At 73.3% G+C, this 56,580-nt stretch carries 50 protein-coding genes and 1 pseudogene (1 of these 51 running past the window's edge); 22 read left to right on the top strand and 29 right to left on the bottom strand.

Annotated elements, in window-relative coordinates:
* A protein-coding gene (locus GV126_RS24365; protein ID WP_159670553.1) for a transcriptional regulator crosses the window boundary here: on the bottom strand, nt 1–648 show its 5' end (the start). It extends 1,050 nt beyond the left edge of the window; only the first 648 of its 1,698 coding nucleotides appear in the window; it begins with the start codon at nt 646–648; its stop codon lies beyond the left edge, outside the window.
* A gap of 230 nt (nt 649–878) precedes the next feature.
* Between GV126_RS24365 and GV126_RS24360 the strand changes: the two genes are divergently transcribed.
* Together GV126_RS24360 and GV126_RS24355 are read left to right on the top strand one after the other, a co-directional pair.
* Complete coding sequence (locus tag GV126_RS24360; protein ID WP_159670550.1) at nt 879–1,712, top strand: DUF4232 domain-containing protein; 834 nt, start codon at nt 879–881, stop codon at nt 1,710–1,712.
* Nucleotides 1,713–1,741: 29 nt separating this feature from the next.
* Nucleotides 1,742–2,032 carry a hypothetical protein gene (locus GV126_RS24355; protein ID WP_159670547.1) on the top strand — a complete coding sequence of 97 codons (291 nt, stop codon included), beginning with the start codon at nt 1,742–1,744 and terminating at the stop codon, nt 2,030–2,032.
* Here GV126_RS24355 and hemB read toward each other — a convergent pair.
* Nucleotides 1,996–2,988: a porphobilinogen synthase gene (gene hemB / locus GV126_RS24350; protein WP_159670544.1), complete on the bottom strand. Its 993-nt coding sequence runs from the start codon at nt 2,986–2,988 to the stop codon at nt 1,996–1,998. The two genes, GV126_RS24355 and hemB, sit on opposite strands and share 37 nt — an antisense overlap.
* A gap of 150 nt (nt 2,989–3,138) precedes the next feature.
* Between hemB and GV126_RS24345 the strand changes: the two genes are divergently transcribed.
* Nucleotides 3,139–3,597 (top strand): MarR family winged helix-turn-helix transcriptional regulator, encoded by a 459-nt coding sequence (locus tag GV126_RS24345; RefSeq protein ID WP_159670541.1) that lies wholly within the window; start codon nt 3,139–3,141, stop codon nt 3,595–3,597.
* 57 nt (nt 3,598–3,654) lie between these two features.
* Here the strand turns inward: GV126_RS24345 and GV126_RS24340 are convergent, their stop codons facing one another.
* From GV126_RS24340 to GV126_RS24330, 3 genes are all read right to left on the bottom strand, one after another.
* Nucleotides 3,655–3,855, bottom strand: coding sequence for a hypothetical protein (locus GV126_RS24340; RefSeq protein WP_159670538.1), 201 nt, complete (start codon nt 3,853–3,855; stop codon nt 3,655–3,657).
* Nucleotides 3,856–3,914: 59 nt separating this feature from the next.
* Complete coding sequence (locus GV126_RS24335; RefSeq protein WP_159670535.1) at nt 3,915–4,931, bottom strand: helix-turn-helix domain-containing protein; 1,017 nt, start codon at nt 4,929–4,931, stop codon at nt 3,915–3,917.
* Between the two features lie 282 nt (nt 4,932–5,213).
* Nucleotides 5,214–5,690 carry an ATP-binding protein gene (locus GV126_RS24330; protein WP_159674051.1) on the bottom strand — a complete coding sequence of 159 codons (477 nt, stop codon included), beginning with the start codon at nt 5,688–5,690 and terminating at the stop codon, nt 5,214–5,216.
* 150 nt (nt 5,691–5,840) lie between these two features.
* Between GV126_RS24330 and GV126_RS24325 the strand changes: the two genes are divergently transcribed.
* Nucleotides 5,841–6,674 carry a helix-turn-helix domain-containing protein gene (locus GV126_RS24325; protein WP_159670532.1) on the top strand — a complete coding sequence of 278 codons (834 nt, stop codon included), beginning with the start codon at nt 5,841–5,843 and terminating at the stop codon, nt 6,672–6,674.
* Nucleotides 6,671–6,865, top strand: coding sequence for a DUF397 domain-containing protein (locus GV126_RS24320; RefSeq protein ID WP_159670530.1), 195 nt, complete (start codon nt 6,671–6,673; stop codon nt 6,863–6,865). The genes GV126_RS24325 and GV126_RS24320 overlap by 4 nt, the downstream gene beginning before the upstream one ends.
* 583 nt (nt 6,866–7,448) lie before the next feature.
* On the opposite strand, the gene GV126_RS24315 is transcribed toward GV126_RS24320, so the two are convergent.
* The 5 genes from GV126_RS24315 to GV126_RS24295 form a co-directional block, all read right to left on the bottom strand.
* Entirely contained in the window at nt 7,449–9,158 is a 1,710-nt protein-coding gene (locus GV126_RS24315) for a bifunctional uroporphyrinogen-III C-methyltransferase/uroporphyrinogen-III synthase (protein WP_159670527.1), read from the bottom strand.
* A complete protein-coding gene (hemC, locus tag GV126_RS24310) occupies nt 9,155–10,129 on the bottom strand; it encodes a hydroxymethylbilane synthase (protein ID WP_159670524.1) in 975 nt (324 codons plus the stop codon). The genes GV126_RS24315 and hemC overlap by 4 nt, the downstream gene beginning before the upstream one ends.
* Complete coding sequence (locus tag GV126_RS24305; RefSeq protein ID WP_159670521.1) at nt 10,126–11,913, bottom strand: glutamyl-tRNA reductase; 1,788 nt, start codon at nt 11,911–11,913, stop codon at nt 10,126–10,128. The genes hemC and GV126_RS24305 overlap by 4 nt, the downstream gene beginning before the upstream one ends.
* Complete coding sequence (locus tag GV126_RS24300) at nt 11,910–12,680, bottom strand: redox-sensing transcriptional repressor Rex (RefSeq protein ID WP_159670518.1); 771 nt, start codon at nt 12,678–12,680, stop codon at nt 11,910–11,912. Before GV126_RS24300 ends, GV126_RS24305 begins: the two co-directional genes overlap by 4 nt.
* Before the next feature lie 369 nt (nt 12,681–13,049).
* Nucleotides 13,050–13,334: a glutaredoxin family protein gene (locus tag GV126_RS24295; RefSeq protein WP_159670515.1), complete on the bottom strand. Its 285-nt coding sequence runs from the start codon at nt 13,332–13,334 to the stop codon at nt 13,050–13,052.
* 138 nt (nt 13,335–13,472) lie between these two features.
* Between GV126_RS24295 and GV126_RS24290 the strand changes: the two genes are divergently transcribed.
* Entirely contained in the window at nt 13,473–14,387 is a 915-nt protein-coding gene (locus GV126_RS24290; protein WP_159670512.1) for an HAD family hydrolase, read from the top strand.
* 292 nt (nt 14,388–14,679) lie between these two features.
* Here the strand turns inward: GV126_RS24290 and GV126_RS24285 are convergent.
* Nucleotides 14,680–16,024 (bottom strand): annotated as a pseudogene (locus GV126_RS24285) (diaminobutyrate--2-oxoglutarate transaminase family protein).
* A gap of 499 nt (nt 16,025–16,523) precedes the next feature.
* Between GV126_RS24285 and GV126_RS24280 the strand changes: the two are divergent.
* Nucleotides 16,524–17,765, top strand: a complete 1,242-nt coding sequence (locus tag GV126_RS24280) for a trypsin-like serine peptidase (protein WP_185947886.1) — start codon at nt 16,524–16,526, stop codon at nt 17,763–17,765.
* A 390-nt stretch (nt 17,766–18,155) separates the two neighbouring features.
* On the opposite strand, the gene hflX is transcribed toward GV126_RS24280, so the two are convergent.
* The 6 genes from hflX to miaA form a co-directional block, all read right to left on the bottom strand.
* Nucleotides 18,156–19,646: a GTPase HflX gene (hflX, locus tag GV126_RS24275; RefSeq protein WP_159670509.1), complete on the bottom strand. Its 1,491-nt coding sequence runs from the start codon at nt 19,644–19,646 to the stop codon at nt 18,156–18,158.
* A 199-nt stretch (nt 19,647–19,845) separates the two neighbouring features.
* Entirely contained in the window at nt 19,846–21,468 is a 1,623-nt protein-coding gene (locus GV126_RS24270) for a M1 family metallopeptidase (RefSeq protein ID WP_159670506.1), read from the bottom strand.
* A 114-nt stretch (nt 21,469–21,582) separates the two neighbouring features.
* The gene (locus tag GV126_RS24265) at nt 21,583–23,850 is read right to left on the bottom strand and encodes a RelA/SpoT family protein (protein WP_159670503.1); all 2,268 of its coding nucleotides are present in this window, start codon (nt 23,848–23,850) and stop codon (nt 21,583–21,585) included.
* Between the two features lie 298 nt (nt 23,851–24,148).
* Nucleotides 24,149–25,018, bottom strand: a complete 870-nt coding sequence (dapF, locus tag GV126_RS24260) for a diaminopimelate epimerase (RefSeq protein WP_159670500.1) — start codon at nt 25,016–25,018, stop codon at nt 24,149–24,151.
* A 196-nt stretch (nt 25,019–25,214) separates the two neighbouring features.
* A complete protein-coding gene (locus GV126_RS24255; RefSeq protein ID WP_159674047.1) occupies nt 25,215–25,757 on the bottom strand; it encodes a hypothetical protein in 543 nt (180 codons plus the stop codon).
* A 108-nt stretch (nt 25,758–25,865) separates the two neighbouring features.
* Nucleotides 25,866–26,804, bottom strand: coding sequence for a tRNA (adenosine(37)-N6)-dimethylallyltransferase MiaA (miaA, locus tag GV126_RS24250; protein ID WP_159670497.1), 939 nt, complete (start codon nt 26,802–26,804; stop codon nt 25,866–25,868).
* 196 nt (nt 26,805–27,000) lie between these two features.
* Here miaA and GV126_RS24245 point away from each other — a divergent pair, with 196 nt between their 5' ends.
* On the top strand, nt 27,001–27,324 hold the full coding sequence (locus GV126_RS24245) for a hypothetical protein (RefSeq protein ID WP_159670494.1): 324 nt from the start codon (nt 27,001–27,003) through the stop codon (nt 27,322–27,324).
* Nucleotides 27,325–27,348: 24 nt separating this feature from the next.
* Nucleotides 27,349–27,705 (top strand): antitoxin, encoded by a 357-nt coding sequence (locus tag GV126_RS24240; RefSeq protein ID WP_159670491.1) that lies wholly within the window; start codon nt 27,349–27,351, stop codon nt 27,703–27,705.
* 164 nt (nt 27,706–27,869) lie between these two features.
* Here the strand turns inward: GV126_RS24240 and GV126_RS24235 are convergent, their stop codons facing one another.
* Nucleotides 27,870–28,592 carry a class III extradiol dioxygenase subunit B-like domain-containing protein gene (locus tag GV126_RS24235; RefSeq protein WP_159670488.1) on the bottom strand — a complete coding sequence of 241 codons (723 nt, stop codon included), beginning with the start codon at nt 28,590–28,592 and terminating at the stop codon, nt 27,870–27,872.
* Nucleotides 28,593–28,724: 132 nt separating this feature from the next.
* On the bottom strand, nt 28,725–30,245 hold the full coding sequence (miaB, locus tag GV126_RS24230) for a tRNA (N6-isopentenyl adenosine(37)-C2)-methylthiotransferase MiaB (protein WP_159670485.1): 1,521 nt from the start codon (nt 30,243–30,245) through the stop codon (nt 28,725–28,727).
* A gap of 260 nt (nt 30,246–30,505) precedes the next feature.
* On the opposite strand from miaB, the gene GV126_RS24225 reads away from it, so the two are divergent.
* The gene (locus GV126_RS24225) at nt 30,506–31,738 is read left to right on the top strand and encodes a glycosyltransferase 87 family protein (protein WP_159670482.1); all 1,233 of its coding nucleotides are present in this window, start codon (nt 30,506–30,508) and stop codon (nt 31,736–31,738) included.
* An 18-nt stretch (nt 31,739–31,756) separates the two neighbouring features.
* On the opposite strand, the gene GV126_RS24220 is transcribed toward GV126_RS24225, so the two are convergent.
* Entirely contained in the window at nt 31,757–32,188 is a 432-nt protein-coding gene (locus GV126_RS24220; protein ID WP_159670479.1) for a pyrophosphohydrolase domain-containing protein, read from the bottom strand.
* 164 nt (nt 32,189–32,352) lie between these two features.
* Between GV126_RS24220 and GV126_RS24215 the strand changes: the two genes are divergently transcribed.
* A complete protein-coding gene (locus tag GV126_RS24215) occupies nt 32,353–33,351 on the top strand; it encodes a TAXI family TRAP transporter solute-binding subunit (RefSeq protein ID WP_159670476.1) in 999 nt (332 codons plus the stop codon).
* Between the two features lie 150 nt (nt 33,352–33,501).
* On the opposite strand, the gene GV126_RS24210 is transcribed toward GV126_RS24215, so the two are convergent.
* Together GV126_RS24210 and GV126_RS24205 are read right to left on the bottom strand one after the other, a co-directional pair.
* A complete protein-coding gene (locus tag GV126_RS24210; protein ID WP_159670473.1) occupies nt 33,502–34,929 on the bottom strand; it encodes a sensor histidine kinase in 1,428 nt (475 codons plus the stop codon).
* A 9-nt stretch (nt 34,930–34,938) separates the two neighbouring features.
* Nucleotides 34,939–35,625 carry a response regulator transcription factor gene (locus tag GV126_RS24205; protein ID WP_159670470.1) on the bottom strand — a complete coding sequence of 229 codons (687 nt, stop codon included), beginning with the start codon at nt 35,623–35,625 and terminating at the stop codon, nt 34,939–34,941.
* Nucleotides 35,626–35,941: 316 nt separating this feature from the next.
* On the opposite strand from GV126_RS24205, the gene GV126_RS24200 reads away from it, so the two are divergent.
* From GV126_RS24200 to GV126_RS24170, 8 genes are all read left to right on the top strand, one after another.
* The gene (locus GV126_RS24200) at nt 35,942–36,718 is read left to right on the top strand and encodes an amino acid ABC transporter ATP-binding protein (protein ID WP_159670467.1); all 777 of its coding nucleotides are present in this window, start codon (nt 35,942–35,944) and stop codon (nt 36,716–36,718) included.
* 204 nt (nt 36,719–36,922) lie between these two features.
* The gene (locus GV126_RS24195; protein ID WP_159670464.1) at nt 36,923–37,756 is read left to right on the top strand and encodes a glutamate ABC transporter substrate-binding protein; all 834 of its coding nucleotides are present in this window, start codon (nt 36,923–36,925) and stop codon (nt 37,754–37,756) included.
* A gap of 82 nt (nt 37,757–37,838) precedes the next feature.
* On the top strand, nt 37,839–38,504 hold the full coding sequence (locus GV126_RS24190; RefSeq protein WP_159670461.1) for an amino acid ABC transporter permease: 666 nt from the start codon (nt 37,839–37,841) through the stop codon (nt 38,502–38,504).
* Complete coding sequence (locus GV126_RS24185) at nt 38,501–39,388, top strand: amino acid ABC transporter permease (protein WP_159670458.1); 888 nt, start codon at nt 38,501–38,503, stop codon at nt 39,386–39,388. Before GV126_RS24190 ends, GV126_RS24185 begins: the two co-directional genes overlap by 4 nt.
* A gap of 198 nt (nt 39,389–39,586) precedes the next feature.
* Nucleotides 39,587–41,356, top strand: a complete 1,770-nt coding sequence (locus GV126_RS24180; RefSeq protein ID WP_201299870.1) for an FAD-dependent monooxygenase — start codon at nt 39,587–39,589, stop codon at nt 41,354–41,356.
* Between the two features lie 432 nt (nt 41,357–41,788).
* Nucleotides 41,789–41,989, top strand: a complete 201-nt coding sequence (locus GV126_RS37505) for a putative leader peptide (RefSeq protein WP_369123900.1) — start codon at nt 41,789–41,791, stop codon at nt 41,987–41,989.
* Nucleotides 41,990–42,066: 77 nt separating this feature from the next.
* Nucleotides 42,067–42,636 carry a cupin domain-containing protein gene (locus GV126_RS24175; RefSeq protein ID WP_438947861.1) on the top strand — a complete coding sequence of 190 codons (570 nt, stop codon included), beginning with the start codon at nt 42,067–42,069 and terminating at the stop codon, nt 42,634–42,636.
* A complete protein-coding gene (locus GV126_RS24170; RefSeq protein WP_159670452.1) occupies nt 42,633–43,049 on the top strand; it encodes a rhodanese-like domain-containing protein in 417 nt (138 codons plus the stop codon). Before GV126_RS24175 ends, GV126_RS24170 begins: the two co-directional genes overlap by 4 nt.
* A gap of 340 nt (nt 43,050–43,389) precedes the next feature.
* Here the strand turns inward: GV126_RS24170 and recX are convergent, their stop codons facing one another.
* From recX to GV126_RS24150, 4 genes are all read right to left on the bottom strand, one after another.
* Complete coding sequence (gene recX, locus GV126_RS24165; RefSeq protein WP_159670449.1) at nt 43,390–44,226, bottom strand: recombination regulator RecX; 837 nt, start codon at nt 44,224–44,226, stop codon at nt 43,390–43,392.
* 3 nt (nt 44,227–44,229) lie between these two features.
* A complete protein-coding gene (recA, locus tag GV126_RS24160) occupies nt 44,230–45,357 on the bottom strand; it encodes a recombinase RecA (RefSeq protein WP_159670447.1) in 1,128 nt (375 codons plus the stop codon).
* 280 nt (nt 45,358–45,637) lie between these two features.
* A complete protein-coding gene (locus GV126_RS24155; protein WP_236570085.1) occupies nt 45,638–46,963 on the bottom strand; it encodes an AI-2E family transporter in 1,326 nt (441 codons plus the stop codon).
* A 60-nt stretch (nt 46,964–47,023) separates the two neighbouring features.
* Entirely contained in the window at nt 47,024–47,218 is a 195-nt protein-coding gene (locus GV126_RS24150) for a DUF3046 domain-containing protein (protein ID WP_028424431.1), read from the bottom strand.
* Nucleotides 47,219–47,298: 80 nt separating this feature from the next.
* On the opposite strand from GV126_RS24150, the gene GV126_RS24145 reads away from it, so the two are divergent.
* A complete protein-coding gene (locus tag GV126_RS24145) occupies nt 47,299–48,243 on the top strand; it encodes a hypothetical protein (protein ID WP_159670444.1) in 945 nt (314 codons plus the stop codon).
* Nucleotides 48,244–48,329: 86 nt separating this feature from the next.
* Here GV126_RS24145 and GV126_RS24140 read toward each other — a convergent pair whose 3' ends face one another.
* The 3 genes from GV126_RS24140 to GV126_RS24130 are packed head-to-tail and all read right to left on the bottom strand — an operon-like array spanning nt 48,330 to nt 50,331.
* A complete protein-coding gene (locus tag GV126_RS24140; protein WP_159670441.1) occupies nt 48,330–48,638 on the bottom strand; it encodes an AzlD domain-containing protein in 309 nt (102 codons plus the stop codon).
* A complete protein-coding gene (locus tag GV126_RS24135; protein ID WP_236570283.1) occupies nt 48,635–49,438 on the bottom strand; it encodes an AzlC family ABC transporter permease in 804 nt (267 codons plus the stop codon). Before GV126_RS24135 ends, GV126_RS24140 begins: the two co-directional genes overlap by 4 nt.
* Nucleotides 49,327–50,331, bottom strand: coding sequence for an AraC family transcriptional regulator (locus GV126_RS24130; RefSeq protein ID WP_159670438.1), 1,005 nt, complete (start codon nt 50,329–50,331; stop codon nt 49,327–49,329). The genes GV126_RS24135 and GV126_RS24130 overlap by 112 nt, the downstream gene beginning before the upstream one ends.
* 109 nt (nt 50,332–50,440) lie before the next feature.
* On the opposite strand from GV126_RS24130, the gene GV126_RS24125 reads away from it, so the two are divergent.
* Together GV126_RS24125 and GV126_RS24120 are read left to right on the top strand one after the other, a co-directional pair.
* The gene (locus GV126_RS24125; protein WP_159670436.1) at nt 50,441–55,381 is read left to right on the top strand and encodes an ATP-dependent helicase; all 4,941 of its coding nucleotides are present in this window, start codon (nt 50,441–50,443) and stop codon (nt 55,379–55,381) included.
* Between the two features lie 124 nt (nt 55,382–55,505).
* The gene (locus GV126_RS24120; RefSeq protein WP_159670433.1) at nt 55,506–56,351 is read left to right on the top strand and encodes a DNA-formamidopyrimidine glycosylase family protein; all 846 of its coding nucleotides are present in this window, start codon (nt 55,506–55,508) and stop codon (nt 56,349–56,351) included.
* The last annotated feature ends 229 nt before the right edge of the window (nt 56,352–56,580 follow it).

Genomic DNA, 56,580 nt, shown 5'->3' with positions numbered 1-56,580 from the left:
TGACGGTTCGGCAGGTGACGAACCGGCACCTGACGGTCCGGCAGATGACGAGCTGACAGACGACGGCTCGACCGGTGACGGCTCGACCCGTGGCACAGTCGACGGCTCTACCAGGGGTACAGCCGGTGGTACGGCCGACGGTTCGACAGGTGGTACAGCCGGGGATCCGACCGACGGTCCGGCCTGTGGTCCGGCCGACGACTCGGGGACCGACCCCTCGCGCGACCCGGTGGCCGCCCGACCGGCCCCCTCGGTGCCGGCCTCGGCACCGGCCGCGCCGCCCGCCTCGGCAGGGGCCTCGGTACGGGCCCCGTCGCCCGCCTCGGTACGGGCCTCGTCGACGGCCCCGCAGGCCGCCTCGGTGGCCTCCGCCCGGGCGGGTGCCTCCCCGGCCGCCTGCGCCTTGACCCCTCGCAGCGCGTCGGCGCGGACCCAGCGGCGATGCAGCTCCAGCAGTTCCTCCGGCGTGGCCCGGCAGATGCGGGCCAGCCGCTCGACCGGGGCGTAGTCCGTCGGTACGACGTCCCCGCTGACGTACCGGTGCACCGTGGACGCGCTCATGTGCAGTCGCTTGCCGAGCGCTCCGTAACTGAGGCCGGAGCGCTCCTTCAGCTCCCGCAGCAGCTCCGCGAAGTCCTCCCCCGCCACCGTTTCTCCCTCTCTCCCATCTCACACCCGCGTTCCAGGCGGACATGGTTTCCCCAGGTCGGAGCCCGTTCCAGCGTTCCAGCGTCCCGCATGTCCCGGCGCTACTGGCCGCTGGGACGGATCCTCCCACAAGCTGTGGATCAGCGAGGACGCCACCGAGGGCAACCAGCCGAACGGCACCTGCCGGCACCTCGCCGCACACACTCATTCACACGACCGGGGGAATTCCCATGTCCGTACGCACCGCACGACGTCTCACCCGCACCCGCCTCTTCGCCGCCACCGCGCTCTCCCTCGCGGCCCTGTCCCTGACGGCCTGCGAGAACGGAACCGACAGCGCGAGCGCCGGCTCCGCCACGACGGCCACCGCGCAGGGCGACCACCCGTCCACCGCTTCGTCCGGGCAGGGCTCGGCTTCGTCCGGGCAGGGCTCGGCGGGCACCGGGAACGAGGGCGGGAAGAACGCTTCGAGCGGAACGGACGGGACCGGCGGGAGCGGCGGCACCGGCGCCGCCGAAGGCACGAGCGGCAACGGAAAGAGCAGCACGGGCAGCGGAACCGCCGGCACCGTCGGCACCGCCGGCTCCGCCCGCACCGGCGGCACCAAGACCACGGGCGGCAGCACCGGCTCCCGGGCCGGCGCCGGGGATTCCTCGATGCCGGGCACGTGCAGCGCGCGCACCACGCGGATCAAGGCCACGCTGGTGTCCCGCCCGATCAACCACCTGCTGCTGACCGCGACCAACACCGGGTCGAAGACGTGCATGCTGCCCCCGTACCCGGCGGCGCGCTTCGGGGAGGCGCAGTCGGTGCCGCCGGTGGCCGAGGACACCAAGCCGCAGGCGCTGACCGGGATGGAGCCGGGCCAGTCGGCGTACGCGGGTGTCCTGCTGTCGGCCGGCGACGGCAGCGCCGAACACGGCCACACGGTGCACTCCTTGACGGTGCCCTTCACGGACGGCTCGATCGCCACGGTGGCGCTGCCCGCGCAGGGCGTCTACGTCGACGACAGCCTGACGGTGACGTACTGGCTGCCGGAGATGGGCCAGGCCCTCGAACACTGAGCCCGCCGCCCGGATCGGAGGGGAACGTCATGCCCGCGCACTCCGCCGACGCCCGTGCCCGCGCGCGCACCCGCGCCCGGGCCCAGGGCCGTCCCCGCGCCCGCACCCGACTGCTGGCGGCGACGGCGTTCCTGCTCACCGCGTGCACGGCCCTGACCGGCTGCTACGACGGCCAGGGCCTGCGGGACGAGGGCCCGTCCTCGGTGTCGCGGTCCGCGGGGCACCCCTGCCCCGCCCGCACGGACACGGTGCGGGGCGCGGAGCCGGACACCGTCCGGCGTGTTCAGCGCAGCTTCTGCGCCACCTCGACGGCCCAGTAGGTGAGGATGTTGCGCGCCCCGGCCCGCTTGATGCCGGTCAGGGTCTCCAGGATCGCCCGGTCGCGGTCGACCCAGCCCTTCTCGGCGGCGGCCTCGATCATGGAGTACTCGCCGGAGATCTGGTACGCGGCGACGGGCACGTCCACGGCGTCGGCGACCCGGGCGAGGATGTCGAGGTAGGGGCCGGCCGGCTTGACCATCACCATGTCGGCGCCCTCTTCGAGGTCGAGGGCCAGTTCGCGCAGCGACTCGCGCAGATTGGCGGGATCCTGCTGGTAGGTCTTGCGGTCGCCCTTCAGCGAGGAGCCGACGGCCTCGCGGAACGGGCCGTAGAAGGCGGACGAGTACTTGGCGGTGTAGGCGAGGATGGCGACGTCCTCCCGCCCGATCTGGTCCAGGGCGTCGCGGATCACGCCGATCTGCCCGTCCATCATGCCGCTGGGGCCCACGATGTGCGCCCCGGCGTCGGCCTGGACCTGGGCCATCTCGGCGTAACGCTCCAAGGTGGCGTCGTTGTCGACGCGCCCTTCGGCGTCCAGCACGCCGCAGTGCCCGTGGTCGGTGAACTCGTCCAGGCACAGGTCGGACATGACGAGCAGGTCGTCGCCGACCTCGGCACGCACGTCGCGCAGCGCGACCTGCAGGATCCCCTCCGGGTCGGTGCCTGCCGTCCCGAGGGCGTCCTTCTTGGACTCCTCCGGCACGCCGAAGAGCATGATCCCGGAGATCCCGGCCTCCACCGCCTCGGCGGCGGCCTTCTTCAGGCTGTCGCGCGTGTGCTGCACGACCCCGGGCATCGCCTCGATCGGCACGGGCTCGCTGACGCCCTCCCGTACGAACGCGGGCAGGATCAGGTCCGCCGGGTGCAGCCGGGTCTCGGCGACCATGCGGCGCATGACGGGGGTGGTGCGCAGCCGGCGAGGACGCGTACCGGGGAAGGATCCGTACTTCGTCATGCTCTCTACGCTACGCCCGCCCACCCGGTGCCTTTGCCGACGCGGAGTCGGCGCGGAGACGGCACCGAGTCGACGCCCAAGGCGGTTGACCTCAAGCTTGGTCGAGGTTCTACGGTCGACATCACGAACCCGGAGACGGAAGGCAAGGCCATGGAGTACTCGCACAGCGACGACGAACTCCTCCGGCAGCCCATCGGCTACTGGAGCTGGGCGGCCTACAAGGCCGTCGTCACCCGCACCCGCGCCGCCCTCGCGGACCTCGGCACCACCCAGCCCCAGTGGTGGGTGCTCGCCCAGGTCGCCCGCGCGGACTCCCCCAGGACCCGCGCCGAGGTCAGCGGCCTGCTGGAGAACTACCTCGACACCGGCCACGACGCGATGGAGTCGGAGATCGACCGGACGATCGACCGGGGCTGGATCACCGAGGACCCCTCGGGCCGTCTGAACCTGACCCCTGAGGGCAGGGCCTTCTTCGACAAGGCGGCCGCCCTCCAGGACGAGCTGTGGGCGCAGCGCCACGCCGGCATCTCCGACGAGGAGTACCTGACCACCCTCAAGGTGCTCCAGCGCGTCATCCACAACACGGGCGGCCACGCCTGGCACCACTAGGGACTGTCTGGCATGTCCCAGGGGTGAGGAGGCCCGGGGGTCCGTCGCGTCCCGGGCTCACTCGGACGGCAGGAGCGGCCGCCCCTCGATGGCCGCCCGTATGTGCTCGGGCCGCAGCGCGTCCTGCCCGTACCGCGCGGTGAACGCCTGCACCCGGCCGAGCGGCGAGTCCGGCGGGGGCGGCTCCTCGCGGATCGTGACCCCGAGCACCTGCGCCCAGAACGCCGCCCCTACGTCCTGCGGATCATCCATGTCCATACCGCCACGGTAGGCGCAGGGTCTGACAGTCGGTTGCCCGACGCCCCACGAACACCGCCTCACGCCGCACACACGCTCCCGCCCGGCACCGCCCTGTTCCCGCGGCACTCACGGCAGCGCCCGGGCTGCGGGGCGCGGAAGGCGCGCTCGCAGCCGTCGCAGGTCTGGAAGGGATCGGGACGGCGAACCGCTCGCGGACCCCCTGTGGTCATCGGTGCCGGCGCGGCGCGAGCGGGCAGGGGCACCGGCAGCAGTGCATCGAGCCGGTAGGCGATCAGCTTCGCCGGGTTCCTCAGGTCAGCGGGAAGGCCGTCGGTCAGGGCGTGGTGGACGACGGCGGCCGAGACCCCGATGTCGAGCCACGCGGTGACGGCCGGCGCGAGCCGGTCCACGTCTCGGCGGGAGAGGATGAGGCGGTCGTCCGTGCGGCGCAGACCGGCGAGGAGGGCGGCGGCCCGGTCGTGCCGGGGATGCGGGGTGGCGCGCACCTCGGGCACGGCCGGTTCGGGCGCGAGCGCTTGCCGGGGATCCGGGGCTCCGCTCACCGCAGGCGCGGACGGTTCCGGCTCGGGTGCCTGCCGGGGAGGGGCTTGATCGTCCTCCTCAGGGGCGGCCGGTACGTCCGCGCGTACTGCGGGCTGACGCTCGACGGTACGGCGACCGGCCGCGGGCCGCCCCGCCACACGAAGAGGCGCGACTGCCGGGGCTGCTGCGTCCGGGGCGTGGTGGGCGTACGTACGGGTGACCAGGCGGCCGGAGTCCGTGTGCTCCCGGACCCGCCGCAGGTAGCCGTGCGCCTCCAGCTCGCGCAGCGCGGACGCGATGCGCTCCCGCCCCTCGGGGAAGCGCTCGGCGAGGCTGCGGATGTCGACCGGGGTTCCCTCGGGCACCGACAGAATGTGGGTGGCCAGCCCGATCGCGGTCAGGGACAGCTCGCGGTGCTGGGCGAGGTGATTGCCGACGACGACGTACTGACCGGACTGGTACGTGCGTACGTGGATGACACCGGAGGGGGTGGTGGATCGCGGAACACCCTGAATCGAGCGCAGGGCAGCGTTAGGCTTCTTCTCAGCCATGGGGAAGACCTCTTCTCTTCCTCGATGGTCAGGCCCTCGCACTGGGATTGCCGTCCCGGCGGGGGCCGATGCATGTGTGGGGTGGTGAATGCGCTGGGGCGGGTGCATATGCCTCGACCGCCTCGGGGCGAGCCTGCACGCCCGAACCGCCGCCACGCCAGCCAGACCGGCCACATTCACCCGCCCGAGTGACGGATGCCGGGTTTCGTGTGGTTGGTTGGTTATTTCCCCGGGTTCTTTGGTCTTTTTACCGCCCGCACCCCCGGCGGCCGGAACGCCGCCTCACACACAGCCCGGCTCCGGTGTGACGTGCGCTGATGGGCAGACCGGGTCGAGCTCTGCCCACACCGTCTTGCAGGGAACCGGGCCGGTGCGCACGCCCCACCGATCGGCCAACTCGTCAACCAGCAACAGCCCGTATCCCGATTCCGCGGGTCCGGCACCACCGCCCTCCCGACTCGGAAGTACGTCACCGCGCGTGTCCGTCACCTCGATCCGGAGGACGCCGTGGACGGTCACGGCGAGAGCGAGCCGGAAACTCCGCCCGGGAACCCGGCCATGGAGAACGGCGTTCGAGGCCAGCTCGGCGACGATCAGCCGGGCGGGGTCCAACGGCAGCCCCCACGCGTGCAGTTGCTCGACCGCGAGCAGCCGGGCGAGCCGGGCGCCACGGCGGGTGGCGGACAGGGGCACGGCGAACTGGTGCAGCCGGGGCTGCTCTGCGACTGGTTGCTGACTTTGCTGATTCACGTCACTCAGCGTGTCCGGGTGTGTCTACGCTGTGAAGGGCGGTGCCCCGTGCGGTCGGTGGATGTCCGCGAGGCGTCCGGATACGTCCGGGCTGTACGGGGTGACCGGTTACAGGCCGCGGGGGTTGGACAGAAAAGGGCGCGGCGGGAGGGCGCGGACATGAGCGACGACGACGTGAACGCGGAGGACGAGGAAGCCCGGGCAGTGGTGCGAGCGGTCGCCCGCCAGCTGAAGCTGTGGCGGGAGGCGGCCGGCCTCACCCAGGCGGAGTTCGGGGCGGCCATCGGGTACGGGGAGGAGCTGGTCTCCTCGGTGGAACGTGGGCGGCGGATTCCCCGGCCGGAGTATCTGGACGCGGCGGACGAGGTGCTGGGGGCGGGCGGGAAGATCGCCGCGATGAAGAAGGACCTGGCCGAGGCTCGGTATCCGAAGAAGGTGCGGGACGTGCGCCGCCTGGAGGTCGAGGCCGTACAGATCTGCTCGTACAACAACTCGGTTGTTGACGGCCTGCTCCAGACCGAGGATTACGCGCGGGCGGTGTTCAGTTCGCGTCGACCTCCGTTCACGGAGGAGGAGTTGGAGCGTCAGCTTGCTGCGAGGCTGGCCCGCCAGGAGATCATCAAGAGCGCGACAGCCGGACCTCTGTTCAGCTTTGTACTGTGCGAGGCGACGCTGCGGCGGGCCATCGGAGGCAGGATGGTGATGCGGGCGCAGCTCGAACGGCTCTTGGAGGTAGCCCAGTTACCCAACATCGACTTGCAGGTGCTTCCCCTCAGCAGCGAGGAGAACTCGGGGCTCAGCGGCCTTTTCCGATTGCTCAAGCTCAAGGATGGGACGACAGTGGGGCTCAGCGAAGCACCGCTCATCAGCCGTGTCTTCTGCGACCCGAAGGAGACGACCGTCCTCGACATGCGCTATGGAATCATCCGGGCGCAGGCTCTCACGCCACGGGAGTCCTTGACCTTCATCGAGCAACTGCGGGGAGAAACATGAGCCTCAAGCGCAGCTCCGAGCTGGAGTGGATAAAGAGCAGCTACAGCACAGACGACGGCCCGTCCTGCGTGGAAGTCGCCACGATCCCGGACCACATCCTCGTCCGCGACTCCAAGAACCCCACCGGCCCCCGCCTCACCCTGACGCCCACCACCTGGTCGGCCTTCCTGCCGTACGCAGCCGGCCACTGACCGGTCAGCCCCAGAACGCCACCCAAGCTGCCACCGTCTCTGCCCGTGCCGTCTTTGGCCGGAAGCAGATGGCGTCCGCAGCCCTCGTGTACAGGTGATCGAATCAACGACGTCTGCCGAGGTAACGGGGCAGGGGGCAGAGACGCGTGCTGGATCCGGAGGCAATACCCCAGCACACGGGGAATCTGGAGCAACTGGAGAACGACTGTGCGGATCTGAAGGCCGACGCGGGCCACGTCCGTGATGCGGGCCGGGACGTCCATAACAGGTTCCAGGGCCAACCGCCGAAAAGAACGGCTCGGAAGACAATGTCATCTGGTACCCGTAAGGGATGGGCGCCGACGAGGTTCCCTGCTCCTGCAGCTGCAATGGAGCGCCTACGTGAGTGGATCGAAGCCGGGGAAGGCGGCCTCGACGCGGCTCCACTCTCGGCATCCTCGCCTGCCTCACATCCCCGTTCGTCGGCTGCATAGGAGCCGGAACCAACGCCACCCATGGGGCTGCGTCCGCGGTGTCCCGGAGACGCGCGCAGGCGGGGCGTGCTGTGGAGCACGCCCCGCCTTCCCGTTCGGCCTCACCGGCCTCAGGTCGACGTAGACCGCCGCCTCCGCGCCCCCGCCCGTCGTTCGCTCGGGCGGGTCACCGGCTCGCCGGCCTCCAGGGCCGCCGCGCGGCGGCGGGCGCCGAAGTCGGCGAGGGCCTCGGCCAGCTTGTGGACCGACGGCTCGGGGGACATCACGTCCACCCGCAGGCCGTGCTCCTCGGCCGTCTTCGCCGTCGCCGGGCCGATGCAGGCGATCACCGTGACGTTGTGCGGCTTGCCCGCGATGCCCACCAGGTTGCGCACCGTGGAGGAGGAGGTGAACAGGACCGCGTCGAAGCCGCCGCCCTTGATCGCCTCGCGGGTCTCCGCCGGGGGCGGCGAGGCACGGACCGTGCGGTAGGCCGTGACGTCGTCGACCTCCCAGCCGAGCTCGATCAGGCCCGCCACCAGGGTCTCGGTGGCGATGTCGGCGCGCGGCAGGAACACGCGGTCGATCGGGTCGAAGACCGGGTCGTAGGGCGGCCAGTCCTCCAGCAGGCCCGCGGCCGACTGCTCGCCGCTCGGAACCAGGTCCGGCTTCACGCCGAAGGCGATCAGGGCCTTGGCGGTCTGCTCGCCGACCGCGGCGACCTTGATGCCCGCGAACGCGCGGGCGTCCAGGCCGTACTCCTCGAACTTCTCGCGGACGGCCTTGACCGCGTTGACCGACGTGAACGCGATCCACTCGTAGCGGCCCGTCACCAGGCCCTTGACCGCGCGCTCCATCTGCTGCGGAGTGCGCGGCGGCTCCACGGCGATCGTGGGCACCTCGTGCGGCACGGCACCGTAGGAGCGCAGCTGGTCGGAGAGCGACGCGGCCTGCTCCTTGGTGCGCGGCACGAGGACCTTCCAGCCGAACAGCGGCTTGGACTCGAACCACGACAGCTGCTCGCGCCGCGCCGCGGCGCTGCGCTCGCCGACCACGGCTATCACCGGGCGGTGGCCGTCCGGGGACGGCAGGACCTTGGCCTGCTTCAGGGTCTGCGCGACCGTGCCGAGCGTGGCGGTCCAGGTGCGCTGGCGGGTGGTCGTACCGGCGATCGTGACCGTCATCGGGGTGTCCGGCTTGCGGCCCGCGGAGACCAGCTCGCCGGCCGCCGCGGCCACCGAGTCGAGCGTCGTCGACACGACGACCGTGCCGTCCGAGGCGCCGACCTCCGTCCAGCAGCGGTCCGAGGCCGTCCGGGCGTCGACGAACCGGACGTCGGCGCCCTCGGCGTCCCGCAGCGGCACACCGGCGTACGCGGGCACGCCGACGGCGGTCGCGACGCCCGGGACGACCTCGAAGGGCACGCCCGCGGCGGCGCAGGCGAGCATCTCCGCGGCGGCGTCCGTGTCCAGCCCGGGGTCCCCGGACACCGCACGCACGACCCGCCTGCCGCCGCGCGCGGCCTCCATGACAAGATGTGCGGCATCCCGCACAGCGGGAGCGGCAACGGTTGCTGACGTGCCGTCAACGACCGTCAGCTGAGGCGTGCCCGTGCCCGGAACGGGATCCGACGAGGGATCCGGATCCGTGTGCACGACGGCGACGCCCTCCCGGGCGTGCGTGCGGACGACGTCGAGCACCTCGTGCTCGGCGACCAGGACGTCGGCGTTCGCCAGCGCCTCCACGGCGCGCAGTGTCAGCAGTCCCGGATCTCCGGGTCCGGCACCGAGGAAGGTGACGTGCCCGTGTTCCAGGCCGGCGGAAAGGGTGGTGGGGCTCAATGTGCTCGCTCCCCCATCAGACCGGCCGCGCCCTGGGCGAGCATCTCGGTGGCGAGTTCGCGACCGAACGCCATCGCCGCATCGTGCGTCTGGGGCACGGGACCGGTGGTGGACAGCTGCACCAGCGTGGTGCCGTCGGGGGTGCCGACGACGCCGCGCAGGCGCATTTCCTTGACAATCTGCCCGTCGGCCAGCAGGTCGGCCAACGCGCCCACAGGGGCGCTGCAACCGGCCTCCAGGGCGGCGAGCAGTGACCGCTCGGCGGTCACGGCGGCCCGCGTGAACGGGTCGTCGAGCTCGGCGAGCGCTGCGATCAGCTCCGCGTTCCCCGCGGCACACTCGATCGCCAGGGCCCCCTGGCCGGGGGCGGGCAAAACCGTGTCGACCGACAGGACGTCGGTCACCTCGTCGCTGCGGCCGATCCGGTTCAGTCCGGCCGCGGCCAGCACGACCGCGTCCAGCTCCCCGCTGCGGACGTATCCGATGCGGGTGTCGACGTTGCCCCGGATCGGGACCGTCTCGATCTCCAGGCCGTGGGCGCGCGCGTACGCGTTCAGCTGGGCCATCCGCCGCGGCGCGCCGGTGCCTATGCGCGCGACGCCCGTCGGGGAGGACGCGGCCAGGTCGGTGATCTTCAGCCCGTCCCGCGCGACCAGCACGTCCCGCGGGTCCTCGCGGCGGGGTATCGCGGCCAGGACCAGCTCGTCGGGCTGCGTGGTGGGCAGGTCCTTGAGCGAATGAACCGCGAAGTCCACCTCGCCCCGCAGCAACGCCTCCCGCAGCGCCGCGACGAACACGCCGGTGCCGCCGATCTGCGCCAGGTGCTCGCGGGAGGTGTCGCCGTAGGTGGTGATCTCGACGAGTTCGACGGGCCGTCCGGTCACCCGGCTCACAGCGTCCGCGACCTGCCCGGACTGGGCCATGGCGAGCTTGCTGCGCCTGGTCCCCAGCTTCAGTGGGTTCTCACTCATGCCGGCCCTCGGTTCCTGCCGTTCTTCTGGGAGTCGTCGTCGGCCTGCGAGACGGAGGCCACCGTCTCCGGGTCGAGGTCGAACAGGGTGCGCAGCGCGTCCGCGTACCCGGCGCCGCCGGGCTCGGCCGCGAGCTGCTTGACCCGGACGGTCGGCGCGTGCAGCAGCTTGTCCACGACGCGTCGCACGGTCTGGGTGATCTCCGCCCGGTGCTTGTCGTCCAGGCCGGGCAACCGTCCCTCCAGCCGGGCGATCTCGCCGGCCACGACGTCGGCGGCCATGGTGCGCAGGGCGACCACGGTCGGCGTGATGTGCGCCGCCCGCTGGGCCGCCGCGAAGTCCGCGACCTCGTCGGCCACGATACGGCGGACCTGGTCGACGTCGGCGGCCATCGGCGCGTCCGCGGAGGCCTCCGCGAGGGACTCGATGTCCACCAGGCGCGCCCCGGCCAGCCGGTGCACGGCCGCGTCGACGTCCCGCGGCATGGCCAGGTCCAGCACGAACAGCACCGGCTCGGGGCGCGGGGCCACGGCGACCGGCTCGGGCTTGCGCAGCTCGGGGATGCGGCCGGCGGTGGCGACGGTCGCGGCCAGCGCGCCGATCAGCTCGGCGTCGGCCTCCACGGCCCGCTCGGCGTGCTCGCGGCGGTCCACCGTCCCTCCCCCGGGCTTCCGCCGTCGCTCCAGCAGGGAGGTGCCCCCATCGACCCAGGTGCCGTGCTGCTCCAGGGTGGCCGCGTCGATGCCGGCGACCGCGGACTCGCCCAGCAGGGAGAAGCCGGGCTCCACGGCGGCCAGGTCGAGCGGGCAGCCGTCCTCGGCGCCCACGGTGGTGGGCGGCAGCGGCGTCTCGCGGGCCTCCGCCTTCCCGGCCGGCTTCGCCGCCGTACGGCGCGCTTCCGCGCCGGTGCGGTCGTCGGCGACCTCCGCGGCGGGCGCGCCGGTGCGGCCCTCGACGGCGGCGGCGATCGTCTCGGCGGTCAGCACCAGTCCGGTCGCTCCGGTGCAGGAGACGGCGATGTCGGCACGTGTCAGTTCGTCCGGCACGGCACTCATCGCCACGGCGCGGGCGCGTACGGCCGTGTCGTCGCCCTCGGTGAGGATCTGCGCGAGGCGCTCGGCCCGCTCCTGGGTGCGGTTGGCGATCACGATCTCGGCGACCCCGGCCCGCGCGAGCGTGGCCGCGGCCAGCGACGACATCGAACCGGCGCCGATGACCAGGGCCTTCTTGCCGCGCGCCCAGTCGGTGACGGCGCCGCCCGCGGCCAGCTGCTCCAGGCCGAAGGTGACGAGGGACTGCCCGGCGCGGTCGATGCCGGTCTCGGAGTGGGCGCGCTTGCCCACCCGCAGGGCCTGCTGGAACAGGTCGTTGAGCAGGCGTCCGGCGGTGTGCAGCTCCTGGGCGCGGGCCAGGGAGTCCTTGATCTGGCCGAGGATCTGGCCCTCGCCGACGACCATCGAGTCCAGGCCGCAGGCCACCGAGAACAGGTGGTGGACGGCCCGGTCCTCGTAGTGCACGTAGAGGTAGGGGGTGAGTTCCTCCAGGCCGACCCCGCTGTGCTGGGCGAGCAGCGTGGACAACTCGGAGACACCGGCGTGGAACTTGTCCACGTCGGCGTACAGCTCGATGCGGTTGCAGGTGGCCAGCACCGCGGCCTCGGCGGCCGGCTCGGCGGCGACGGTGTCCTGGACCAGCTTGACCTGGGCGTCCACGCTCAGCGAGGCGCGCTCCAGGACGCTGACCGGGGCGCTGCGGTGGCTCAGTCCGACGACGAGGAGACTCATGCCGGCATCACGGCGGGAACGTCCCCGTCGGGCCCCTGGTCGGCGGACTGCTTGCGCACGGCGGCGGCCGCGGCGGCGGGCCGCCCCGCGGCGGCGGCGGCCTCCTCGCCGGCCTTGCGCTGCTCGTGGAAGGCGAGGATCTGCAGCTCGATGGAGAGGTCGACCTTGCGCACGTCCACGCCGTCCGGGACGTTCAGCACGGTCGGCGCGAAGTTCAGGATCGAGGTGACGCCGGCGGCGACGAGCCGGTCGCAGACCTGCTGGGCGGCGCCCGCGGGGGTCGCGATCACGCCGATCGAGACGCCGTTGTCCTGGATGATCTTCTCCAGGTCGTCGGTGTGCTGCACCGGGATCCCGGCGACGGCCTTGCCGGTGAGCGCGGGGTCGGCGTCGATGAGCGCGGCGACCCGGAAGCCGCGGGAGGCGAACCCGCCGTAGTTGGCGAGGGCGGCGCCGAGGTTGCCGATACCGACGATCACAACCGGCCAGTCCTGGGTGAGCCCCAGTTCGCGGGAGATCTGGTACACGAGATACTCGACGTCGTAGCCCACCCCGCGGGTCCCGTAGGAGCCGAGGTAGGAGAAGTCCTTGCGCAGCTTCGCGGAGTTGACCCCAGCGGCGGCTGCCAGCTCCTCGGAGGAGACCGTGGGGACCGAGCGCTCCGACAGTGCGGTCAGCGCCCGGAGGTACAGCGGAAGCCTGGCGACGGTGGCCTCGGGAATCCCTCGGCTACGGGTCGCCGGTCGGTGAGTTCGGCCAGTTGCCACGGTGCTCCTGCGGGTAGAGCGGGGCTGCGGGCGGTCGTACGTCCCCAGACCGCCCCGTCGACAGCAGGCTATGTCTTTGTGAACGCGTGCACAAAGATGGTGTCCGATTTGCCCGGCCAACGTGACCGGGCTCACGCATCTTTGACGCGTTCCCGTGGAACCGGCGCGTCCGCACCGTCGTTCCTTACTTGTTGGGGGCAAAACCGCACACGCTCCTCTACGATCCCCACCCCCGAGACCAGACCACCGTCGATCCTAAGCCACTTTCGGCCAGTTTGTACCCGTCGGTCAGTTCTCTCCGGGCCCCGGTCGGGGCTCGCGGCCGGTGCGCGGACCCCCCCCCCCGGGCGGGCCGCGCGCCGCCCGGCGTCAGTCGCGCAGCGCCTTGCGCAGCCGCTCCTCGTCGACCCGCCAGAACGTGTGCTGCTCGCCGTCGATCAGCACCACCGGGATCTGCTCCCAGTACCGGTCGTGCAACTGCGCGTCCTCGGTGATGTCCTTCTGCTCCCAGGCCACGCCGAGATCGGCGCAGACCTTCTCCACGACCGCCTGTGCGTCGTCGCACAGATGGCAGCCGGGCTTGCGGACAAGGGTGACGAGCCGGTCCCGCGACGCGGCCGGCCTGCGACGGAAGAGGGGACTCATACCGGCCATTCTCGCCCCGCGCGCGCACCCGCGGCCACGGCCTCGCCCGGCGCCGCTCAACGACTTAACGACACGGTTGCGCAGAGTTCACGGCGTCCGAACCGTGCGACGGACGGAACTCCCGAACAGACTGGCTATGCTCACGCCATGGCCGCTCTCGGATGGCTCACCCACCGTAGGCGCTCCGCCACGGCGCGGAGCGTGTTGGCAGGCGAGGCCGCGGCGGAGGCCGCGCGCAAGTCCTCGCAGGAGGCTCAGGCCGCCCCGCCCGAGGAGGAGGCGGAGTTCCCGGTGCGCGGCGACGACCGCGCCGCCGCCTTCTTCGACCTGGACAACACCGTCATGCAGGGCGCCGCGCTGTTCCACTTCGGCCGCGGACTGTACAAGCGGAAGTTCTTCGACACCCGGGACCTGGCCCGCTTCGCCTGGCAGCAGGCGTGGTTCCGGCTGGCCGGCGTCGAGGACCCCGAGCACATGCAGGACGCGCGCGACTCCGCGCTGTCGATCGTCAAGGGCCACCGGGTCGCCGAGCTGAAGTCGATCGGCGAGGAGATCTACGACGAGTACATGGCCGAGCGGATCTGGCCGGGCACGCGCGCGCTGGCCCAGGCACACCTGGACGCCGGCCAGAAGGTGTGGCTGGTGACCGCGGCGCCGGTGGAGATCGCGCAGGTCATCGCCCGCCGCCTCGGCCTGACCGGCGCGCTGGGCACGGTGGCCGAGTCGGTCGACGGCGTCTACACCGGCCGCCTGGTCGGCGAACCGCTGCACGGCCCGGCCAAGGCGGAGGCGGTGCGCGCGCTGGCGGCGGCCGAGGGCCTGGACCTGTCCCGCTGCGCCGCCTACAGCGACTCCGCCAACGACATCCCCATGCTGTCGCTGGTCGGCCACCCCTACGCCATCAACCCCGACGCCAAACTCCGCCGCCACGCCCGGGAGATGGACTGGCGGCTGCGGGACTACCGCACCGGCCGCAAGGCGGCCAAGGTCGGCATCCCGGCGGCGGCCGGCGTGGGCGCGGTGGCCGGCGGCGCCCGGCCCCCCCCCCCGCTTCTCTCATAAACATTACCCTGACCCCAGGACAGGTTAAAAAAATTAATATCGATTTACCTCTCTCAAAAAAAACCTCTGTGGGGGTCGGGGGCACTTCGTCGTGGTGCTGGGTGGTCTCGATGCGCTGGTGCTGTGCGGCCTCCGGGGGGCGGGGCTGTGCGTTCGTGACCGCCGAGGGGCCGGCATGGCGGCACGGCCGACCCGGACGGCGCGGCGAGACGCCTGCGAGGAGTCCCGGCGGCCGGCGCACCGGGCGATGTCCGCAACGGGCGTCGGACCGGCCGGCCGCCGCCGTGCGCGGTTACCCGGCCGTCCGCCCGTGTGCCGGGGAACGGCGGTGTCCTCCGCCCGGCCGGGGCCGGCTGCCGCCGGGCGCGGTGTGGCCGCGGGCCGCCGCGTCGATCGCGTCGGCCAGCCGGTCGAGCACCGCCTCCGCCTGCTCGTCGCTGATCGTCAGCGGCGGCAGGAGCCGTACCACGCAGGCGTGGCGGCCGCCGAGTTCGACGATCAGTCCCCGCCGCAGGCATTCCCGCTGCACGGCGGCGGCAAGGGCGGGCGCGGCGGGCAGCGGGCCGCCGCGCGGCGCGGGATGCTCCCCCGCCCACGGGTCGTCGGTGGCGACCGGGTCGCCCTCCGGGTCCACCAGTTCCAGGCCGATCATCAGACCGCGGCCGCGCACCTCGCCGATGCAGGGCTGTTCCCCGGCCAGCGCGCGGAGCCGGGCGAGCATGCGGGAGCAGGTGCGCGGCGCGTTCGGCCAGCCGGTTCTCCCGGACGTGGGCCAGCGTGGCGGTGCCGGCGGCCATGGCGAGCTGGTTGCCGCGGAAGGTCCCCGCGTGGGCGCCCGGTTCCCAGACGTCCAGGTCGTCGCGGTAGACGACGACGGCCAGCGGCAGGCTGCCCCCGATCGCCTTGGACAGCACCATCACGTCGGGGACCACGCCGCTGTGCTGCACCGCCCAGAAGGCGCCGGTGCGTCCCACCCCGGTCTGGATCTCGTCGGCGATCAGCGGCACGGACCGCTCGGCGGTGATCTGCCGCATGCGCCGCAGCCAGTCGTCCGGCGCGGGCAGCACCCCGCCCTCGCCCTGCACCGGTTCGAGGATCATCCCGGCGGGCAGGGGCACGCCCGACTTGGGGTCGTCCAGGACCGACTCGGTCCAGCGAGCGGCGAGTGCGGCGCCGCGCGGGCCGCCGACCCCGAAGGGGCAGCGGTAGTCCTGCGGATAGGGCAGCCGGGCGACCCTTACGTCCACGGCGTGCCCGGACGCGGCGGCCGCTCCGGCGGTCATGCCGTGGTAGGCGCCGGTGAAGGCCGCGATGCCGGTGCGCCCGGTGGCGGCCCGGACGAGGGTGAACGCGGCCTCCACCGCGTCCGTCCCGGCCGGGCCGCAGAACTGCACGCGGGCGCGCTCGGCGAGTCCGGGCGGCAGGGTGCGGAACAGCTCGGTGACGAAGGCGTCCTTGACGGGCGTGGCCAGGTCCAGGGCGTGCAGGGGCGCGCCCGAGTCGAGGACCTTGCGGATGGCCTCCAGGACGACGGGGTGGTTGTGGCCGAGGGCGAGGGTGCCGGCGCCGGAGAGGCAGTCCAGGTAGCGGCGGCCGTCCGCGCCTTCGACGGTGAGCCCGCGGGCGCGTACCGGCACGATGGGCAGGGCCCGCGCATAGGTGCGCGCCGCGGACTCGCGCGCCGACTGGCGGCGCAGGATCCCCTCGTGCAGGGCGGGCGGCTGCGCGGACGCCCACTCCTCGGGCACAGACTCCGTCACGGTCACGGCTTCCTGTCCTCCCGCTGTCGCGAGGCGTCGGCGTCCACCTGTCCCGTGGGTCCGGCCTCCCACTGCCGCAGGTCACCGGCGGCGCGGCGCGCGCCTCGGCGCGGGGGCCCGGATGCGGACAGCAGGCTCCCCACCGCTACAACCGCGAACCGCCCGCCGGGTTACGGGTCGCTCCGAGATCCGTCCGGGGTTGCTTCAAGATCCTTGCCGTGACGGAACCGTTGCCGTTCCGTGGGCGGTCCCCCACAGCGAACGCATAGTGTGTGGTGCCGTTCCGCACGCCGTCACCGCGCTCGAACTCGCCCCGGGATCAGCGCGGATGCTCGGCGGCACCGGCAAGTCCGTTCACCCCAGGGGGAGTCAGCGCATGCGACCCATACGCCCGTCCGTCACCGCTCGCCGGGGAGGAGGCGCCCGGCGCAGGCGCGCCGTCTCCCGCGTGCCGGCCGCCGTCGCCCTCGTCTCGGCGCTGGCGCTGACCGCCACGGCCTGCAACTCGGACGACACCGGCGCGGACGCCAAGGCGTCCGCCTCCGCGGCGGCGGACACGGGCGGGACGGGCGACGGCACGGTCAAGATCCCGGACCACATCCGCCAGAAGCTCAAGGAGCACGGGATCGACCTGGACAAGTGGAAGAACGGCGCCTGGAAGAACTGGGACAAGGACGACTGGCTGCGCGAGGCCGACGAGTTCATCAACCCGATCATCAAGGGCCTGTGGAACCCGGACCGCATGCGCCGGGCCAAGGACCCCGACAAGGGCGTCGACGCCGACGACATCTCCGGGGACCAGGGCATCACGGATCCCACGCCCGCGCCGGTGAAGGCGCAGGCGGTGCCGCCGAGGTACCACGCCAACGCGGTGACGGCGGGCAAGGTGTTCTTCGACTCCCCCGAGGGCACGATGGTGTGCTCGGCGACGGTGGTGAAGGATCCGGCCCACCCGGGCAAGTCGAACCTGGTGTGGACGGCCGGGCACTGCGTGCACGCCGGCAAGAAGGGCGGCTGGTACCGCAACATCGCGTTCGTGCCGTCGTACAACGACGCCGGGATGAGCACGCGGCAGCTGCAGGGCGCCTCCAGGGACCAGGTCGCTCCCTACGGTGTGTGGTGGGGCGACTGGGCGCAGACCTCCGAGCAGTGGATCGAGCAGGGCGGTGCCACGGGCGGGCGGGGCGCGCCGTACGACTTCGCCGTCATCCATGTCACGCCGGAGAAGGGCGGCGACGGCAAGTCGCTGGAGGAGACCGTGGGTACGGCGCTTCCGGTGGACTTCGACGCGCCGGCCGTGCCGAAGGTGGAGAGCGTCACCGCGACCGGCTACCCGGCGGCGCCGCCGTACGACGGTCAGCTGCTGTACCGGTGCCAGGACAAGCCGGGACGGCTGTCGGTCACCGCCTCCGACCCGACGATGTACCGCATCGGCTGCACCATGACCGGCGGTTCGTCCGGCGGCGGCTGGGTCGAGACGGGCGCGGACGGCAGGCCCGCGCTGGTGTCCAACACCTCGATCGGCCCGGTGACGTCGGGCTGGCTGGCCGGGCCGCGTCTGGGCACGGTGGCCAAGGGCGTGTACCAGGCGGTCAGCAGGAAGTTCGCCGGGCAGTGACTCCGGCCGGACGGCACCAGGTTCGCCGGGCAGTGACTCCGGCCGGGCGGCACCGTGTTCGCCGGGCGGTGACTCCGGCCGGACGGCACGACGTCACCGGGCTGTGACCTGGTGACCCGGCGGGGCACGGGAGCGGCGGCGGGCCGGCTGGCGGCGGTGGGGTCCGACGGAAACGTTCACCGTCCCACCGCGGTTCGTGCTCAACTGCCGGTGCGCAGTGGGGTGTCGGTGCCGGACCTACGGCGGCGAGGGACGCCCGCGGGCGCGCACGCCGAGGGCCCGCCCCCTGGACAACCAGGGAGCGGGCCCTCGCCCGTGTGTACCCGTGTGTTCCTGCCGGTGGCCCTTACGGGACTACGGACGACTCCGCACGCCCGGACGCGGACGCGGTCAGAGCGCCGGGGTCGGCACGTAGGGCGCCAGATCGGCCGCCAGCTCCTCGTGCACCCGGGCCTTGAGCAGGGTGCCCTCCGCGGTGTGCTCCTCGGAGATCACCTCGCCCTCGGTGTGGGCGCGGGCGACGAGCTTGCCCTGGGTGTACGGCACGAGCGCCTCGATCTCGACGGCCGGGCGGGGCAGCTCGTCGTCGATCAGGGCGAGCAGCTCGGCGATGCCCTTGCCGGTGCGGGCCGAGACGGCGATCGCGTGCTTCTCCACCCGCAGCAGCCGCTGCAGCGTCAGCGGGTCCGCCGCGTCGGCCTTGTTGATCACGACGATCTCGGGTACGTCGGTGGCGCCGACGTCCCTGATCACCTCGCGCACGGCGGCCAGCTGCTCCTCCGGGTTCGGGTGCGAGCCGTCCACCACGTGCAGGATCAGGTCGGAGTCACCGACCTCCTCCATGGTGGAGCGGAACGCCTCGACCAGGTGGTGCGGCAGGTGCCGGACGAATCCGACGGTGTCCGCCAGTGTGTACAGCCGTCCGCTCGGGGTCTCGGCCCGGCGCACGGTGGGGTCCAGGGTCGCGAACAGCGCGTTCTCGACCAGGACGCCCGCGCCGGTGAGGCGGTTGAGCAGGGAGGACTTCCCGGCGTTGGTGTAGCCGGCGATGGCGACGGAGGGCACCTTGTGGCGGCGCCGCTCCTGGCGCTTGATCTCGCGGCCGGTCTTCATCTCCGCGATCTCCCGGCGCATCTTCGCCATCTTCTCGCGGATCCGCCGCCGGTCCGTCTCGATCTTGGTCTCACCGGGGCCACGCGTGGCGAGGCCGCCGCTGCCGCCGCCCATCTGCCGGGACAGCGACTGACCCCAGCCGCGGAGCCTGGGCAGCATGTACTGCATCTGCGCGAGCGCCACCTGCGCCTTGCCCTCGCGGGACTTGGCGTGCTGGGCGAAGATGTCCAGGATCAGGGCCGTACGGTCGATGACCTTGACCTTGACGACGTCCTCGAGGTGGATCAGCTGGCCGGGGCTCAGCTCACCGTCGCAGATCACGGTGTCCGCGCCGGTCTCCAGGACGATGTCGCGCAGCTCGTCGGCCTTGCCGGAGCCGATGTAGGTGGCCGCGTCGGGCTTGTCCCGGCGCTGGATGACGCCGTCGAGCACCATGGCGCCCGCCGTCTCGGCCAGCGCGGCCAGCTCCGCCAGGGAGTTCTCGGCGTCCTGCACGGTTCCCGAGGTCCAGACGCCGACGAGCACGACCCGCTCCAGCCGGAGCTGGCGGTACTCGACCTCGGTGACGTCCTCGAGTTCGGTGGACAGGCCCGCGACACGACGCAGAGCCGCGCGCTCGGAGCGGTCGAACTGGTCGCCGTCCCGCTCCGTGTCGATCTCGTGGCTCCAGGCGACGTCCTCTTCCATCAGGGCATCGGCCCGAAGACCCTCGGGATAGCTGTGCGCGAGGCGCTTGGTTGCCTGGGAAGAGGAAGAAGAGGAGGTCATTGGGTCCTTACGTCGTTGGGAATCCGTGGTGCGGCGACGAGCCGCGGCGGGGCGCGCCGGTCTCGGCGAACTTCCCGTCACCGGTGACAACGCACGAGCGCTCTGGGAGATTCCCCGGGCGCCGTGCCGCGCCGACCTGATGATGGTCGCACGGCACGGCCCGTCTCGTCACCGTCTTATTCCCCGTTCCCCGGCCGTCTCACCGCACGGCCCACTTCATCACCGACCGCGGCGCGGCCGGCTGCGCGGCCTTCCCCGTCTGCCCCGCCTTCTGCGTCTTCTGCGGCGTCTTCGGCGGGGGTGCCTGCTTCCAGTCGGGGTGGCCGGGCATCGGCGGGGTCTTCTGGCCGTACAGCCAGCCCTGGAAGAAGCCGGTCAGGTCGCGTCCGGCGATGTCCGAGGCCAGGCGCACGAAGTCCGCCGTGGTGGCCGTGGCGTCCCGGTGACGGCGCACCCAGGCGCGCTCCAGGCGTTCGAAGGCCGGCCGGCCGATCTCCTGGCGCAGGGCGTAGAGCACGAGCGCGGCGCCGTCGTAGACGTTCGAGCGGAAGATCCCGACCTTCTGCCCGGGCTTGGGCGGCTTGGGCCGCGCGGGCGGTCCGCCGGCCTCGCGCCAGCGGTCGGAGGCGCCGTAGGCCGCCTTCATCCGGGTCTCCATGGACTTGTGCGCCGTCTCGTCGGCGTACAGGGCCTCGTACCAGGTGGCGTGTCCCTCGTTGAGCCAGACGTCGGACCAGGTGCGCGGGCTGACGCTGTCGCCGAACCACTGGTGGGCCAGCTCGTGCACCATGACCGACTCCACGTACCACTTCGGGTAGGCGGAGTCGGTGAACAGGTCCTTCTCGAAGAGGGAGAGCGTCTGCGTCTCCAGTTCGAAGCCGGTGTCCGCGCCGGCCATGAGGAGGCCGTAGGTCTCGAAGGGGTAGCGCCCGACCTTGCGCTCCATCCAGGCGATCTGGTCCGGCGTCTTGGCAAGCCAGGGTTCGAGGGCCTTGCGGTCCCCGGCGGGGACGACGTCGCGCACGGGCAGTCCGTGCGGGCCCGGGCGGTGCAGCACGGCGGAACGGCCGAGAGAGACCTGCGCCAGTTCGGTGGCCATGGGGTGGCGGGTGCGGTACGTCCAGGTGGTCGACGTGCCGGCCCGGGCGACGCCGGCCGGGAGGCCGTTGGCCACGGCCGTGTAGCCCTCGGGGGCCGTGATCCGGAAGGTGAACAGCGCCTTGTCCGAGGGGTGGTCGTTGCACGGGAAGACCAGGTGGGCGGCGTCGGCCTGGTTGGCCATTGCGAGGCCGTCCGCGGTGCGCACCCAGCCGCCGTCCCGGCCCTTGGCGGCCCGCGGGTCGCTGGTGTGACGCACGGTGACGCGCATCCAGTGGTGGGCGGGCACCGGGGTCCGCGGAGTGATCACCAGGTCCTCGCCGGCCATGGTGAACGCGGCCGGGCTGCCGTCGACCACGACGGCGTCGACCGTGCCGTGGGCGAAGTCGAGGTTCACCCGTTCGAGCGTTCTGGTCACCCGGGCGCTGATCGTGGTCACGGCCCGCAGCGGCTTGGTGTTGTCCCCGGAGTAGGTGAGGGAGAGGTCGTACGCCATCACGTCGTATCCGGGGTTGCCCAGGTACGGGTAGAGGCGGTCGCCGAGGCCGAGCGGCGCGGGCGCGGCGCTCGCCCCGAGCAGACAGACGGAGACGGCGGACGCGAGCAGGCCCGCCCGCAGGCGACGCGGGACCGAGGACCTGGAGGCCGGAGGCTGCGCCCGGCGCGGAGCGGCAGACCTGTGGGAGGAGCGGTCGGACCTGGCTTTCCTGAGGGTACGCGGCATGCCCCCACGGCTATCAGCGCGCGGCGGCGTGACGACGACGACGCGCGTCCGTCCCACCCGAACGGGTCCGTGGACCCCGGCGCGCGGGGCGTCCGGGCGGCGGCAGACGGGCGGTCAGGTTCCCGCATGCGGTGACTGCGGCTGGGCGCGGCGTACGTCGTACACGCCGGGGACGCCGCGCATCGCCCGCATGAGGGCGGGCAGCCGGGCGGCGTCGGGCAGTTGCAGCGTGTAGGTGTGGTGGACGCGCTGCTGGGCCGGCGGAGCCACCGTGGCGGAGACGATCTCGACGCCCTCCCGGGCGATCGCCTCGGTGAGGTCGGCGAGCAGGCGCGGGCGGCCGAACGATTCGGCGAGCAGGGTGACCCGGAACTCGGCGGTGTCGCCCCAGCGCACACCGACCTCGGTGCGGCCCGCGCCCCGCATCCGGGCGACGGTGGCGCACTCGGCGCGATGCACGGTCACCGCGCCCCCGCGGACCGCGAACGCGGTGATCCCGTCGGGCGGCACGGGGGTGCAGCAGCCGGCGAGCCGGACGGTGGCGTGCGGCCGGTCGACGATGACCGCGCTCGGCGCTTGCGTCCGGCCGCCGTCCCGCTCCCGGGCACGGGCCGGGGGCCCGCCGGGTCCGTCCTGTCCGTGCCGTGCGTCGGGCTCGTCGGCTCCGGTGCCGGCAGGGACCCGCGGGACGTTTCCGGCCGCCTCCTGCGCCTGTGTGTCCGGGTCGCTCCCGCTCCCGGAGGTGTCGCCGACCGCCGCCGGATGGGTCGCCAGCCACCGCTGGATGGCGATGCGGGCGGTGGGTGTGCGGGCGTGGTCCAGCCACGTCCGGGAGGGTGCGGAGGCGGGGTCCTGCCCCATGAGCAGCTCGACGGTGTCGCCGTCCTTCAGCACGGTGCTCAGTGTCGCCAGGCGGCCGTTGACGCGGGCGCCGATGGCCGCGTGCGCGTCCTCGCCGTACTGCGCGTAGGCGGCGTCGACGCAGCTGGCGCCCTCGGGCAGCCCCAGGGTGCCGCCGTCGGGCCGGAAGACGGTGATCTCGCGGTCCTGGGCGAGGTCCTCGCGCAGGGTGGACCAGAAGGTGTCGGGGTCGGGCGCCTCCCGCTGCCAGTCGAGGAGGCGGGAGAGCCAGCCCGGGCGGGTGGGGTCGGCGCGTTCGCCGTCGCTCCCGGACTGCTCCTCCGGTGGGACCGCGTAGGGATTGCCGAGTGCGACGACGCCGGCCTCGGCGACCTTGTGCATCTGGTGGGTGCGGATGAGGACTTCGACGACCTGGACGTCCGTGGGGTTTTCCCCGGGCGCGTCCGTGCCCCCGCGGGGCAGGGCGACGGCGGTGTGCAGCGACTGGTAGAGGTTGAACTTCGGGACGGCGATGAAGTCCTTGAACTCGGAGACGACGGGCGTCATGCAGGTGTGGAGCTCCCCGAGCACCCCGTAGCAGTCGGCGTCCTCGTTCACCAGCACCAGCAGCCGGCCGAAGTCGCAGCCGCGCAGCCGGCCGCGTTTGCGGGCGACGCGGTGCACGGAGACGACGTGGCGCGGCCGCACGAGCACCTCCGCGGGGATGTCCGCCTCGCGCAGCACCTCGCGGACCTGTTCGGCGACCTCGGCGAGCGGGTCGTCCGGGCGGCCGGCGTTGTCCGCGATCAACTCGCGTGTGCGGGCGTAGTCCTCGGGGTGCAGGACCGCGAAGACCAGGTCCTCCAGCTCCGTCTTGAGCGCCTGCACGCCGAGCCGTTCGGCGAGCGGGATGAGCACGTCCCGGGTCACCTTGGCGATCCGGGCCTGTTTCTCGGGGCGCATCACGCCGAGGGTGCGCATGTTGTGCAGCCGGTCGGCGAGCTTGATCGACATCACCCGCACGTCGTTGCCGGTGGCGACGAGCATCTTGCGGAAGGTCTCGGGTTCGGCGGCGGCGCCGTAGTCGACCTTCTCCAGCTTGGTGACGCCGTCGACGAGGTAGCGGACCTCCGCACCGAACTGCTCGCCGACCTGGTCGAGCGTCACCTCGGTGTCCTCGACGGTGTCGTGCAGCAAAGACGCCGTCAACGTCGTGGTCTCCGCGCCGAGTTCGGCCAGGATCAGGGTCACGGCGAGGGGGTGGGTGATGTAGGGCTCGCCGCTCTTGCGCATCTGGCCGCGGTGCGAGGACTCGGCCAGGACATAGGCGCGGCGCAGCGGTTCGAGGTCGGCGTCGGGGAAGTGGGCGCGGTGGGCCTCGACGACGTGCCCGATGGCGTCGGGCAGCCGGTCGCGGGCAGTGGGGCCGAGCAGTGCGGCCCGGCCGAGGCGGCGCAGGTCGAGCCGTGGACGGGTCCTCCTGCGGGGCGCCGCCGGCGCCACCGGACCCGGGGTCGCGGGGTTCGTGGCATCCGCACTCATGGGCACCTCCGGCTGCGTGGACCGGCGGACGGGCACCCCGGAGAGCTACGGGGCACAGGAGTGGGCGGCGGATCCCCCGTCCGGGCCGGTGCTTGATGCTACCGAGCCGGGCGCGGTCGGCCGACCGCCTCTCGGAGAGCGTGAAACGGATCACCCATTCGAGCGATGGCCGGGAGGTTTACGTTTTCCGGCCACCTGAGGAGCGGTCATCCGTCGATTCCGGCGCACATCCCGACCCCGGTCATCGATCGTGTCCGGCCGCGGCCGCCCGGACCAGGGTTTCCGGGGCGGCGGGAGCTCAGCCGACCACGCTTTCCAGCCATGCCGGATCGAACTCGCCCTCGGCGACGATGACCGCGGGGCCGGTCATCTCGATCTCGCCGTCCGGGCGCTCGGTGATGACCAGCCGCCCGCCGGGCACGTCCACCGTGTAGGTCGCCGGGGTGCCGGTGACGGCCGGGTCGATGCCGTCGCGCCGGGCGGCGGCCACGGCCACGGCGCACGCGCCCGTGCCGCACGAGCGGGTCTCGCCGGAGCCGCGCTCGTGGACGCGCATCGCGACGTGGCGGGGGCCGCGGTCGACCACGAACTCGACGTTCACCCCCTCCGGGTAGGCGGAGGCCGGACCGAACGGGGGCGGGGAGAACAGGTCGCCGGCATCCGCGAGGTCGTCGACGAAGGCGACCGCGTGCGGGTTGCCCATGTTCACGTTGCGCGCCGGCCAGCTGCGCTCGCCCACGCTCACGGTCACGTCCCCCTCGGGCAGCCGGGCCTTGCCCATGCCGACGGTGATGTCGCCGTCCTTGGCGATGTGGACGGTCTTCACGCCCCCGCGCGTGGCGATGGCCAGATCGCCCTCGCTCACGTGTCCGGCGTGCTGGAGGTAGCGCGCGAACACCCGCACGCCGTTGCCGCACATCTCCGCGACCGAGCCGTCGCCGTTGCGGTAGTCCATGAACCACTCCGCCTCGGCCGCCATCGCGCGCGCCTCCGGGTGCGCGGCGGACCGCACCACGTGCAGCACGCCGTCGCCGCCGAGGCCCGCGCGTCGGTCGCACAGGGCGGCGACGGCGGCCGGGGTCAGCTCGACGGCGTTGTCCGGGTCGGGCACGATCACGAAGTCGTTCTCCGTGCCGTGACCCTTGAGGAAGGCGATACGGGTGCTCATGCCTCGATCGTACGGGGTGGGTACGACACGGCGCGGACGCCGACCGGCGCCCCGAGCGGGCAGCGCGCGCACGGGATGCGGAACAGGCCCGCAGCGCGCGTACAGGAGACGGAACGGGCCCACAGGGCGGCGCGGCGGGACCAGGCCGGCAGGAGTCAGGCCCGCAGCGGACAGGTCAGCGCCCGCAGGGGACGGGTCAGGCCCGCAGGCGGGCGACCCGCCATACCGCGAGGGCCACCACCACGGCGGCGAGCAGGACGTACCCGCAGATCATCCGCCAGTCGGGGCGCCGCCCGGCCCCCCGCGGTGCGAGGCCCGGCCAGGTGTACCCCACGCGGCGGGCGGCCGTCATGCCCCAGCCGGCCGCGCAGGAGCAGATCAGCAGCCCCAGCATGGCGATCACCGCGCCGCTGTCGCCGTCGAAGGCCAGCGGGAAGGCGAACATCAGCGAGCCGGCGGCGGCCAGGCCCACGATGGGGGCGAGCTGCCAGATGCGCAGCTTGCGCTGCGGGCGCAGCTCGACCTCCACCTCGGGCTCGGCAAAGGTGTCCGGGTCCGGGCCGTCGGCGGTCACCCCGTCCTGGGGGCCGTCGGGGCTCAGCGAGTCCTCGGGGACGAGTTCGTCACCGGCTCCGAGCGGGGGCTCGTCCGGCTCCCTGCCGGCCTGCCGCACGGTGATGCGCTCGGTGCCGTGCGTGTCGTGTGTGTCGTGTGCCGTGTCGCGAGGGCCGGCCTCCATCGCCACGCGCCCTCCCAACTAGGACTCCACTTGGTCGATCGAAGCTTGATGATGGCACGGCGTCACAGGCGCCGATGACGGCCTGGACGTCCCGATGCCATCACGTGATCAGGCTGTAACCGGTCGTTCCACCAACGCCAGAGCGAGGTGCGGAAGTTCCGAGAGGTCCGCGGCGGCGCCGCTCAGCCAGTGCACGCGCGGGTCGCGCCGGAACCAGGAGTCCTGGCGGCGCGCGAAGCGCTTGGTGGCTCGTACGGTCTCGGCGCGCGCCTCCTCCATCGTGCACTCCCCCGCCAGCGCCGCGAGCACCTGCTGATACCCGAGCGCACGCGAGGCCGTGCGCCCCTCGCGCAGGCCCTGCGCCTCCAGGGTGCGCACTTCGTCGACCAGCCCGGCCTCCCACATGCGGTCCACCCGGCGCGCGATGCGCTCGTCCAGTTCGGGGCGTGCCACGTCGACGCCGATCTGCACGGTGTCGTAGACCGAGTCGTGCCCGGGGAGGTTGGCCGTGAAGGGGCGGCCGGTGATCTCGATCACTTCCAGGGCCCGGACGATGCGGCGTCCGTTGCTGGGCAGGATCGCCCGCGCCGCTTCCGGATCGGCGGCGGCCAGGCGGGCGTGCAGCGCGCCGGAGCCGCGCAGCGCCAGCTCCTCCTCCAGCCGGGCCCGCACCTCGGGGTCGGTGCCGGGGAACTCCAGGTTGTCCACGGCGCCGCGGACGTAGAGGCCGGAGCCGCCGACCAGGATCGGCCAGCGCCCCTCGGCGAGCAGGGCGTCGATCCGCTCCCGGGCGAGCCGCTGGTACTCGGCGACGGACGCCGTCTCGGTCACGTCCCAGATGTCCAGCAGGTGGTGCGGTACGCCGCCGCGCTCCTCGGGCGTCAGCTTCGCGGTGCCGATGTCCATCCCGCGGTAGAGCTGCATGGAGTCGGCGTTGACGCCCTCGCCGCCGAGCCGTTGGGCCAGGAAGACGCCCAGATCGGACTTTCCGGCCGCGGTGGGGCCGACGACGGCGATGACGCGGGGGGCGGGGGGTGCGCTGCTCACCGCACCAGTTTCGCAAACCTCCCACGGCCCCCTCGAACGAGTGACGTGACGGCACGTGCGCGGGGTCGTTTCCCGTTGCGAGGTTCCCGTGACCGGATTCCGGCGGGTGGGGGTCCGGGCGCCGCGAGCGCGACCACGGAGCGGACACACCGGGTCACGCGGGATGTCGCCCGCACGAGTAACGTATGGAGTTGATATGGGCGTTTTTGCGCGACTTTTTCGGAGGTCGAAGGCTACGGAGGAGGCCACGGCCGCCGAAGAGTCGGCCGCTGCGGCGACAGCAGGCTCCGGGGGCACGGAGCCGGCTGCGGCCGAGGCATCCGTCGAGACGGACGGTACCGCCGAGACGGACGGCACCGCGGAGGACGACACGCCGGAGACGGCGACGGTGAGGGAGGCGTCGAAGCAGGGCGGCGAGGGCGGCGCCGAGAACGCCGCTGCCGACGGCCTCGACATCCCCCAGCAGCAGTCCGCCGACGCGGTCGCCGAGCACGCGGCCGGCGAGGGCGCCCGCACGTAACTGTCCCGCCAGGGAAGGTGAACCATGGGTCTGCTGGACAACATGAAGGCCAAGCTCGGCCCGGCCAAGGACAAGGTGTCGGACCTCGCGCAGCGGCACGGGGGCTCGATCGAGCAGGGCCTCGACAAGGCCGCGAGGATGGTCGACGAGAGGACCAAGGGCAAGTACAGCGACAAGATCCACGCGGGCACGGGCAAGGCGAAGGAGGCCGTCGAGCGGCTGGCCCACCGGGGCGAGACGGGCACGGCGCCGGACACGGGCACGGGCACGGCTCCCGGCACGGGTACGGCTCCCGGCACGGGTACGACGGGCACGGCGCCGGGCGGCACCCGGGCCCAGACGCCGCCGGAGCCGCCGCAGGGGCCCCCGCCCGTGTCGTGAGCGACGACACGGCCGCGAGACGGCACGACGGCGGACGGCCGGAAGCAACCTTCCGGCCGTCCGCCTGTTCGCGCGGCCTCCGGCGGGGGCCGGCGCCGCCTGCTGGGCTGCCTTCCGAGCGCCGGCCGCTGGGCCACCTTCCGAGCGGTGCCCGGGCGGGCGTCTCAGGACCAGGTGGCGACCAGGTAGCCGACGCCGTACGGGGCCTCGTCGTAGAGCAGGGCGCCCGACAGGCCGGCGTGCTCGGCGGCGCCCGCGAGGAGCTGCCAGGGGGCCCGGCCGGAGACCTTCAGCTCGCGGGCCAGGCCGGGGTCCACAGCGGCGAGAGCCGCGGTGTCCGCCGCGCCGAGCGCCCGCGCGACCTGCGCGTCGAAGGGTTCGGCCCGTTCGTCCAGGTATCCGGGCGCCTTGACCGACCGGCAGGCGCTGGCATCGCCCATGACCAGCAGCGCCACCCGACCGGAGCCCCCGGCGAGATCCCGCCCGGCCGCCAGGCACCGCGCGGGTTCCTGTGCCTCGTCCACGCCCAGTGCCTCGATCGGGGCGTCGGACCAGCCGGTCCGCTCCAGCAGCCAGGCCGCGACCGCGAGGGAGGGCGGCAGCATGCGCTCGGAGGCCTCCGGGCCGCCGTCGGCGCCCCGGCCGAGCCGCACCTGGAGGTCCACGCCGAAACCGCGGAAGGATCCACGGCTGCCTTCGGGCCAGGGCCCGCGCCCGGACTCCTCGGCGGGTCCCCCGACCCCGAGCCGGTCCGGGCGGGCGGCGGCGAGCACCCCCAGCGCGTCCGTGCACGCGGTCCGCGCGGCGTCCAGTTCGGGCGCGGCACCCGCGGCGACCGCGGGCACGAGCAGGGGCGGGCAGGGACAGACTGCGGCGGCGACAAGCATGATCGGCAGGGTAACGCAGCGGCTGTCGCCGCCGTCACGGATCAGCCGCAGCCTCAACCGGTGACGCAGCCGCTCTCGCCGCCGTCACGGATCAGCCGCAGCCTCAACCGGTGACGCCGCCGCTGTCGCGGATCAGTCGCAGCCGCAGCCGCTGTTCGCGGCGGCCGGCAGCGGCTCCGGGACACCGATCCTGGGCAGGCCCAGCATGACACCGGCGGGCTTGGCCGCCCGCTCGGCGTTGCGCTTCTCCCAGGCGTCTCCCGCGCGGGTGCGGCGCACGTCCAGCACCGGCCCCTCGGCGAGCAGGTGGTGCGGGGCGGCGTAGGTGACCTCGACGGTGACCACGTCGCCGGGGCGCACCTCCTGGTCCGGCTTGGTGAAGTGGACCAGGCGGTTGTCGGGGGCGCGGCCGGACAGGCGGTGGGTGGCGTCGTCCTTGCGGCCCTCGCCCTCGGCGACCATCAGCTCCAGCGTGCGGCCGACCTGCTTCTTGTTCTCCGCCCAGGAGATCTCCTCCTGGAGGGCGACCAGCCGCTCGTAGCGCGCCTGGACGACCTCCTTGGGCACCTGGCCGTCCATCTCGGCGGCCGGGGTCCCCGGGCGCTTGGAGTACTGGAAGGTGAACGCCTGCGCGAACCGGGCCTCGCGCACCACGTGCAGCGTCTGCTCGAAGTCCTCCTCGGTCTCGCCGGGGAAGCCCACGATGATGTCGGTGGTGATCGCCGCGTCCGGGATCGCGGCCCGGACCTTCTCGATGATCCCGAGGTAGCGCTCCTGGCGGTAGGAGCGGCGCATCGCCTTCAGGACCGCGTCCGAGCCGGACTGCAGCGGCATGTGCAGCTGCGGCATGACGTTCGGGGTCTCGGCCATCGCGGCGATCACGTCGTCGGTGAAGTCGCGCGGGTGCGGCGAGGTGAAGCGGACCCGCTCCAGGCCGTCGATCTTCCCGCAGGCCCGCAGCAGCTTGCTGAACGCCTCGCGGTCACCGATGTCGGAGCCGTAGGCGTTGACGTTCTGCCCGAGCAGGGTGATCTCGGAGACGCCCTCGGCGACCAGGGCCTCGACCTCGGCGAGGATGTCGCCGGGGCGGCGGTCCTTCTCCTTGCCGCGCAGCGCCGGGACGATGCAGAAGGTGCAGGTGTTGTTGCAGCCCACGGAGATGGACACCCAGGCCGCGTACGCGCTCTCGCGGCGGGTGGGCAGCGTCGAGGGGAACGCCTCCAGCGACTCGGCGATCTCGACCTGCGCCTCCTGCTGGACACGGGCGCGCTCCAGCAGGACGGGCAGCTTGCCGATGTTGTGCGTGCCGAAGACGACGTCCACCCAGGGCGCCTTCTTCACGATGGTGTCCCGGTCCTTCTGCGCCAGGCAGCCGCCGACCGCGATCTGCATGCCGGGGCGCTTGGCCTTCTTCGGCGCGAGGTGGCCGAGGTTGCCGTAGAGGCGGTTGTCGGCGTTCTCGCGCACGGCGCAGGTGTTGAAGACGACGACGTCCGCGTCGCCGTCCGACCCCTCCGGTGCCCGGACGTACCCGGCGTCCTCGAGCAGCCCGGCCAGCCGCTCGGAGTCGTGGACGTTCATCTGGCACCCGTAGGTGCGGATCTCATAGCTGCGAGTGACGCCCACTTCTTGGCTCCGGTCGATGCTGCTCATGCCACAAGGGTAGGCGCTCGCGGAAGTGCCTCCGGACGCGGTGGCGGACGGCAAGCAGGACCGGCGCCGACCGGTGGGGGCGGTTTCGCGACCGGCAGGGAAGGCGCCGCCGATGGGCAGGGGAACGCCGCACGACCCGGGCGGGCGACACGGTCGGCCGCTGACTCCGGCTCGGGCCCCATGGCACCAGAATGGGGCGGAAGGTACGAACCGCCCGCTCGCCTCCCGCCACCGCAGCACCTCCCGGACAGGTACGTGTGATGCAGCTTCGCGAAGCCCTCGGAACGTCCGCGCGGGAAACGCCCCCGAGTTCCGCCCTGCGGGCATGGCTGCTGCGGCCGGCCGGTGCGGTGCCGGTCGCCGTCCTCGCCGTCGTCCTGCTGGCCCGCGCCGCGCATGTGGCGGCCGTCTCCGCGCAGGGAGGCATGGACAACGCCTTCGTCGTGCACGCCGGGCAGGTCTGGCTCGACGGCGGACCCCCGTACGCCGACCGGCGCTTCCTCTATCTGCCGAGCGCCGTGCTCTTCGCCGCCGGGCAGGCGGTGCTGCCCGCGCCGGTGCTGCGCCTGGCCGCGCCCGTGCTGTGCGTGGGGCTGGTCACGGGCGGCTGGTGGTGCGCGCTGCGGCTGTTCCGGGTGCCGGCGCGCAGCCGGTTCGCGGTGCTCGGGCTGCTCGGCCTGGTGCTGTGCTGGGCGCCGGTCGGCCACCTGATGGAGCTGGGCAACTGGACCGCGGTCGGCGTCCTCGCGCTGCCCGGTGCGCTGCTGCTGGCGGACCGCGGGCGGTGGAGCGCGGCCGGGGCGGTGCTCGGGGTGTCGGTCGCGGTGAAGCCGCTGCTGGCGCCGGTCCTCGTCCTGCTGCTGCTGGCCCGGCAGTGGCGGGCGGCGGCCTGGATGGTGGCGCTGCCCCTGGCGTTGTCCGCGGGCACGGCGCTGATCATGCCGGACCCCGGCGGGTTCGTCACCCGCACCCTCCCCTTCCTCCTGCGGGGCGGGGACGCGCTGATGCGCCCCTTCGACTGCTCGCTGCCGGCGGTGCTGCCCCGGCTGGGGGTGCCCCCGGTCCTGGCCGAGGGCGTGGCACTGGCCGCGGCGGCGGCGGGCGTGGTGTGCGCGGGGCGGCGCTGGCGGCGCGGCGACCCGGGTCCCGCGCGGCTCGCGGAGACCGCGTCGATGCTCATGCTGGCCTCGTACCTGGTGTCCCGGCCCGCCTACGAGCACTACTTGGTCGTCGTCGTGCCGCTGCTGGCCGCCGGGGCGCTGCGCGCGGGGGCGGCGGCGCGCTCGCCCTGGTTCTGGGCCGCGCTCGTCCCGCAGGCGCCGGGCTTTTCCTTTCCGCGTCTGGACGCCTCGACGCGCCGGGCGTTCAAGGACGCGGTCACGCTGTGCGGCCTGGCGTTGGTGCTCGCCCTGCGGTGCGCCCGGACGTCGTCGCCGTCGCCCCGGCGGTCTGCCGGACCGGCCCCGGACCTGCCGCGGGCCCCGGTGCGCTGAGCGGGCGCCCGCCCCCGGTCAGGCGCTCTCCGGCGCCCAGCCCTGCCGGCGCAGCACGGCGGCGACGTCCGGCGCCCGGTAGTGCTCGCCCTTGAGCACCTTGCCGTCGGCGCGGCGCGCGACCTGGCCGTCCGGGCCGAGCTTGCTCATGTTGGCGCGGTGGATCTCGGCGATCACCTCGTCCAGGTCGATGCCGTGCACCAGGGCGGTGCCGTACGCCACGTAGACCACGTCGGCCAGTTCGTGCGCCAGCCGGTCCAGCGGGCCGGTGGCGACCTCGGCGACCTCGGCCGCCTCCTCGGCGAGCAGCTCGCCCCGGTGCGCGGCGAGCCGCGGCGACACCTGCTGCGGTGTGGTGCGCACGTCGAGCCCGAAGGCGTGGTGGAACTCACGGACGAGGTCGGCGGGCGAGGAGGTCGTACGGCGACTGCCGGCGGGCGAGGACGTCATAGGGCGACTGTAACCGCGGCCACCGACAGCCCCGGCCGCCCGGCTACCGCCGGCCCGGACGCCCCGAGCGATGGACCCGGGCGCCCACGCGGAGCCGCCCGAAGCCGGCTCCCGGCCGGTGCAGGCCTGGTCAGAGGGCGCCCCCGGCTGGCAGGATCGCGCGCATGTCCACGGTGTTCCGTACGATCGGCAGGCGTCGCGGCCTGCAGGGCGCGGCCGCCGGTGCCGTGGTCCTCGGGCTGCTGCTGTGGTGGCTGCTGCCGCTGCGTGAGACGCCGCCCGGCGGGACGATCACCTTCAGCACCGGAACCCTGCGCGGCGTCTACCAGGAGTACGGCGTGCGGCTGCGCACCGCGTTCGCCAAGGACATGCCGCGGCTGCGGGTGCGGCTGCTGACCAGCGACGGCTCGCAGGAGAACGTCACGCGCGTGGCGACCGGCAAGGCCGACTTCACCATCGCCGCGGCCGACGCGGTCGAGACCTACGAGCTGGAGCACGGTCCGGGCGCGGACCGGCTGCGCGGGGTCGCCCGCCTGTACGACGACTACATCCAGCTCGTCGTCCCGCGCGGCTCCTCGATCCGCTCCGTCGCCGACCTGCGGGGCAAGCGGGTGGTGGTCGGACCGCCGCAGTCGGGGGTCCGGCTGATCGCGGAGCGGCTGCTGCGGGCCGCCGGGATCGATCCGCACCGGGACATCCGGCCGCTGGCCGACGGCATAGACACCGGACCGGGCCGGCTGCGGCAGGGCGCGGCCGACGCCTTCTTCTGGTCGGGCGGGCTGCCGACGGACGGGTTGACACGGCTCGCCGATACGTTCCCGTTCCGGTTCGTGCCGATCGAGGGCGATCTGGTGGCCCGGCTGCACGCGGAGGGCGGCGCGACGCGCTACTACCGCGCCACCAACATGCCGGAGTCGGCGTACCCGAAGGTCCAGCAGGGCTCGACGGTGCCGACCATCGCCGTCTCCAACGTCCTGATCACCCGGGCGGACGTGGGCGAGCGGCTCACCGAGTGGGTGACCCGGACCGTCATCAAGAGCCGGGACGGCATCGGCGCCCATGTGCACTCCGCGCAGCTGGTCGATCTGCGCACCGCGATCTACACCGACCCGCTGGCGCTGCACGAGGGCGCGCGCCGCTACTACCGGTCGGTCAAACCCTGATGGCGCCACGGCCGGTCATCCGCTGACCACACCGCCGGTCCCTCGAACCCGGACGACACCGCCGGGTCGTCAGGCCATGACGGCACTGCCCTCCCGTCGGACCATGACGGCACAACCGGCCCGTCGGACCATGACGGCACTGCCGGCCCGTCAAACCCCGACGCCCCGGTCCGGCTCCGTGCGCGGCACGGTGACCGTGACCTTCAGCCCGTGCGGTTCCTCGGCGCGGTGGTGGGCGTAGGAGATGCCGCCGCCGCCCGCGGCCAGCAGCGCCCGGGAGATGGACAGGCCGAGGCCGGAGCCCTTGATGTTCTGGTGGCGGCCGCTGCGCCAGAAGCGGTCGCCGATGCGGGCCAGTTCCTCATCGGTGAGGCCGGGGCCGTGGTCGGCGACGACGACCGTGGAGGTGTCGCCGCCGCCGTGGACCGTCACCTCCACGCGCTCGCCGCGCGGGGTGAACTTCACCGCGTTGTCGATCACCGCGTCGAGCGCGGAGGACAGCGCCACCGGATCGGCCCAGGCCGTGGTGGCCGGGCAGGTGCCCACCAGCCGCACCCCCTTGGCCTCGGCGGCCGGTGTCCAGGCCGCCACCCGCTCCGCGGTCAGCTCGCCGATGTCGATGAGCTGCAGGTCGGCCTCCGCGTGCTCGGCGAGCGCCAGGTCCAGCAGGTCGTCCAGGACCTGCGCCAGCCGCTTGCCCTCGGCGCGCACCGAGGCGATCTCCTCGTTGCCCTCGGGCAGTTCGAGCGCGAGCAGCTCGATGCGCAGCAGCAGTGCGGCGAGCGGGTTGCGCAGCTGGTGCGAGGCGTCGGCGACGAAGGCGCGCTGCTGCTCCAGCACGTCCTCGACGTGGTCCGCCATCTCGTTGAACGAGCGGGCCAGCCGTCTGAGTTCCGGGGGCCCGCCGGCCGCGGCCACCCGGGACTTCAGCCGGCCGGTGGCGATGTCGTGGGTGGTGGCGTCGAGCACTCGTACGGGACGCAGCACCCAGCCGGTGAGCCGCAGGGCGGCGCCGACGGCGACCAGCATCGCGGCCGTCTCGCCCAGGCCCAGGATCAGCCAGCCGTGCAGGGTCCGGGCGCGCATCTGCCCGGTGGGCGAGTCGGTGACGACGACCGCGACCACGTCGCCGTCACGGATGACGGGCGAGGCGACGACGAGCCGCCCCCGCTGCCAGGGCCACACCTGCCGGGGGTCGTGGCTGCGCCGGCTCAGCAGGGCCTCGTCGAAGGCGGCGCGCACCTCGCCCGCGGCCGGCAGCGACCAGTCCTCCGGTGCGTTCGCCATGGGAATGCCGGAGCGGTAGAACACGCCGGCGTGGATGCCGTAGACGTCGTGGTAGCTGGCGAGTTCGCGCCGGAGGGTCTCCAGGCGTTCGTCGGGGACCGTCTGGCGGGAGCCGGTGGGACGGTCGGTGACGAACTGGGCGAGCGCGGCGAACCGCGCCGTGTCGTCGATCCGGTCGACGACCACCTTCTGCTGCTGGGCGGCGGCCAGGCTGACGGCCAGCGGGACGCCGAGGGCGAGCAGCACCGCCGCCATCAGGACGATGAGCAGCGGCAGCAGACGTGCGCGCACCCCGGCCCGCTAGGCGGCCGGCGCGACGAGGCGGTAGCCGACGCCGCGGACGGTCTCGATCAGGGCCGGCATGCGGAGTTTGGAACGCAGGGAGGCGACGTGCACCTCCAGGGTGCGGCCGGTGCCCTCCCAGCTGGTGCGCCAGACCTCGCTGATGATCTGCTCCCGGCGGAAGACCACTCCGGGACGCTGGGCGAGCAGGGCCAGCAGGTCGAACTCCTTGCGGGTGAGCTGGACGACCGCGCCGTCGACGCTGACGCGGCGGGTGGGCAGTTCGATGAGCACGGGGCCCAGGTGCAGCGTGCCGTCGCCGCCGCCGCTCGCGTCCTCGTGGGCGGTGCGGCGGCTGACGGCGTGGATGCGGGCGAGCAGTTCCCCGGTGTCGTAGGGCTTGACGACGTAGTCGTCGGCGCCGAGGTTGAGGCCGTGGATGCGCGAGCGCACGTCGGAGCGGGCGGTGACCATGATCACCGGGGTGCTGGTGCGCTTGCGGATCTTGCCGCAGACCTCGTATCCGTCCTGGTCGGGCAGGCCGAGGTCGAGCAGGACCACCCCGAAGGCGGTGCTCTGCGGGACGAGCGCCTGCAGGGCCTCCTCCCCGCTGCGGGCGTGCGTGACGTCGAAGCCGTGCCGGGCCAGGACCGCGGACAGGGCGGCCGCGACGTGGTTGTCGTCCTCGACGAGCAGCAGTCTCATCCCGGCCCCCTCCGGTTCATCCGTCGTATCGCCACGATGTGCAGGATGCGGATGCGCAGCGTGTGCGCATGGTGCCGATCTCCGGCACGCGCGCGTGCACCATGGCAGTCACGCCGATCGACGAGTGCCTCGTCAAGAGGCTTCCGGGGGCGCACTCCCTGTCGTTATCCAGCCGGTACGCGCCCCACCCGCGCGCATGACGGCGCGTGTCCGGCCGCTACCGGATCGTGATGCTCAGATCTCCCTCAGATGTAATGACGCTGGTCGCGCAGGTGGCTACTGTCCTGCGAAACCGAGGAGGACGGAGCCTGTAGCGATGACCGCAGTGTCGGTGGCCAAGGAAGACGTGGCCGCGAGCAACGATCTGGTCGTCCTGAAGAGCGTCAACAAGCACTTCGGCGCGTTGCACGTGCTCCAGGACATCGAGCTGACGATCTCCCGCGGCGAGGTGGTCGTGGTCATCGGGCCCTCCGGGTCCGGGAAGTCCACCCTGTGCCGCACCATCAACCGGCTGGAGACCATCGACTCCGGCTCGATCACCATAGACGGCAAGCCGCTGCCCCAGGAGGGCAAGGAGCTGGCCCGGCTGCGCGCCGACGTCGGCATGGTCTTCCAGTCCTTCAATCTCTTCGCGCACAAGACCGTGCTGGAGAACGTGACCCTGGGGCAGATCAAGGTCCGCCGCACGGACAAGAGGAAGGCCGAGGAGCGGGCCCGGGCGCTGCTGGACCGGGTGGGCGTGGGCGCACAGGCCGACAAGTACCCCGCGCAGCTCTCCGGCGGCCAGCAGCAGCGCGTGGCGATCGCCCGGGCACTGGCCATGGACCCGAAGGTCATGCTCTTCGACGAGCCGACCTCCGCGCTGGACCCGGAGATGATCAACGAGGTGCTGGAGGTCATGCAGCAGCTCGCCCGGGACGGCATGACGATGATCGTCGTCACCCACGAGATGGGGTTCGCCCGGTCCGCCGCCAACCGGGTGGTCTTCATGGCCGACGGCCGGATCGTCGAGCAGGCGACGCCGGACCAGTTCTTCAGCAACCCGCGCAGCGACCGGGCCAAGGACTTCCTGTCGAAGATCCTGCACCACTGACGGCGTCCGCGCCCCGGACCGTGCGCGGCACCCACCGACCGTGATGCGCACCCACTGACCGCCGACCGTGGTCCGCACCCACTGACCGCGCTCCCGCTCCACCGACGGCCCGGGAGCAGTGCCCGCCGGCCCGTCCCCGCCGCGGCGACGCCGTCCCCGCCCCGCGCGGGCCCCGACTCCTCACCTCAGCAAAGGACACACAGCATGAAGCTCCGCAAGGTCACCGCCGCCTCGGCCGTCGTGCTCGCCCTCGCCGTCTCCGCCACGGCGTGCGGCTCGAACGACAAGGACCCCGGCTCGTCCGGCGGCGGCAAGAAGATCGCCATCGGCATCAAGTTCGACCAGCCGGGCCTCGGCCAGAAGACCCCGCAGGGCTACTCCGGCTTCGACGTGGACGTGGCGAAGTACGTCGCCAAGAAACTCGGCTACAACGAGGACCAGATCGAGTGGAAGGAGTCCAAGAGCGCCGACCGCGAGACCATGCTGCAGCGCGGTGACGTGCAGTTCATCGCCGCCACCTACTCGATCACGCCCGAGCGGGAGAAGAAGGTCGACTTCGCCGGCCCCTACCTGCTGGCCCACCAGGACGTGCTGCTGCGCGCCGACGACGACTCGATCAAGTCGCCGGCCGACCTGAACAACAAGAAGCTCTGCTCGGTGACCGGCTCGACCTCGGCGCAGAACGTCAAGGACAAGCTGGCGCCCAAGGCGAACCTTCAGCAGTACCCGACGTACTCGGCCTGTCTGACCGGTCTGCAGAACAAGGCCATCGACGCCCTGACCACGGACGACTCGATCCTGGCCGGGTACGCCTCCCAGGCCCAGTTCAAGGGCAAGTTCAAGCTGGGCGGCTTCAAGATGACCAACGAGAACTACGGCATCGGCGTCAAGAAGGGCAGCGACCTCAAGGCCAAGATCAACAAGGCCCTGGAGGACATGGTCGCGGACGGTTCCTGGGACAAGGCCGTGAAGGCCAACTTCGGCCCGGCGAACTACCAGAACGAGCCCGCGCCGAAGATCGGCGACATCAAGAGCTGAGTCAGCGTTCCCGGGTGCGCCGCCCACGGGGGAGCGGCGCACCGGGAGTCCGGCCCCTTCACACGCGGAAGCGCGGGAGATCGTGTTCGACTTTCTTTCAGGCTATGACCTGCTGGGAGCCTTCTGGGTGACCGTGCAGCTCACGCTGCTCGCCGCCGTCGGCTCCCTGGTATGGGGCACCCTGCTGGCCGCCATGCGGGTCGGCCCGGTCCCCCTCATGCGCGGCTTCGGTACCGCCTACGTCAACATCGTGCGCAACGTCCCGCTGACGGTGATCATCCTGTTCACCTCGCTGGGCCTGAACCAGACGCTCAACATCAAACTCGGCGCGGAGAACTTCGACACCATCAACTTCCGGCTCGCCGTGCTCGGTCTGATCGCCTACACCTCGGCGTTCGTCTGCGAGGCGATCCGCTCCGGCATCAACACGGTGCCGGTCGGGCAGGCGGAGGCGGCCCGCGCGCTCGGGCTGAGCTTCACGCAGGTGCTGACCCTGGTGGTGCTGCCGCAGGCGTTCCGCTCGGTGGTCGGCCCGCTGACCAACGTCCTGATCGCGCTCACCAAGAACACCACGGTGGCCGCCGCGATCGGTGTGGCGGAGGCGGCCCTGCTGATGAAGAAGATGATCGAGAACGAGGCGGAACTGCTGCTGATCTCGGCGGTCTTCGCGTTCGGCTTCGTGGTCCTGACGCTGCCGACCGGCCTGATCCTCGGCTGGGTGGGCAAGAAGGTGGCGGTGAAGCGATGAGCAGCTCGGTGCTCTACGACGCGCAGGGGCCCAGGGCCAAGCGGCGCAACGTCGTCTACACGGTCGTGTTCGTGCTCGCCCTGGCCGCCCTGCTGTGGTGGGTCTACCGGAGCCTGAGCGACAAGGGGCAGCTGGACTGGGAGAAGTGGAAGCCGTTCTTCTCCGGTTCCGAGGCGTGGACCACGTACATCCTGCCCGGCCTGAAGAACACGCTGATCGCGGCGGCCGTGTCGATGTTGATCGCACTGCCCCTCGGCGCGGTCTTCGGCATCGCGCGCCTGTCCGACCACGTGTGGGTGCGGGTGCCGGCGGCGGTGGTCGTGGAGTTCTTCCGCGCCATCCCCGTGCTGATCCTGATGATCTTCGGGAACGCGCTGTTCTCCCAGTACACCTCCGTCAGCTCCGACGACCGCCCGCTGTACGCCGTCGTCACCGGCCTGGTCCTCTACAACGCATCCGTCCTCGCCGAGATCGTCCGCGCGGGCATCCTGGCCCTGCCTAAGGGCCAGACGGAGGCCGCCCAGGCCATCGGCCTGCGCAAGACCCAGACCATGACGTCGATCCTGCTGCCGCAGGCGGTCACCGCGATGCTGCCGGCGATCGTCAGCCAGCTGGTGGTCATCGTGAAGGACACCGCGCTCGGCGGCGCGATCCTCACCTTCCCCGAGCTGCTGGCCGCGGTCTCCCCGATGAGTTCGTACTACGGCGCGAACACCATCGCCAGCTTCACGATCGTCGCGCTGATCTTCGTGGTGCTCAACTTCAGCCTCACCAGTTTCGCGAGCTGGCTGGAGCGGCGGCTGCGGCGCGGCAAGAAGTCCACGGGCGCGGTCCTCGCCCCGGCGGCGGTGGGCGGCCCCGGGTCGGCGGGGCCCGCCGCCTGACGGGCGGTCATCTGCGGTGCGTCCCCCCTGGTGTGACGCGGTGTGACACCGGAGGCGGTGGAGTGATCGCCACCGCCGATGTCACTTGACGCAAGCAGCGGCAATGGGTTGCATACGTTCTGTGATCGTGCACCCTGCTCCGACTGTCTGTTCACATCCGTCCGTCAGGACACCACTGCGGGCAGGGGGCGCCGCGCCGTGGACCCGGTGATCGTCGTCGGCGCGGGGCCCGTCGGGCTCACGCTCGCGCTGGCCCTGGCGCGCCAGGGCGTGCCGTCCGTCGTCCTGGACGAGACACCGGGCGGGGACCCCCCGCGGGCCGCGCGCACCGTCGTGCTGCGCGAGGACACCGCCGCGCTGGTGGAGCGGCTGGCCGGGGTACCGCTCGACCGGGCCGGGCTGCGCTGGACGGGATGGCGGTCGCTGCGGCGCAAGCAGGTGACGAACGAGGTCGTCTTCAGCGACCCCGCGGTGGCCTCCGGGGACACCTGGGCCGCCGCGCGGGGCGCCAAGGGCGCCGGGGCCGGCGTCCGTGGGGCCGGGGGCGGTTCCCGAGATCCGGAGGTGGCGGCCTCCGGCGGCTCCGGGACCGGGTCCGGTGATCCCGGGGCCGTCCTCGACAGCGCCGCTGCGGCCGGGCCGGCGCCGCTGCACATCGCCCAGCACCTGCTCACCGGTGCTCTGCGTGCCGCCGCCGCCCGCGAGCCGCTGATCGAACTCGCCGTGGACAGCCGGCTGGACGCCGTGGAGCAGGAGGCGACCGGCGTCACCGCACACACCCGCGGGCCCCAGGGCACCTGGTGGCGCGGGAGTTACCTCGTGGGCTGCGACGGGCCGCGCTCGACCGTGCGCAAGCTGCAGGACATCCGCTTCCCCGGCCGCACGGCCGTCGAGCGGTACGCGGTGGCCGCGCTGCGCACGGACCTCCCCCGCCCCGCGGAAGCGTTCCTGCACCGGATGCCGCCGTGGCGGACGACGGGCCCCTTCGCCGGGGAGATCACCGCCCGCCCGCTCCCGGACGGCGTGTGGCGGCTGGACTGGCTGCTGCCGCCCGGCAAGGACCTGGTCACGCCCGAGCTGCTGCTCGCCCGGATCAGGGAGACCCTGACCGGCTGGACCGGCGAGGCGACCCCGGCGTACGAACTCCTGGACACCGGAGTGCACACCGTCCATCCCCGGCTGGCCCGCCGCTGGCGCGCCGGACGGGTCTTCCTCGCCGGGGACGCGGCGCACCTGCTGGGCTCCTGCGGCACGCACGGCCTGGACGAGGGCCTGCGCGACGCCGACAACCTCGCCTGGAAGCTCGCGACGGTCTGGCACCACGGCCCGCACGAGACGCTGCTGGACAGCTACCAGACGGAGCGGCGCGCGAGCGTCTCCGCCCGGCTGCGCGCCGCGGACCAGGCCCTGCCCGTGCTGCGCGGCGGTGGCGGGCTGCGCGCGTACCTCCCCGGGGCCGCGCGCGGGCAGGACGCGCTGCTGCGGGACGGCCATCTGGGGCGCGGGGCCCTGGGCGCGCCGGGGGCGTACACCGCGTCGCCGCTCGCCGCGCCGCACTGCGATGCCGAGGTACCGGTGGACACCCCGGTCGGCGGGCAGGTCACCGACGTGCCGGTGACCGCGGAGGACGGTGCGATCGTGCCGCTGCGGGAACGGCTGGGCCGCGGGGCGCTGCTGGTGGTGCTGGTGGCCCCCGGGTCGCAGGTGTGGGAGCGGCGCCACTGGGTGGGCGCCGGGATCATGCCCCGGCTGGCCGCCGCGGTGACCGCGCTGCCGCACCCCGCCGAACTGCTGGTCGCCGAGCGCTATCCGGGCGCGGCCCCGCACACCGTGCTCCTGGTGCGACCGGACGGGCACCTGGTCACCGCGCTGAACGGGGTGCGCCCCGCCGACCTGTACACGGCGGCCGAGGCGACACTGGGCGGCCCGGCGCACACCACGACACACGCGGAGGCTGGGGCGCGGTGAGTCGTGCCCGGGCAGGGGCGTGGTGAGTCGTGCCCGGACACCGGCTCGGTGAGTCGTGCCCAGGCCAGGGCGCGGTGAGCCTTGCCCGGACACCGGCTCAATGAGTCGTGCGCAGGCAGGGGCGCGGGGGGCCTTGCCCGGACAGGGGCTTGGTGGCCGTGCCCGGCAGGGGCTTGGTGTGACCGTGCCCGGCAGCGGCGCGGCTCGCGGACGAGGGCATGGGCACGGACGGGGGGTGCACGGACAAGCCCACGGGGCACAAGGCCGCGGAGGGGCGCTTGGGCGGGCGGTGGGGTGCTCCCCGATCGCGCCGTACGCCGGGCCGTGCACCGGCCGTGACCAGCGCGCCGGGCCTGTGATCTGTGCGCCGGGCGCTCTGGCTCCGACACCGACCCGGGCCGGGCCGGGCGCGCCCGGCGCACACGCCTGCGGATGCGGAAGCGGGGGTGCGCAGCGCGCACGGGCCGGCGGGAGTGCGCCGTCGCCCGTCGTCCGCGGGGTGACCGCCGGTTGACCGGTCCGGACGGCCATGGTGTACTCCGGACCATGACCGACACCTACGTGCGCCTGTGGCGGAGGGTCCATATGGACCTCGTCCGCTACGCGGGCTGCGTGTGTCGCCCGTCCTGCTGAACCCGCATCCCTTTTATCCCGCGCGCCGCTTCTGCGCTGCCGCGCGCCTTCCGCGAACGTTCTCCAGGACGGTGTACGTGTCTGCCCTGTCTTCCTCCGCGTCCTCCCCCACGCCCCTCTCCGCCTCCGCCCCTGCTGCCGCTGCACCTGCCGCGCCGCCCACGCAGGCCGAACTCCTCGACTTCGCCCGCCGCGCCGCCGCCGACACCGATCTGATCGCCTCGCTTCCGCTCGACCCGCAGGGCCGCACGTGGGTGCGCCTGGACGGGCCCGCGGGCAGCGAGGCGTGGCTGATCGGCTGGCCGCCCGGCACCGGCACCGGCTGGCACGACCCCCCCGACTCGGGGGGTGCCTTCGTCCCCGCGGCCGGTGAGCTGACCGAGCACGCGCGCGCCGCCCGCCTGCCCACGGACGGCTGGAAGACCCTCGAACTCACCGACGGCGTGGACCGCTCCCGGCGGCTGCCGGCCGGGCAGGGCCGCGCCTTCGGCCGGCACCACGTCCACGAGGTGCTCAACGAGTCCACCGAGCGGCACGCGATCTCCGTGCACGCCTACTACCCGCCGCTGCCCCGTATCCGCCGCTACAGCCGCACCGGGCAGACGCTGCGCCTGGAGCACGTCGAGCGCCCGGAGGACTGGCAGTGAGCGGGGACCGGCGGCCGGTCGGGATCGACGACCTGCTGGAGCGGGTACGCCGGGGCTACCGACGCATCGGACCCTGGGAGGCGTACACCGCCGCCCGGGACGGCGATGCCCTGCTCGTGGACATCCGGTACGCGGCCCTGCGCGAACGGGACGGGCTGGTCCCCGGTGCCCTGGTGGTCGAGCGCAACGAACTGGAGTGGCGACTGGACCCGCAGGGCAGCCACCGCCTCCCCGAAGCCACCGGCCACGACCTGCGCGTGGTCGTGCTGTGCGACGAGGGATACGCCTCCAGCCTGGCGGCCGCCTCCCTGCACCAGCTCGGTCTGCACCGGGCGACCGACCTGATCGGCGGTTTCCAGGCGTGGCGGGCGGCCGGGCTCCCGGTGCGGCCGTACGCGCCGCAGGCACCGTAGCCGCCCGGGGACCGAAGAACCCCGCGGCGAAAACCGTGGGGCCGAAAGCCGCGGAGGCCGGAAGCCGCGGAGGCCGGAAGTTCACGGAGGCGGTGAGGCAGGGGCGCGGACCGAGCCGACGGGGCGCGTCTGCCCGGGCGGCGCGCCGCGCCCGGCCGGCGCGTCGTGGCCGGCCGGCGCGTCGTGGCCAGGAGGCGCGTCGTGGCCAGGAGGCGCGTCGTGCCTGCCCGGCGCGTTGCGCTCGAGCGACGCTGCGCAGTCGGGCGGTGCTGCCTTGCTCGGGCGGCCGTCCACCCGGCCGCGGCGCGTGGCTGGACGGTGTTCCTCGGCGGCTCTCGTCTCAGCAGCTGTCGTCGAGGAACTCCGTGTCCTCGCCCTCCTCCTCCAGCGCCTGTCGGACCACCCGCAGGGCCAGGCCCTGGGAGTAGCCCTTGCGGGCGAGCATGCCGGCGAGGCGGCGCAGCCGTTTGTCGCGGTCCAGGCCCCGGGTGGCGCGCAGCTTGCGGGCGACCAGTTCGCGGGCGGTGGCCTCCTCCTGCTCGGCGTCGAGTCGGCCGACGGCCTCGTCGATCAGCGTGGTGTCGACGCCCTTGGTCCGCAGTTCCTGGGCGAGCGCGCGCCGCGCCAGTCCGCGTCCGTGGTGCCGGGACTCCACCCAGGCGTCCGCGAACGCGCCGTCGTCGATGAGCCCGAACTCCTCGAAGCGGGACAGCACCTGCTCGGCGACGTCGTCCGGGATCTCCCGCTTGCGCAGGGCGTCCGCGAGCTGCTTGCGCGTGCGCGGAGTCCCGGTGAGCAGGCGCAGGCAGATCGCGCGCGCCCGCTCCACCGGGTCCCCCGGAGGCTCCCCCTGCTCGGCCCTCGGCGAGGAAGAGGTGCCCCCACCCGCCGCGGACGCCTCGCCGACGTCTCGTCGGCGCCGTCCGCGCCCGCCGCGCGCCCCGCCGTCACGCGGGCCGCCCCGGCGCGAGCCGGCCACCGGCACTCCGGCACCGTCACCGCCGTCCGGTCCGGGACCGCCGCCGTACGTGCCGTCACCGTCCGGCCGGTACGGGTGCTCGTCCCTGTACGCGCCGGCGCCGTCCGCGCCGGGGCGGTTCCCGGTGCCCGTCCCCCGTGGGGCGCCGGAAGCGAGGTGCTCGTACCCGTACTCGGCCCAGTCGGTTCGCCGTGTCACGGGTCAGCTCTTGGCCGCGGCGGCCTTGGGCTTGGTGACCTTGGCGGCCGCCGGGGCCGGCACCGTCTTGGCCGCGTCGTCCGTGGCGGTGGAGACGGCCGCGTCCGCGCCCGGCTCGGCCGCGGGCTCCTGGGGCCGTACGCCGACGCCCAGCTTCTCCTTGATCTTCTTCTCGATCTCGTTGGCCAGGTCGGGGTTGTCCTTCAGGAAGTTGCGCGCGTTCTCCTTGCCCTGGCCGAGCTGGTCGCCCTCGTAGGTGTACCAGGCGCCGGCCTTGCGGACGAAGCCGTGCTCCACGCCCATGTCGATCAGGCCGCCCTCGCGGCTGATGCCCTGGCCGTAGAGGATGTCGAACTCGGCCTGCTTGAAGGGCGGGGCGACCTTGTTCTTGACGACCTTGACGCGGGTGCGGTTGCCGACCGCCTCCGTGCCGTCCTTCAGGGTCTCGATGCGGCGGATGTCCAGGCGCACCGAGGCGTAGAACTTCAGCGCGCGGCCACCGGTGGTGGTCTCCGGCGAGCCGAACATCACGCCGACCTTCTCGCGCAGCTGGTTGATGAAGATCGCGGTGGTCTTGGACTGGTTGAGCGCACCGGTGATCTTGCGCAGGGCCTGGCTCATGAGCCGGGCCTGCAGACCCACGTGGCTGTCGCCCATCTCGCCCTCGATCTCCGCGCGCGGGACGAGCGCGGCGACGGAGTCGATGACGATCAGGTCGAGGGCGCCGGAGCGGACGAGCATGTCCACGATCTCCAGCGCCTGCTCGCCGTTGTCCGGCTGGGAGAGGATCAGCTGGTCGATGTCGACGCCCAGCTTCTGGGCGTACTCGGGGTCGAGGGCGTGCTCCGCGTCCACGAAGGCGACCTGGCCGCCGGCCTTCTGGGCGTTCGCCACGGCGTGCAGGGTCAGGGTCGTCTTGCCGGAGGACTCCGGTCCGTAGATCTCCACGACACGGCCGCGCGGCAGGCCGCCGACGCCGAGGGCCACGTCGAGCGCGGTCGACCCGGTCGGGATGACCTCGATGGGCTCCTTCGACCGCTCGCCCATGCGCATGACCGCGCCCTTGCCGAATTGCCGTTCAATCTGTGCGAGCGCGGCGTCGAGCGCCTTCTCGCGGTCGGTTCCTGCCATGGGTTCCACCCGGTTTGCTTGAGTCGATCGCTTCACGTCAAAGACGCTAACGCCTGCCACTGACAACGCGCCCCGACGCACATCCGGCCTGTGGATAACCAGGGGCCACACTATCCCAAAAGCGGACGAAATCCCCTTCGTTGAGCCATGCCGGAGCCCCCATAAGAATGGATGTTCGATTTTTGTGTCAAGCGCGCCACGCCCCGCCGAGCGGCTGTGCCAAGACGTCCTGAGCCCTCGCGCCCAAGGCGGGCGTCCCCTCGCTGCCCAGGGCGGGTGCTCAGTCTCCGGCGGAGCCCTCCTCGGCCGCCGCGGGCTCTCGCGTGGGGGTGTCCGCCGTCGTTCCGCGTCCCGCCGCTGTCCCGGTACCGGCCGCCGGACGCCGCTCCCACAGCTGCCGCGCGCGGGTGAGCAGGCCCGGTGCGGTGCCCTGTCTCCTGCGGTGGCCCTGGACCCGGGGGTCGTCCATGACGGCGTACCGCTTCACGTAGGCGCCCAGGAACGCCTGGAGCGTGGCGACCGCGGGGATGGCGATCAGCGCGCCGACGGCGCCGAGCAGCGCGGTGCCCGCGATGACCGATCCGAAGGCCACCGCGGGGTGGATGTCGACGGTCTTCGAGGTGAGCTTGGGCTGCAGCATGTAGTTCTCGAACTGCTGGTAGATCACCACGAACACCAGCACCCACAGCGCGTACCAGGGATTGACCGTGAAGGCGATCAGCATCGGCAGGGCACCCGCGAGATAGGTGCCGATGGTGGGGATGAACTGCGAGACCAGCCCCACCCAGACACCGAGCACGGGCGCGTAGGGCACGTCGAGGGCCTGCAGCAGGATGTAGTGGGCGATGCCGGAGGCGAGCGCCATCAGGCCGCGCGAGTACAGGTAGCCGCCGGTCTTGTCGACGGCGATCTCCCAGGCGCGCAGTACCTCCGCCTGGCGGGCGGGCGGCAGCACGGAGCACAGCGCCCGGCGCAGCCGCGGCCCGTCGGCGGCGAAGTAGAACGAGAACAGCGTGATCGTCAGCAGCCGGAACAGGCCGCCGAGCACCTGCGTGGACACGTCGAGCACGCCCGCCGCGCTGTTCTGCGCGTACTTGCGCAGCCAGTCGGAGTGGAGCAGCCCCTCCTGGATGTCCACGCGTCTGAGGTTGGTGTGGAACTTGGCGTTGGCCCAGTTGATGAGGGAGTCGAGGTACTCGGGGAAGCCCTCGATCATCTTGACGATCTGCCCGGCCAGCATCGAGCCGAGCAGGGTGACGAAACCGGCCGTCACCACCGCCAGGCCCAGGAAGACCAGGAAGGTGGCGAGCCCGCGGCGCATGCCGCGGGCGGCCATGCGGCTGACCGCGGGCTCGATGGCCAACGCCAGGAAGAACGCGATCAGGATGTTGATCAGCAGCCCGGTCACCTGATGGAAGGCCCAGCTGCCGAGCTGGAAGGCCGCGATCAGCGCGAGCGCGAGCACCATGGCGCGCGGCAGCCAGCGCGGCATGCGCGGGCGCGCGTCCGATCCGGTGGGCCCGTCGGCCGAGGGCCGGCCGAGCGGCGTCGTACCGGTCGCGGATGCCTGCCGGGCCGTCTGCCCGGACTCGTCAGTGGGTGCCACGGTGCAAGTCTCGCCCACGCCACCGACAATCCCGCACGGCCCTGTGATCTCCCTGCCCGGTCAGCGCTTCTCCTGGGGAATGTTCATGACGTGGCAGACCACGCGCCAGACGTCCTTGGCCTCCCAGCCGGCCGCCAGCGCCTCGTGCACCGTGCGCCCGCCCAGCTCCGACATCACGTGGTCGCGTGCGAAGGTGTCGGCGTATCCCGCACCGAAGTGCTCCGCCATCCGCTCCCAGAAGACCGTCAACCGCATGATGCCAGTATCCCGCCCCTGGGAGTGACCGGGAGCGGGGTGCGCCTGCGGTGACCGCTTTCCGCCTTACGGTCGGTCGCATGGCCGAGACAGGAGCTTGCCCCTCTTCCCCGCCGTCCGCGGCGCCCTCCCCGCTGCAGCGGGCCGAGCACTTCGTGTGGCTGACCGCGCGTGTGCTGGAGCAGCGGCTGTTCGCGTACCACTTCCTGGACGGCGCCGCCGACCCGGTGGAAACCGCGCTGGACGCCTACCGCAACGACGACTTCGGGTACGGCCACGCCCTCGAGCCGGACCTGCGCGGCCCCGTCAGCCAGCCGTTGCACACGGCCCGCGCGCTGCGGGTGCTGGACGCCATCGGCCGGTGCGGCGGGCAGCGGGCGGAGCGGGTGTGCCGCTACCTGACCTCGGTCACCACCGCGGACGGCGCCCTGCCCGCGGTCCACCCCGCTCAGCGCGGCTATCCGGCGGCGCCCTTCGTGCCCGTCGTGGACGATCCGCCGGGCTCGCTCCTGGCCACCGGCCCGGTGGTGGGTCTGCTGCACCGCAACCAGGTGTGGCACGCGTGGCTCTTCCGGGCGACCGACTTCTGCTGGCAGCGCATCGAGGCGCTGGAGGCGACCCACCCCTACGAGGTGGAGGCCGCCGTCGCCTTCCTGGACGCCGCGCCCGACCGCTCGCGCGCGCAGGCGGCCGCCGAGCGGCTCGGCCGTCTGGTCCGCGAGCAGCGCCTCGCGGTGCTGGACCCCGACCTCCGGGAGTCCTGGCCGGTCGCGCCCGGTTACGCCCCCGGCGAGCACCATTTCCCGCACGACTTCGCCGCCACGCCGCACTCCCTCGCGCGCGCGTGGTTCACGGACGAGGAGATCGGCCGTTCCCTGGACTTCCTGGCGAGCCGGCAGCAGGAGGACGGCGGCTGGCCGGTCGCCTGGCGCCAGTGGGCCCCCGGCACGGCGCTGGAGGCACGCCCCATGGTGACGATCGAGGCCCTGCGCACCCTGCGGGCGTACGGCCGCGCCATCGCCTGAGGAGGCCAGCGGGACCACGCTCCCACGCGCGGGCGCGCGGAGCACCACAGCGCACCGGGGCGTACGCTCACCGACCCGTCGCGCGCTCACCCGCCCAGCGCACGCCCCCCCGCCGTGACCACCACGGCCGCGGCCACGACCAGCAGGAACGGCGCCCGCAGCACCAGCGCCACGGCGGCGGCCGCGAGCCCGGCCGCCCGCGCGTCCAGGACGAGATCCTGCCCGTCGGCGAAGGTCTGCTGGGCGGTCAGGGCGGCGAGCAGGGCCACCGGGAGCAGCGCGGCGAGCCGCTTGACCAGGGGCTTCTCCAGGACGCCGGCCGGCACGAGCAGCCCGGCGAGCTTGACGGCGTAGCAGCCGACGGCGGTCACGCCGATCGCGATCCAGACGTTCAACGGTCTTCCTCCCCTGCGCCGCCCCGGACGCGTCCCCGTACGTCGTGGGCCGTCGCTGTGTCGTCCACTCGTTCACCCGGGCTTTCATCGCTGCCGCGGGCGCCTCGCGTGCGGCGGCCCGCCAGGTACAGCACGGCCGGCGCGGCGAGCGCCGCCGCGAGGACCGGCACGCCGGCCGGCAGCACGGGCAGCAGCCCGAGCCCGAGGAGCACGGCGAGCGCGGCGACGACGCGCTCGGTGGAGGTCGTGAGCATGGGCGCGAGCAGGGCGAGGAACACGGCGGGTCCGGCCGCGTCCAGTCCCCAGGTGTCGGTGTCCCCGAGGGCCCTGGCGCCCAGTGCGCCCAGCAGCGTGGTGAGGTTCCACAGCCCGTAGAGGGTGGCCCCGGTGACGGTGAAGCCGATCCGCGCGCTGCGCCGGGTGGGCTGCGCGAGGGTCACCGCGGTGGTCTCGTCGATGACCCACTGGGCGGCCATCGGCCGCAGTCCGCGCGGCAGGGCCAGCAGCTGCGACAGGCGCAGCCCGTAGAAGGCGTTGCGCACGCCCAGGAAGAACGCGCCCGCGGCCGCCGTGAACGGGTTGCCCCCGGCCGCCAGCGCCCCCACGAGCGCGAACTGGGACGCCCCGGTGAACACCAGCAGGCTGAGCGCACAGGTCTGCAACAGCGTCAGTCCGCTGCCGGCCGAGGTCACCCCGAAGGCGAACCCGGACAGTCCCACCGCGACGCCGACCCCGAGGGCGTCCCGGACGACGGCGGCGTCGGGCTTGTCGGCACCGGCCTGCCCGGCGCCGGCGCGTATGTCTGCGAGAGCTGTTTCTTCTGCCACGCCCCGGACGGTAGGAGCAGTCGCGACCTCGCGTCTTGTACGTTCTTGCGCTCGCGCCGGTAGGCGCCGGGCGGGACGCCCACGATCCGGGAGAAGTGCCGGCTCAGGTGCGACTGATCGGTGAACCCGACGGCCGCGGCGGCCTGAGCCGGGGTGGTGCCCTCGTCCAGCAGCTGCCGGGCCCGGCGCACCCGGGCGTCGGTGAGCCAGGTGTGCGGCGGCATCCCGTAGACACCGCGGAAGGCCCGCAGCAGCGCGAAGGGGCTCGTCCCGAGATCGGCGGCCAGCCGCTCCAGGGTCGGCGGCTCGGTCATGCGCTCCTCGAGGACGGCACGGGCGCGTGCCGCGATCCGCGCGCCGGCCGTGCGCACCTCGCGCCGTGGCAGCGGCCCGCCGTTCAACCGCAGCAGCCGGGTCACGGCGACCCGCAGCAGCGTGTCGGCGGCCAGTGCGTTGCCCTCGTCGGCGGCCCGCAACACCTGGTGCACGAGCGCCGCGGCGTAGGGATCGTCGAGGACCGGGCTGACGAACCCCGGCGTCCCGCGGATGCCGGTGGTCTCGGCGGCGATCTCCGCGACCAGGTCCGGCGCCGGGTAGACGGCCCCGTAGCGCCATCCCTCGGGCACTCCCGCCCGGCCCGTGTGCGGCGTGTCGGGATTGATCAGCGCCAGGGTCCCCGGGCCGGCGTACTGGTCGCCTCCGCGGTGGTCGAACACCTCCACGCCCTCGGCGATGGCGGCGATCACGAAGTGCTCGTGGGTGTGGCGCGTGAACGCCTTGCGGACATATCGGGCCCGCAGCAGGTCGACCCCGGGAAGTTCCTCGTACTGCCAGTGCCGTGCGCGCTCCTGACCTGATCCCGCCATGGGCCCATTCTCCGGCACAACCGCGCCGGTCCTGGAAGAAGACCAGGTCAGCGTGGGTGCGAGAGGTGATGTGGACCGGATTGTCAGTGGCCGGGTGCACGATGGACGCATGGTCAGCGATGCACATCGGGCCCTCGACGGCTTCTCCCCCGCGACCCGCGGCTGGTTCACGGGGGCCTTCTCCGCGCCCACCGCGGCCCAGGCGGGGGCGTGGCAGGCGATCGCCGAGGGCTCGGACGTGCTCGTGGTCGCGCCGACCGGCTCCGGCAAGACCCTGGCCGCCTTCCTCGCCGCCCTGGACCAGCTGGCCTCCACCCCGCCCCCGGCCGACCCGAAGAAGCGCTGCCGGGTGCTGTACGTCTCCCCGCTCAAGGCCCTGGCCGTCGACGTGGAGCGCAACCTGCGCAGCCCCCTGACCGGCATCCGCCAGGAAGCCGTCCGCCTCGGCCTGCCCGAGCCGGAGGTGAAGGTCGGCATCCGCTCCGGCGACACTCCGGCCGCCGAGCGGCGCGCCCTGGCCACCCGCCCGCCGGACATCCTGATCACCACGCCCGAGTCGCTGTTCCTGATGCTGACGTCGTCCACGCGCGATGCGCTGACCGGGATCGAGACGGTGATCCTGGACGAGGTGCACGCGGTGGCGGGCACCAAGCGCGGCGCCCATCTCGCGCTGTCCCTGGAGCGGCTGGACGAGCTGCTGCCGAAGCCGGCCCGCCGCATCGGGCTGTCCGCCACCGTCCGCCCGGTCGACGAGATCGCCCGCTATCTCTCGCCGCGTCGCAAGGTGGAGATCGTGCAGCCGGCCTCCGGCAAGGAGTTCGACCTGTCGGTCGTCGTCCCGGTCGAGGACCTGGGGGAACTCGGCGGCTCCCCGGCCACCGACGGCGGCGAGGGCGCCGAGCGGCCCTCGATCTGGCCGCACGTGGAGGAGCGCATCACCGACCTGGTGCAGGCCCACCGCTCCACGATCGTGTTCGCCAACTCGCGCCGGCTCGCCGAGCGCCTGTGCAACCGGCTCAACGAGATCGCCTACGAGCGGGCGACCGGCGAATCCCTGGACGAGCACCACTCCCCGGCCCAGCTGATGGGCGGCTCGGGCGCGGCGCACGGCGCGCCCGCGGTCATCGCCCGCGCCCACCACGGCTCGGTCTCCAAGGAGCAGCGCGCCCTGGTGGAGGAGGACCTGAAGGCCGGGCGCCTGCCGGCGGTGGTGGCCACCTCCAGCCTGGAGCTGGGCATCGACATGGGTGCCGTGGACCTGGTGGTCCAGGTCGAGTCCCCGCCCTCGGTGGCCTCCGGCCTGCAGCGCGTGGGCCGCGCGGGCCACCAGGTGGGTGCGGTGTCCACCGGGGTGGTCTTCCCCAAGTACCGGGGCGACCTGGTGCAGGCGGCGGTGGTCACCGAGCGGATGCGCACGGGCGCCATCGAGTCCCTGCGGGTGCCCGCCAACCCGCTGGACGTCCTCGCCCAGCAGCTCGTGGCGATGACCGCGATGGACACCTGGCAGGTGGACGACCTGCTAGCCGTGGTGCGCCGGGCGGCGCCGTTCGCGTCACTGCCGGAGTCGGCGTTCACAGCCGTGCTCGACATGCTCGCCGGCCGCTACCCGTCCGACGCGTTCGCGGAGCTGCGCCCGCGCGTGGTGTGGGACCGGATCGCCGGCACGGTCACCGGCCGCCCCGGCGCGCAGCGCCTGGCCGTCACGTCCGGGGGCACGATCCCCGACCGCGGCCTGTTCGGCGTGTTCCGCGCCGGCGCCGACCCGAAGAAGGGCGGCGGCCGGGTCGGCGAGCTGGACGAGGAGATGGTGTACGAGTCCCGGGTCGGTGACGTGTTCACGCTCGGCACCACCTCCTGGCGGATCGAGGACATCACCCGCGACCGGGTCCTGGTCTCCCCCGCGCCGGGCGTGCCGGGCCGGCTGCCGTTCTGGAAGGGCGACCAGCTGGGCCGCCCGCTGGAGCTGGGCCGGGCGGTGGGCGCGTTCCTGCGCGAGGTCGGCTCCCTGCCCGAGGAGGACGCCCGGCTCAGGCTGCTCGCGGCCGGCCTGGACGCGTGGGCGGCGGACAACGTCCTGTCGTATCTGAAGGAGCAGCGCGAGGCCTGCGGTCACGGCCCCGACGACCGGACGATCCTGGTGGAGCGCTTCCGCGACGAGCTGGGCGACTGGCGGGTCGTGGTGCACTCCCCCTTCGGCGCACAGGTGCACGCCCCCTGGGCGCTGGCGCTCGGCGCCCGCCTCTCGGAGCGGTACGGCATGGACGCCCAGGTCATGCACGCCGACGACGGCATCGTGCTGCGTCTGCCCGACGCCGACCTGATGGGCCTGGACCTGCTCGGTGAGGACCCCGTGAAGGGCGGCCTGGAGTACGACGCGGAGCAGGCACCGATCGGCGCGGCGGACGTCGCCTTCGACAAGGGGGAGATCGACCAGATCGTCACCGACCAGGTCGGCGGCTCGGCCCTGTTCGCCGCCCGCTTCCGCGAGTGCGCGGCCCGGGCGCTGCTGCTGCCGCGCCGCAACCCGGGCAAGCGCACCCCGCTGTGGCAGCAGCGCCAGCGCGCCGCGCAACTGCTGCAGGTGGCGAGCGAGTTCGGTTCCTTCCCGATCGTCCTGGAGGCGGTCCGCGAGTGCCTGCAGGACGTCTTCGACGTCCCCGGCCTGGTGGAGCTGATGGGGGACATCGAGTCCCGCAAGGTCCGCCTGGTGGAGGTCACCACCCCGGAGCCGTCCCCCTTCGCGCGGTCGCTGCTCTTCGGGTACGTCGCCCAGTTCCTGTACGAGGGGGACTCCCCGCTCGCCGAGCGCCGCGCGGCCGCCCTGTCCCTGGACTCGCGGCTGCTGGCCGAGCTGCTGGGCCAGGCGGAGCTGCGCGAACTGCTGGACGCGGAGGTGCTGGTCGAGCTGGAGCGGGAGCTGCAGTGGCTGACCGAGGACCGCCGCGTCAAGGACGTCGAGGGCGTCGCGGACGTCCTGCGGGTGCTGGGCCCGCTCACCGACGCCGAACTGGCCGAGCGGGGCGCTGAGGCCGGCTGGGCGCAGGAGCTGGCCGGTGCCCGCCGGGCCATCCGGGTGCGGATCGCCGGCGCCGACCACTGGGCCGCGATCGAGGACGCCGGCCGCCTGCGCGACGCGCTCGGCACGGCCCTGCCGGTCGGCGTCCCGGAGGCCTTCACCGAACCGGTCAAGGACCCCCTGGGCGACCTTCTGGCCCGGTACGCCCGCACCCACGGCCCGTTCACCTCGGCCATGGCGGCGGCCCGGTTCGGGCTGGGCGTGGCGGTCACCGAGGGCGCGCTGCACCGCCTCGCGGCCGGCGGCCGTCTCGTCCAGGGCGAGTTCCATCCGGCGGGCAGCGGCCAGGAGTGGTGCGACGCGGCGGTGCTGCGCCGGCTGCGGCGGCGGTCGCTGGCCGCGCTGCGGCACGAGATGGAGCCGGTGCCGCCGCCCGCGCTCGCCCAGTTCCTGCCCCAGTGGCAGCACCTCGGCAAGGGGCACGGCCTGCGGGGCGTGGACGGACTGGTGCGCGCCGTGGAGCAGTTGCAGGGCGCGTCCGTGCCCGCCTCCGCCCTGGAGAAGCTGGTCCTGCCCTCCCGGGTGTCCGACTACACCCCCGCGATGCTCGACGAACTCACCGCGGCCGGCGCGGTGGTGTGGGCGGGCGCGGGCGCACTGCCCGGCAGGGACGGCTGGATCCCGCTGTCCCGCGCGGATGCCCCCCCGCTGCTGCTGCCCCCGCCGCTGCCGCTGGAGCTGACCGCGCTGCACCAGTCGGTGCTGGACACCCTCTCCGGCGGCTACGGCCTGTTCTTCCGTCAGATCGCCGACCAGGTCCGGGCGAGCACCCACCCCGAGGCCACCGACCCGCAACTCGCCGACGCCCTGTGGGACCTGGCCTGGTCCGGGCGGCTCACCAACGACACGCTCGCCCCGATGCGCGCCCTGCTGGGCTCGGGCCGCCCCGCCGGTTCCACGGCGCACCGGGCCAAACGCGCCGCCCCGCGCGGACGTTACGGCTCGTTGACGGCGGCCGCCCGCCCCGCCTCCCGCAGCGGCCCGCCGACCGTCGCCGGCCGCTGGTCCCTGCTGCCCGCCCGGGAGACCGACACCACCGTGCGCGCGCACGCCCTGGCCCGCACCCTCCTCGACCGGCACGGCGTGGTCACCCGCGGCGCGGTGTCCGCGGAGGGCGTCGAGGGCGGCTTCTCGGCCGTGTACCGGGTGCTGTCCGCCTTCGAGGAGAGCGGCCAGGCCCGCCGGGGATACGTGGTGGAGGGGCTGGGCGCCGCCCAGTTCGCGATGGACGGCGCGGTCGACCGGCTGCGCGCCGTGGCGAATGCCCGGGAACGCGGCGAAGGCCTGCCCGGCGCGGGGCTCGGCCCGGGTTCCGGCACCGGCCCGGACGGCTTCGGCCCACCGCACGCCTCCGCCGGGCCCGCGCCTTACGGCCCGGCCGACGCGTTCGACATCACCGGCGCGCCCGGGCACGGCGGCGAGCAGGACTGGCCGGCCCCGGACCGCCCCTCGCCGGGCGACTACGTCTCCCCCCAGGACTTCGCCTCCCCGGGCTACGGCGGCCCCAGAGGCGGTGCGGCGGCCTTCCCGTACCCCACCGGCCCGGGCACCGCCGACCGCCGCGGCCGTACCGGCTCCGCGGACTCCCGGGCGGTCGTCCTGGCCGCCGCCGACCCCGCGAACGCCTACGGCGCCGCCCTGCCCTGGCCCGATCCGCCGACCGGCGCCGGGCACAAGCCGGGCCGCAAGGCGGGCTCCCTGGTGGTGCTCGTGGCCGGTGAGCTGACCCTGTACATGGAACGCGGCGGCAAGACCCTGCTGGCCTGGCCCACGGATGCGGACACCGCGGCCGGTGACGACGCCCGCCTGCGTGCCGCCGCCGAGGCACTGGCGGCCGCCGCCCGCGCCGGCTCCCTCGGCACGGTCACGGTGGAGAAGATCAACGGCGCCTCGGCGCTGACGTCCCCTCTCGGCACGCTCCTGGAAGAAGCCGGCTTCATCGCCACCCCGCGCGGCCTGCGCCTGCGCGCCTGACACCAACGCACGGCGGCACACGACGAGACGAACGGCGCACAGGACGAACGGCGGCACCCGCCAAGACACAGGACGGAACGCATGCCGGAAGCGGGCCCGCTCGCCCGCGTGTCACCCTTGACGCATGCCCGAAGGTGACACGGTCTGGCAGACCGCGAGGCGGTTGCACGACGCCCTCGCGGGCAAGGTGCTGACCCGCAGCGACTTCCGGGTACCGAAGTACGCCACGGTCGACCTGGCCGGCCGGAGAGTGCTGAACACCGTCGCACGCGGCAAACACCTGCTCACGCGGATCGAGGGCGGTGTGACCCTGCACTCCCACCTGCGGATGGAGGGCGCCTGGAAGGTGTACGGCAGCGGTGAGCGCTGGAAGGGCGGCCCCGCCCACCAGATCCGCGCCGTCCTCACCACCGCCGACCGCGCCGCCGTCGGCTACCGCCTCCCGGTGCTCGACCTGCTGCGCACCGCGCAGGAGGACCGCACCGTCGGCCACCTCGGCCCGGACCTGCTCGGCCCGGACTGGGACCCCGACCGGGCGCTGGCCAACCTGCTCGCCGACCCCGCCCGCCCCCTCGGCGAGGCCCTGCTCGACCAGCGCAACCTGGCCGGCATCGGCAACGTGTACAAGAGCGAGCTGTGCTTCCTGCTCGGCGTGACCCCGTGGCTCCCCGTCGGCTCGCTGCCCGCCGACCGGGCGGCCCAGCTGCCCGCGCTCGCCAAGAGGCTCCTGGAGGCCAACCGCGACCGGATGGTCCGCCGGACCACGGGCCTGCGCAACCAGGACCTGTTCGTCTACGGCCGCGCGCCCCGGCCTTGTCTGCGCTGCGGCACCTCCGTCCGCGTGGCCGACCAGGGCGACGGCACCCAGGAGCGCCCCACGTACTGGTGCCCGACGTGCCAGCGCGGCCCGGCCCCGCCGCCGGGCGCCCCGCAGATGTGGCGGGAACGCTACCGCCGTACACAGAAGTGACACCTCGCCAGGATCCGGGTCACACCGGCCCACTGTCGTCGTCCGCAGGGCGGGGCGGTGTTCGAGTCCGCGCAGGATGGACCGGCCCGCTCATTGGACGACGCTAGTACGCAGCTGAGACTGCGGTCCTCGCGAGGCGTCACTTCTGCGTACGGCGGTGGCGCTCCCGCCACATCCGCGGGGCGCCCGGCGGCGGGGGCGGGCCGCGCTGGCACGTCGAGCACCAGTA

Origin of the sequence: Streptomyces mexicanus (assembly GCF_902506575.1) — a bacterium.
In the GTDB taxonomy this organism is placed as follows: domain Bacteria; phylum Actinomycetota; class Actinomycetes; order Streptomycetales; family Streptomycetaceae; genus Streptomyces; species Streptomyces mexicanus.
Note: the sequence above shows the minus strand (reverse complement) of the source record. Positions and strands in the feature narration are given on the sequence as shown.

Bases quoted from the DNA above. Each gene is read 5' to 3' on its own strand.
- GV126_RS24360 (WP_159670550.1), top strand. From the start codon at position 879: ATGTCCGTACGCACCGCACGACGTCTCACCCGCACCCGCCTCTTCGCC.
- hflX (WP_159670509.1), bottom strand. From the start codon at position 19,646: ATGACCTCCTCTTCTTCCTCTTCCCAGGCAACCAAGCGCCTCGCGCAC.
- dapF (WP_159670500.1), bottom strand. From the start codon at position 25,018: ATGAGCACCCGTATCGCCTTCCTCAAGGGTCACGGCACGGAGAACGAC.
- GV126_RS24185 (WP_159670458.1), top strand. From the start codon at position 38,501: ATGAGCAGCTCGGTGCTCTACGACGCGCAGGGGCCCAGGGCCAAGCGG.
- GV126_RS24325 (WP_159670532.1), top strand. From the start codon at position 5,841: ATGAGCGACGACGACGTGAACGCGGAGGACGAGGAAGCCCGGGCAGTG.
- GV126_RS24200 (WP_159670467.1), top strand. From the start codon at position 35,942: ATGACCGCAGTGTCGGTGGCCAAGGAAGACGTGGCCGCGAGCAACGAT.
- recA (WP_159670447.1), bottom strand. From the start codon at position 45,357: ATGGCAGGAACCGACCGCGAGAAGGCGCTCGACGCCGCGCTCGCACAG.
- GV126_RS24290 (WP_159670512.1), top strand. From the start codon at position 13,473: ATGGCCGCTCTCGGATGGCTCACCCACCGTAGGCGCTCCGCCACGGCG.
- GV126_RS24255 (WP_159674047.1), bottom strand. From the start codon at position 25,757: ATGGAGGCCGGCCCTCGCGACACGGCACACGACACACACGACACGCAC.
- GV126_RS24150 (WP_028424431.1), bottom strand. From the start codon at position 47,218: ATGCGGTTGACGGTCTTCTGGGAGCGGATGGCGGAGCACTTCGGTGCG.
- GV126_RS24340 (WP_159670538.1), bottom strand. From the start codon at position 3,855: ATGGACATGGATGATCCGCAGGACGTAGGGGCGGCGTTCTGGGCGCAG.
- hemB (WP_159670544.1), bottom strand. From the start codon at position 2,988: ATGACGAAGTACGGATCCTTCCCCGGTACGCGTCCTCGCCGGCTGCGC.
- GV126_RS24320 (WP_159670530.1), top strand. From the start codon at position 6,671: ATGAGCCTCAAGCGCAGCTCCGAGCTGGAGTGGATAAAGAGCAGCTAC.
- GV126_RS24335 (WP_159670535.1), bottom strand. From the start codon at position 4,931: ATGGCTGAGAAGAAGCCTAACGCTGCCCTGCGCTCGATTCAGGGTGTT.
- GV126_RS24195 (WP_159670464.1), top strand. From the start codon at position 36,923: ATGAAGCTCCGCAAGGTCACCGCCGCCTCGGCCGTCGTGCTCGCCCTC.
- GV126_RS24265 (WP_159670503.1), bottom strand. From the start codon at position 23,850: ATGAGTGCGGATGCCACGAACCCCGCGACCCCGGGTCCGGTGGCGCCG.
- GV126_RS24205 (WP_159670470.1), bottom strand. From the start codon at position 35,625: ATGAGACTGCTGCTCGTCGAGGACGACAACCACGTCGCGGCCGCCCTG.
- miaB (WP_159670485.1), bottom strand. From the start codon at position 30,245: ATGAGCAGCATCGACCGGAGCCAAGAAGTGGGCGTCACTCGCAGCTAT.
- GV126_RS24145 (WP_159670444.1), top strand. From the start codon at position 47,299: ATGGCCGAGACAGGAGCTTGCCCCTCTTCCCCGCCGTCCGCGGCGCCC.
- GV126_RS24270 (WP_159670506.1), bottom strand. From the start codon at position 21,468: ATGCCGCGTACCCTCAGGAAAGCCAGGTCCGACCGCTCCTCCCACAGG.
- GV126_RS24120 (WP_159670433.1), top strand. From the start codon at position 55,506: ATGCCCGAAGGTGACACGGTCTGGCAGACCGCGAGGCGGTTGCACGAC.
- GV126_RS24280 (WP_185947886.1), top strand. From the start codon at position 16,524: ATGCGACCCATACGCCCGTCCGTCACCGCTCGCCGGGGAGGAGGCGCC.
- GV126_RS24305 (WP_159670521.1), bottom strand. From the start codon at position 11,913: ATGAGTCTCCTCGTCGTCGGACTGAGCCACCGCAGCGCCCCGGTCAGC.
- GV126_RS24295 (WP_159670515.1), bottom strand. From the start codon at position 13,334: ATGGCCGGTATGAGTCCCCTCTTCCGTCGCAGGCCGGCCGCGTCGCGG.
- GV126_RS24240 (WP_159670491.1), top strand. From the start codon at position 27,349: ATGGGTCTGCTGGACAACATGAAGGCCAAGCTCGGCCCGGCCAAGGAC.
- GV126_RS24220 (WP_159670479.1), bottom strand. From the start codon at position 32,188: ATGACGTCCTCGCCCGCCGGCAGTCGCCGTACGACCTCCTCGCCCGCC.
- GV126_RS37505 (WP_369123900.1), top strand. From the start codon at position 41,789: ATGCGGAAGCGGGGGTGCGCAGCGCGCACGGGCCGGCGGGAGTGCGCC.
- GV126_RS24125 (WP_159670436.1), top strand. From the start codon at position 50,441: ATGGTCAGCGATGCACATCGGGCCCTCGACGGCTTCTCCCCCGCGACC.
- GV126_RS24355 (WP_159670547.1), top strand. From the start codon at position 1,742: ATGCCCGCGCACTCCGCCGACGCCCGTGCCCGCGCGCGCACCCGCGCC.
- GV126_RS24130 (WP_159670438.1), bottom strand. From the start codon at position 50,331: ATGGCGGGATCAGGTCAGGAGCGCGCACGGCACTGGCAGTACGAGGAA.
- hemC (WP_159670524.1), bottom strand. From the start codon at position 10,129: ATGAGTGAGAACCCACTGAAGCTGGGGACCAGGCGCAGCAAGCTCGCC.
- GV126_RS24225 (WP_159670482.1), top strand. From the start codon at position 30,506: ATGCAGCTTCGCGAAGCCCTCGGAACGTCCGCGCGGGAAACGCCCCCG.
- GV126_RS24245 (WP_159670494.1), top strand. From the start codon at position 27,001: ATGGGCGTTTTTGCGCGACTTTTTCGGAGGTCGAAGGCTACGGAGGAG.
- GV126_RS24235 (WP_159670488.1), bottom strand. From the start codon at position 28,592: ATGCTTGTCGCCGCCGCAGTCTGTCCCTGCCCGCCCCTGCTCGTGCCC.
- GV126_RS24215 (WP_159670476.1), top strand. From the start codon at position 32,353: ATGTCCACGGTGTTCCGTACGATCGGCAGGCGTCGCGGCCTGCAGGGC.
- GV126_RS24345 (WP_159670541.1), top strand. From the start codon at position 3,139: ATGGAGTACTCGCACAGCGACGACGAACTCCTCCGGCAGCCCATCGGC.